43 protein-coding genes and 2 tRNA genes (1 of these 45 running past the window's edge) are annotated in these 57,671 nt (G+C 35.7%); 30 read left to right on the plus strand and 15 right to left on the minus strand.

What is annotated here, in order from left to right:
• Positions 1 to 384: 384 nt before the first annotated feature.
• Positions 385 to 516, minus strand: a complete 132-nt coding sequence (locus INQ25_RS06560) for a hypothetical protein (RefSeq protein WP_255322263.1) — start codon at positions 514 to 516, stop codon at positions 385 to 387.
• 127 nt (positions 517 to 643) lie between these two features.
• On the opposite strand from INQ25_RS06560, the gene INQ25_RS00005 reads away from it, so the two are divergent.
• The gene (locus INQ25_RS00005; protein ID WP_213862729.1) at positions 644 to 3,307 is read left to right on the plus strand and encodes a 2-oxoglutarate dehydrogenase E1 component; all 2,664 of its coding nucleotides are present in this window, start codon (positions 644 to 646) and stop codon (positions 3,305 to 3,307) included.
• 244 nt (positions 3,308 to 3,551) lie between these two features.
• A complete protein-coding gene (locus INQ25_RS00010; protein ID WP_006279249.1) occupies positions 3,552 to 4,340 on the plus strand; it encodes a GTPase Era family protein in 789 nt (262 codons plus the stop codon).
• Positions 4,341 to 4,470: 130 nt separating this feature from the next.
• On the opposite strand, the gene INQ25_RS00015 is transcribed toward INQ25_RS00010, so the two are convergent.
• The 3 genes from INQ25_RS00015 to INQ25_RS00025 all read right to left on the minus strand — a co-directional run bounded on the left by INQ25_RS00015 (position 4,471) and on the right by INQ25_RS00025 (position 7,458).
• The gene (locus INQ25_RS00015) at positions 4,471 to 5,067 is read right to left on the minus strand and encodes a TIGR02217 family protein (protein ID WP_138265061.1); all 597 of its coding nucleotides are present in this window, start codon (positions 5,065 to 5,067) and stop codon (positions 4,471 to 4,473) included.
• Positions 5,068 to 5,120: 53 nt separating this feature from the next.
• Entirely contained in the window at positions 5,121 to 6,479 is a 1,359-nt protein-coding gene (locus INQ25_RS00020; RefSeq protein WP_246484029.1) for an OTU domain-containing protein, read from the minus strand.
• Positions 6,480 to 6,699: 220 nt separating this feature from the next.
• Positions 6,700 to 7,458 (minus strand): DsbA family protein, encoded by a 759-nt coding sequence (locus INQ25_RS00025; RefSeq protein WP_010963174.1) that lies wholly within the window; start codon positions 7,456 to 7,458, stop codon positions 6,700 to 6,702.
• A 256-nt stretch (positions 7,459 to 7,714) separates the two neighbouring features.
• On the opposite strand from INQ25_RS00025, the gene INQ25_RS00030 reads away from it, so the two are divergent.
• The 3 genes from INQ25_RS00030 to INQ25_RS00040 all read left to right on the plus strand — a co-directional run bounded on the left by INQ25_RS00030 (position 7,715) and on the right by INQ25_RS00040 (position 10,523).
• The gene (locus INQ25_RS00030) at positions 7,715 to 7,867 is read left to right on the plus strand and encodes a hypothetical protein (protein WP_010081826.1); all 153 of its coding nucleotides are present in this window, start codon (positions 7,715 to 7,717) and stop codon (positions 7,865 to 7,867) included.
• A 10-nt stretch (positions 7,868 to 7,877) separates the two neighbouring features.
• The gene (locus tag INQ25_RS00035) at positions 7,878 to 8,957 is read left to right on the plus strand and encodes a Fic family protein (RefSeq protein WP_213862730.1); all 1,080 of its coding nucleotides are present in this window, start codon (positions 7,878 to 7,880) and stop codon (positions 8,955 to 8,957) included.
• An 87-nt stretch (positions 8,958 to 9,044) separates the two neighbouring features.
• The gene (locus INQ25_RS00040; RefSeq protein ID WP_213862731.1) at positions 9,045 to 10,523 is read left to right on the plus strand and encodes a UbiD family decarboxylase; all 1,479 of its coding nucleotides are present in this window, start codon (positions 9,045 to 9,047) and stop codon (positions 10,521 to 10,523) included.
• 773 nt (positions 10,524 to 11,296) lie between these two features.
• Here INQ25_RS00040 and ubiA read toward each other — a convergent pair.
• The 5 genes from ubiA to INQ25_RS00065 form a co-directional block, all read right to left on the minus strand.
• Positions 11,297 to 12,154 (minus strand): 4-hydroxybenzoate octaprenyltransferase, encoded by an 858-nt coding sequence (gene ubiA, locus INQ25_RS00045; RefSeq protein WP_182366339.1) that lies wholly within the window; start codon positions 12,152 to 12,154, stop codon positions 11,297 to 11,299.
• Between the two features lie 3 nt (positions 12,155 to 12,157).
• A complete protein-coding gene (locus tag INQ25_RS00050) occupies positions 12,158 to 12,556 on the minus strand; it encodes a ribosome-binding factor A (RefSeq protein WP_038249615.1) in 399 nt (132 codons plus the stop codon).
• Between the two features lie 9 nt (positions 12,557 to 12,565).
• The gene (gene infB, locus INQ25_RS00055; RefSeq protein WP_213862732.1) at positions 12,566 to 14,890 is read right to left on the minus strand and encodes a translation initiation factor IF-2; all 2,325 of its coding nucleotides are present in this window, start codon (positions 14,888 to 14,890) and stop codon (positions 12,566 to 12,568) included.
• Between the two features lie 9 nt (positions 14,891 to 14,899).
• Positions 14,900 to 16,462: a transcription termination factor NusA gene (gene nusA, locus INQ25_RS00060; RefSeq protein WP_015589511.1), complete on the minus strand. Its 1,563-nt coding sequence runs from the start codon at positions 16,460 to 16,462 to the stop codon at positions 14,900 to 14,902.
• An 88-nt stretch (positions 16,463 to 16,550) separates the two neighbouring features.
• Positions 16,551 to 19,625 carry an efflux RND transporter permease subunit gene (locus tag INQ25_RS00065; RefSeq protein ID WP_213862733.1) on the minus strand — a complete coding sequence of 1,025 codons (3,075 nt, stop codon included), beginning with the start codon at positions 19,623 to 19,625 and terminating at the stop codon, positions 16,551 to 16,553.
• Positions 19,626 to 19,800: 175 nt separating this feature from the next.
• On the opposite strand from INQ25_RS00065, the gene INQ25_RS00070 reads away from it, so the two are divergent.
• A complete protein-coding gene (locus tag INQ25_RS00070) occupies positions 19,801 to 20,541 on the plus strand; it encodes a hypothetical protein (RefSeq protein ID WP_213862734.1) in 741 nt (246 codons plus the stop codon).
• A gap of 3 nt (positions 20,542 to 20,544) precedes the next feature.
• Here the strand turns inward: INQ25_RS00070 and INQ25_RS00075 are convergent, their stop codons facing one another.
• On the minus strand, positions 20,545 to 21,282 hold the full coding sequence (locus INQ25_RS00075; protein WP_006280263.1) for a type I glutamate--ammonia ligase: 738 nt from the start codon (positions 21,280 to 21,282) through the stop codon (positions 20,545 to 20,547).
• Between the two features lie 326 nt (positions 21,283 to 21,608).
• Here INQ25_RS00075 and dnaA point away from each other — a divergent pair, with 326 nt between their 5' ends.
• A complete protein-coding gene (gene dnaA / locus INQ25_RS00080) occupies positions 21,609 to 22,991 on the plus strand; it encodes a chromosomal replication initiator protein DnaA (RefSeq protein WP_010962298.1) in 1,383 nt (460 codons plus the stop codon).
• Between the two features lie 27 nt (positions 22,992 to 23,018).
• Here dnaA and INQ25_RS00085 read toward each other — a convergent pair whose 3' ends face one another.
• Positions 23,019 to 24,293, minus strand: a complete 1,275-nt coding sequence (locus INQ25_RS00085; protein WP_213862735.1) for a metallophosphoesterase family protein — start codon at positions 24,291 to 24,293, stop codon at positions 23,019 to 23,021.
• A gap of 190 nt (positions 24,294 to 24,483) precedes the next feature.
• Between INQ25_RS00085 and INQ25_RS00090 the strand changes: the two genes are divergently transcribed.
• The 8 genes from INQ25_RS00090 (at position 24,484) to INQ25_RS00125 (ending at position 32,680) form a co-directional block, all read left to right on the plus strand.
• Positions 24,484 to 24,571, plus strand: a tRNA-Leu gene (locus INQ25_RS00090).
• Between the two features lie 29 nt (positions 24,572 to 24,600).
• Positions 24,601 to 25,683, plus strand: coding sequence for a GTP cyclohydrolase II (locus tag INQ25_RS00095; RefSeq protein ID WP_010082649.1), 1,083 nt, complete (start codon positions 24,601 to 24,603; stop codon positions 25,681 to 25,683).
• A 72-nt stretch (positions 25,684 to 25,755) separates the two neighbouring features.
• On the plus strand, positions 25,756 to 26,436 hold the full coding sequence (locus INQ25_RS00100) for a VirB8 family type IV secretion system protein (RefSeq protein ID WP_151807683.1): 681 nt from the start codon (positions 25,756 to 25,758) through the stop codon (positions 26,434 to 26,436).
• Complete coding sequence (gene virB9 / locus INQ25_RS00105) at positions 26,423 to 27,223, plus strand: P-type conjugative transfer protein VirB9 (RefSeq protein WP_174515708.1); 801 nt, start codon at positions 26,423 to 26,425, stop codon at positions 27,221 to 27,223. The genes INQ25_RS00100 and virB9 overlap by 14 nt, the downstream gene beginning before the upstream one ends.
• Before the next feature lie 16 nt (positions 27,224 to 27,239).
• Positions 27,240 to 28,682 carry a TrbI/VirB10 family protein gene (locus INQ25_RS00110; RefSeq protein ID WP_213862736.1) on the plus strand — a complete coding sequence of 481 codons (1,443 nt, stop codon included), beginning with the start codon at positions 27,240 to 27,242 and terminating at the stop codon, positions 28,680 to 28,682.
• A gap of 1 nt (position 28,683) precedes the next feature.
• Entirely contained in the window at positions 28,684 to 29,676 is a 993-nt protein-coding gene (virB11, locus tag INQ25_RS00115; protein ID WP_065094644.1) for a P-type DNA transfer ATPase VirB11, read from the plus strand.
• Between the two features lie 30 nt (positions 29,677 to 29,706).
• Positions 29,707 to 31,710, plus strand: a complete 2,004-nt coding sequence (locus INQ25_RS00120; protein WP_077188467.1) for a type IV secretory system conjugative DNA transfer family protein — start codon at positions 29,707 to 29,709, stop codon at positions 31,708 to 31,710.
• Between the two features lie 121 nt (positions 31,711 to 31,831).
• Entirely contained in the window at positions 31,832 to 32,680 is an 849-nt protein-coding gene (locus tag INQ25_RS00125; RefSeq protein WP_213862737.1) for a P44/Msp2 family outer membrane protein, read from the plus strand.
• 172 nt (positions 32,681 to 32,852) lie between these two features.
• Here the strand turns inward: INQ25_RS00125 and prmC are convergent, their stop codons facing one another.
• Positions 32,853 to 33,692: a peptide chain release factor N(5)-glutamine methyltransferase gene (prmC, locus tag INQ25_RS00130; RefSeq protein ID WP_213862738.1), complete on the minus strand. Its 840-nt coding sequence runs from the start codon at positions 33,690 to 33,692 to the stop codon at positions 32,853 to 32,855.
• A gap of 468 nt (positions 33,693 to 34,160) precedes the next feature.
• Here prmC and INQ25_RS00140 point away from each other — a divergent pair.
• The 13 genes from INQ25_RS00140 to INQ25_RS00200 all read left to right on the plus strand — a co-directional run bounded on the left by INQ25_RS00140 (position 34,161) and on the right by INQ25_RS00200 (position 51,816).
• Positions 34,161 to 35,172, plus strand: a protein-coding gene (locus INQ25_RS00140) for an IS630 family transposase (protein ID WP_094745768.1) whose coding sequence is annotated in 2 segments (ribosomal slippage) — positions 34,161 to 34,622 and positions 34,624 to 35,172 — 1,011 coding nt in all. Because the reading frame shifts where the segments join, the coding sequence is not laid out codon by codon here.
• Positions 35,173 to 35,911: 739 nt separating this feature from the next.
• Positions 35,912 to 36,286, plus strand: coding sequence for a 30S ribosomal protein S12 (gene rpsL / locus INQ25_RS00145; protein ID WP_006279787.1), 375 nt, complete (start codon positions 35,912 to 35,914; stop codon positions 36,284 to 36,286).
• Between the two features lie 5 nt (positions 36,287 to 36,291).
• Complete coding sequence (rpsG, locus tag INQ25_RS00150) at positions 36,292 to 36,771, plus strand: 30S ribosomal protein S7 (RefSeq protein WP_007549313.1); 480 nt, start codon at positions 36,292 to 36,294, stop codon at positions 36,769 to 36,771.
• Positions 36,772 to 36,792: 21 nt separating this feature from the next.
• On the plus strand, positions 36,793 to 38,868 hold the full coding sequence (fusA, locus tag INQ25_RS00155) for an elongation factor G (protein ID WP_010962308.1): 2,076 nt from the start codon (positions 36,793 to 36,795) through the stop codon (positions 38,866 to 38,868).
• 11 nt (positions 38,869 to 38,879) lie between these two features.
• Entirely contained in the window at positions 38,880 to 40,052 is a 1,173-nt protein-coding gene (tuf, locus tag INQ25_RS00160) for an elongation factor Tu (RefSeq protein ID WP_213862740.1), read from the plus strand.
• 13 nt (positions 40,053 to 40,065) lie between these two features.
• Positions 40,066 to 40,138 (plus strand) — tRNA-Trp (locus INQ25_RS00165).
• Between the two features lie 19 nt (positions 40,139 to 40,157).
• Positions 40,158 to 40,358, plus strand: a complete 201-nt coding sequence (gene secE, locus INQ25_RS00170) for a preprotein translocase subunit SecE (RefSeq protein ID WP_022626186.1) — start codon at positions 40,158 to 40,160, stop codon at positions 40,356 to 40,358.
• Complete coding sequence (nusG, locus tag INQ25_RS00175) at positions 40,348 to 41,184, plus strand: transcription termination/antitermination protein NusG (protein ID WP_213862778.1); 837 nt, start codon at positions 40,348 to 40,350, stop codon at positions 41,182 to 41,184. The genes secE and nusG overlap by 11 nt, the downstream gene beginning before the upstream one ends.
• Before the next feature lie 2 nt (positions 41,185 to 41,186).
• On the plus strand, positions 41,187 to 41,627 hold the full coding sequence (locus INQ25_RS00180; RefSeq protein WP_006279541.1) for a 50S ribosomal protein L11: 441 nt from the start codon (positions 41,187 to 41,189) through the stop codon (positions 41,625 to 41,627).
• A 4-nt stretch (positions 41,628 to 41,631) separates the two neighbouring features.
• The gene (gene rplA, locus INQ25_RS00185; protein WP_065094732.1) at positions 41,632 to 42,285 is read left to right on the plus strand and encodes a 50S ribosomal protein L1; all 654 of its coding nucleotides are present in this window, start codon (positions 41,632 to 41,634) and stop codon (positions 42,283 to 42,285) included.
• 12 nt (positions 42,286 to 42,297) lie between these two features.
• Positions 42,298 to 42,816 (plus strand): 50S ribosomal protein L10, encoded by a 519-nt coding sequence (rplJ, locus tag INQ25_RS00190; RefSeq protein ID WP_213862741.1) that lies wholly within the window; start codon positions 42,298 to 42,300, stop codon positions 42,814 to 42,816.
• Between the two features lie 26 nt (positions 42,817 to 42,842).
• Positions 42,843 to 43,244 carry a 50S ribosomal protein L7/L12 gene (gene rplL, locus INQ25_RS00195; RefSeq protein ID WP_007551887.1) on the plus strand — a complete coding sequence of 134 codons (402 nt, stop codon included), beginning with the start codon at positions 42,843 to 42,845 and terminating at the stop codon, positions 43,242 to 43,244.
• A gap of 58 nt (positions 43,245 to 43,302) precedes the next feature.
• On the plus strand, positions 43,303 to 51,816 hold the full coding sequence (locus INQ25_RS00200; RefSeq protein WP_213862742.1) for a DNA-directed RNA polymerase subunit beta/beta': 8,514 nt from the start codon (positions 43,303 to 43,305) through the stop codon (positions 51,814 to 51,816).
• A gap of 6 nt (positions 51,817 to 51,822) precedes the next feature.
• Here INQ25_RS00200 and dusB read toward each other — a convergent pair whose 3' ends face one another.
• On the minus strand, positions 51,823 to 52,785 hold the full coding sequence (gene dusB, locus INQ25_RS00205; RefSeq protein ID WP_213862743.1) for a tRNA dihydrouridine synthase DusB: 963 nt from the start codon (positions 52,783 to 52,785) through the stop codon (positions 51,823 to 51,825).
• Positions 52,786 to 52,810: 25 nt separating this feature from the next.
• Positions 52,811 to 53,887, minus strand: coding sequence for a Ulp1 family isopeptidase (locus INQ25_RS00210; RefSeq protein WP_246484031.1), 1,077 nt, complete (start codon positions 53,885 to 53,887; stop codon positions 52,811 to 52,813).
• 143 nt (positions 53,888 to 54,030) lie between these two features.
• Between INQ25_RS00210 and serS the strand changes: the two genes are divergently transcribed.
• Positions 54,031 to 55,308 (plus strand): serine--tRNA ligase, encoded by a 1,278-nt coding sequence (serS, locus tag INQ25_RS00215; protein ID WP_213862780.1) that lies wholly within the window; start codon positions 54,031 to 54,033, stop codon positions 55,306 to 55,308.
• A 34-nt stretch (positions 55,309 to 55,342) separates the two neighbouring features.
• A complete protein-coding gene (gene purD / locus INQ25_RS00220; protein WP_138264878.1) occupies positions 55,343 to 56,614 on the plus strand; it encodes a phosphoribosylamine--glycine ligase in 1,272 nt (423 codons plus the stop codon).
• 821 nt (positions 56,615 to 57,435) lie between these two features.
• On the opposite strand, the gene INQ25_RS00225 is transcribed toward purD, so the two are convergent.
• Positions 57,436 to 57,671, minus strand: the 3' portion of a protein-coding gene (locus INQ25_RS00225) for a WD_0033/WD_0034 family tandem repeat-containing protein (protein ID WP_246484032.1). It continues 2,125 nt past the right edge of the window; the window shows 236 of its 2,361 coding nt (coding positions 2,126–2,361); its start codon lies beyond the right edge, outside the window; the stop codon is at positions 57,436 to 57,438.

The following is a 57,671-nucleotide window of genomic DNA, read 5'->3' on the forward strand; positions in this document are numbered from 1 at the left end:
CAGGTCGTAGGATTGTTGTCATCCCGCTGCTTGTTAGCGGGATCTAGAGATACCGCGAATGAATCGCGGTATGACGGTTCGCGGCGGTATGACGATAACCTCGTCATCCCGCTACGTGTTAGCGGGATCTCTTGTTAGCGGCTGAGATACCGCGAATGAATCGCGGTATGACGGTTCGTGGCGGCGTGACGATAAGCTCGTCATCCCGCTGCTTGTTAGCGGGATCTCTTGTTAGCGGCTGAGATACCGCGAATGAATCGCGGTATGACGGTTCGTGGCGGCGTGACGATAAGGTTTATACCTTGTCATCCCAGTGCGTGACACTGGGATCTAGCCTTTATTATGCAGCCACTTGGTTGAAATTAAGTCTTCTGGATCCCAGTGTCAGCTACTCGGATGACACCATTCTTTTTTCTGGATCCAAGTAGTCTGGGCACTGGGATGACACCATAGGGGCGCTGCCATTATAGAGTGAACCAGTGTCACGCACTGGGATGACACCCTGACAATCGTCATCCCGCTACGTGTTAGCGGGATCTATGTTAAGAGATACCGCGGCGGTATGACGTATAGAAACTAAAAAAGTTCTTTTTTAAAAAACTTAAGTTATACTTATAAGTATTTGATACTTTTTATAGTGATTATGTCGAGTTTAAGCTGCCTTTATGGTGATAATGCAGAATTTGTGGAAGAAATGTATAGCCGTTATTTGCAGGGTGATAAATCAATCGGGGAGGATTGGTATAAAATTTTTTCAAGCAATTTAGAAGTTAATAAAGCGGAGACCTGCGGTGCACAACATGTAACTAAGGTGGATGATTCAGTTTCTAGTTTAGCAAATTTTTTCAGATCTTACGGTCATTTTTTTGCGGATCTTAATCCGTTATCACCCAATGTGAATAAGGAAGTAGATTATCAGAAATATTCGAATCTATATCCGGCAAGTGACGCTGGAATCTATAGAGATATTTACTGCAAGAACATCGGTTTTGAATTTATGCATATCTCCTCTTATGAGGAGAGGATGTGGCTGCAGGAAAAGATCGAAAATCAAACCTATACGCTGAGTTCACAAGATAAAAAGGAAATACTGAGGCACTTAATTGAATCTGAGATGTTCGAGCAATTTCTCCATATGAAATTTCCTGGATATAAACGTTTTTCTATCGAAGGTGGGGAATCAGCTATCGTTGCAATTGAAAAAATCATTAGTGATTCTACGGTTTTTGGTATTGAAGAAATAGTCCTTGGCATGGCTCACCGCGGACGACTCAATGTTCTAACCAAAGTTATGGGCAAAGAATATGCGGCAATGCTATCTGAATTTCAAGGCAATCTTGCATATCCAGGTGGTCTTGAGGTGTCCGGTGATGTTAAATATCACCTTGGTTACTCTTCTGATCAAACACTTGCCAGTGGTAAGAAAATACATTTAAGTTTATGCCCTAATCCATCTCACCTTGAAGCGGTAAATCCGGTTTTGGCTGGAAGAATAAGAGCAAAACAGAATATAAGATCTGTGCTTGGCATATCAATTCATGGTGATGCGGCTTTCATCGGCCAAGGAGTGGTTGCTGAAACTCTAACCTTAAGCAATATTGAAGGTTATAAGGTAGATGGCATTGTGCACATTGTTATTAATAACCAAGTTGGTTTTACTGCTAATCCGTGTTGTGCGCGATCCTCTTTTTACTGTACTGATGTAGCAAAATCAATAGAAGCTCCAGTGTTTCACGTTAATGGAGATAACCCAGAAGCTGTGAGTTTTGCTACAAGTCTGGCGATGGAATATAGGCAGAAATTTAAAAAGGACGTAGTGATTGACATAATATGTTACCGCAAATATGGCCATAATGAAGGTGATGAACCGAATTTCACTCAGCCACTTATGTATAAGGCGATATCAAAGCATAAAACTCCTGGAACATTGTATGAAGAAAAATTGACTGCAGAGAAAGTATTAGATGGCGATGAAGTAAATAAATTGCGCAGTGAATTCAGGGCAAAATTAGATAAAAGTCTTGCTGAATCAGCGGCTTACACTCCAAAAAAAGCTGACTGGTTCGGTGGAGTGTGGTCAAAATTAAGAAGAGCAAAGCTGAACGATTTGAGCGAATACTACACGGATTCTGGTGTTCCGCCAGATGAGTTGAAAAAATTAGGTGTGCATATAAATAGCAATATCCCAAGTAACTTTAACATTAACAATAAGGTTAGAAAAATACTCGATGGCAGAATAGACAGCATAAATTTTGGTAGTAATATAGACTGGGCAACTGCCGAAAGTCTTGCGTTTGCATCACTGCTTACAGAAGGAATAGGAGTGCGTTTATCAGGACAAGACTCTGGTCGTGGGACTTTCTCGCACCGTCATTCAAGGCTTGTTGATCAGGTAACAGAAGAAGCGTTTATTCCGCTAAACAATATAAATGAAAAGCAAGCTCACTTTGAGGTCATAGATAGCGCACTATCTGAGTATGCTGTAATGGGCTTTGAATATGGATATAGCCTTGATTCCCCGTATTCACTGGTGCTCTGGGAAGGACAATTTGGTGATTTTGCAAATGGTGCACAAATTATGATCGACCAGTTTATCGCATCTGCAGAAACAAAGTGGTTGCGATCAAGCGGTCTAGTTTTATTGCTGCCTCATGGTTATGAAGGACAGGGACCTGAGCATAGCTCCGCACGTATAGAGAGATTTTTGCAACTCTGCGCAGAGGATAATATGCAGGTAGTTAATTGTTCCACTCCGGCGAATTACTTCCATGTCTTACGCAGACAAATGCATAGAGACTTTCGTAAGCCTCTGGTAGTGTTTACACCTAAATCACTATTGCGTCATAAAAGAGCAGTTTCTAACCTATCTGACTTTGAAGGAAAATTCCTCACGGTAATCCCAGAATATAGAACAGATTTGGTTCTAAATGATAAAATACGTAAAGTTGTAATATGCAGTGGTAAAGTTTACTACGACATAATTGAAGTATGTGAAGCACAAAAAATAAACGATATAGCAGTAATACGTTTGGAGCAATTCTATCCGTTTCCGGCCGATAAACTAAGCAGTGAACTTGAGAAATACGAGAACGCTGAAATTGTATGGTGTCAAGAAGAACCAAAAAATATGGGAGGATGGTTTTTTGTCAACCCATTGATAGAAGAAGTGTTATCTAATCTCGATATCCAAGCAAAAAGACCTAAGTGTATCGCAAGACCTGCTGCTGCATCTCCTGCATGTGGTTATGTTAGTGTTCACACTCAGCAGCAGGAGGAGATTTTAAAGCAGGTTATGCAGGGGATCTAGCACAATTGTGCAAATATTGAAGCGAAAGCTGGCAAGCGAACATTGTTCATCAGATCTTGACGCTGGGCACTGCAGCCAGGCGCAATAGAAAACGCATTACACCAATAAAGCCCTTTTGGTACTCAAGCAAATATAAAAGATTTTTATTCTATTAAAAAAAATTTAATTTTTATTAAAATTTTCATTTATTTTTATTTAAAAAGTAAACATTATTAATATTTACTTTAATTAATATAGGATATATATGAATACAAAAATATTTGAGATGTTAATAAGGAGAACTGGTCTACGCAGAGATAGCAAAGCTGAGATCATACAGTTAAATAGAAATGAAAAAGCTTTTGTAGATGAGGATAAAGAATCTATCGAATTAGCTGAGGCCATTTTTGAAGAGAATAATATGTTTCATTTCCGCAAACCAGGTCCTGCTATGGATTACATTTTGCACAAATTAATAAATGATAGGAAGCTTTTCGAGGAAATGAAAGATAGAGGTACAAGTATAATACGTCTTTTTTCTTTGTTATCAATGTATCATGGTCGTCTCAATTGCTGTGTTATAAGAAAAGGAGGGTGTATTACTGAGTGTGGCATACTTGATTACGCTGGCACCTATCCAGAACTAGTGCCTTTAGAGGACTTTATACTTATTGAGCCTTCCTCGTACCTCGAGTACATTGTGTTTGACAATGAGAATATCAGAAATAGGTTAGCTGAAGACTTAACTGAAGATAAAACAAAATTAGATATCTTTTTGAATGGAATTTTAGCAACAAAGAATTCGGATTTAGTATTATCTTGTATTAACAAGATAGAGGTTCTTAATGAGGGAGATAGATATTTTGTTAATCTCTTACAGAAAAACGGCATGCTAGACTACATCTTAAACAAAGATGATACAACACTTGCAAAATCAACTCTAAAGGAGTTGTTGAAGCTTTCTATTTTGCAGGAAGAAAAAAGCACTGAGTTAGAATCTCCCCAAGCTTCAAGTGTAAATGTTAGCAAAGCTCAGCAACATTGTAGTATATAGCTGGTGATAAAGTTTAAAATAATTGCATATACTGAGGCTCATTTAGGTATAGAGCCTCAGTGGTGCTTAATTTTTCAATTTATGGTAGACTAGTAGCCCTACTATGATGTGGATCTATGCTCGCTTATAACTAAAATTTCACTTCCACCAAGGGGATATTATTCCAGCTATTGCTTCCATAGTCATCAATAGAAGCGTTTAAGTAATCTGTATCAAAGCGCACGGGCACATCAAATTCGAAGCTCGCAGTGATTATTGCATCTTTTACTGGCGGTTTCATGAATGTTATTTCTCCCGTTGAATAATTTACTGAATATTCACTCTCTTCTTTACCATTTAAATAAATCTTTACTGTCCCATGTACTGGCTTTTTGATCATACGTATATGCTTATCTTCCCCACTTACATAAGTTTTGATTAGCTGAAAAGTCGTTTTTTTGTTATCTCCTATACCAATCTCTTGGTTGATGGCTATAAAATCTGACCAATCCTTAAAACGAAACCCTATTGCTTTACCTTTTCGTGCATGAAAAAATGTTATTAGTTCTAGTAGCTGCTCGTTTGATCTGACCCCGTAAGCTATGTTGTATCTAGTGCGTGCATGAGACCAATTGATGTTGCGCTGTTCACAACCATTGTGAGTTGTTACAACGTCAGTGGAAAATTCCGGTCCTCCAGTGGAACCATAAGATATATTTTCTGGAAATCTAATTTCTGTGAATGACATATACCCTCCTGTAGAAATAAAGTTGAGTTGATGTAGATAAAGTAGGAAAAATCTTAAACTTTTGAAATTGCTTTATTAATAAGATCGTGCATTTTTAATCCTGTTTCTTCTAGAAAAGTAAGGGTACTATTTTCTTCTAACTCACTCTTCAGTTCGTTAATGTTCTTATGACTCTGCGTTAATTGATATACACAAACACATGCAACGACTAAAGCAATTCCAGCAAGGAATGCTAAAGGAATTGATTGAGTAAAAGCAGCAGCTATAGCAGATGGTGTGAATACTATAGCAGCTATCACAGCAACTGTGCCATAAATAGCCTCTTTCCTGTAACTATTGATTAATTTTTTTTGTACTCCTTTTTGTTGTGTTTTTTGTTCTTGCTGATGAGAGGAAGGGATTTTTTTATCTGTGTAAATTTGTAAAACCGGCGCACTAGTGTTGGTATTAATTATTTCTTGTTGTACTTTTTGCTCTGATTGATTAGAAGTAGGAATTTCTCTATCCGTATAAACAGTTGCACTAGCGCTGGCATTAATTCCTTCTTGTCGTGTTTTTTGCTCTAGTTGATGAGAAAAAGGGATTTCTTTATCCGTATAAACAGTCGCACTAGTACTGATATTAATTATTTCTTGTTGTACTTCTTTCTCTGATTGATCAGAAGTAGGAACTCTTTTACCTGTGCCAAGAATTGCTTCACTAGAAACTTGTTGATCTTCTTTTATATCTTCAGAAATTCCACTAAGGAGTGGTACAAAATGTTGCATGTAATTCACTACTCCTACAGTTTTTTTACTATTATCTATCTTTAATTGATCAAGATTCACACCTTGTATAAAAACTTCTAGATCATCATCATGTGCTGTAATTTTAGTTACTGTAACTTTTTGACTATCTTCCTCTATTGAATAAATATCAAGCTCCACTTCATACTTATCACATATCATTCTCCCTTCAATCCCTGGGCGACCCCATATAGGTAGGCTAGCTTCTGTAGCCATACTTCTAATATCTTTTAAATATCTATCAAAAGATGCAATATTGTCTGGTATAATATTGTTCTGGTTATCTTTCATTACATTTCCATTTGAACCTATCATAGGTACAGCATATCCTTCAGCAATATTTTTTGTTATTTCATCAAAAACCCATCGTGAGTCCTTTTTGTTTTCAGCATAATCTGCACAATCTTTTCTTAATGATTTTGCGGTAAAACGATGACCAGGTTTTAACTCATTCAACCCTTGAGCCACGGAGTCAAAAAAGCAATCCCCTGTCTTTAGAGCAGCCCCTATCTTTAGTTTTTTAGAATAAGCACTCTTTAAATTATGCAATAAATTACTTGATTTTTTCTTTTCTTTGATTTGTCGAAAAAGAGCAATTGGTTCTCTTGTATAATTAGGTTCTTTCATATTGTAACTCCAGAATGGTAATTATATATTGAGTTTAACACTTTTTAATGGATTAGTCAATCTTTGCAGGCTGAGGTTATGCTTGACTATAGGCATCACCTGCTTTTCTTGAGCTACTGTGTCACTTCTACGTGCCGTTACTTATCACACCCACAGTTACTATACTCAGGTTCATTTGAGTTGTCAAGCAAAAAAAATAAAATTTTATGGCAAACTGTAACTAGCCTTGCTTGTGACTTAATTCATCTACTTTTTTGCGTAATACATTCAAATCAGTTGCTCCTACAAACAGGCTATCTCCAATTATTAAAAAAGGTGTACCACCTACTCCCAAATCTCTTACTAGAAGCCTACTGTTGTTTATCATTTGCTCAATTTTGTCCGCGTTATCTTTTATGGAATCATTAAAATCGTCCTCATCAATCCCTATGTTTTTCACTATATCCAATATGCTTTCGTCTGAAAATTCTCCTTTGTGACTTAAAGCAGCATGGTGAAAATCGAAATATTTTTCTTTATCGAGAAAATAGACAGCTAAAGCACTTTTTGCTGCCTTTAAAGAAGCGTTACCAAGTATTGGAGCATCCCTAAAGATATACTTAATTTTGCCGTCGTTAATTAACTGCTTTATATCATTCTTTATAGCTTTGCAATGTCCACAAGAATAGTCAAGGAAGCCTACAGCTATAACACTACTATTTTCATTTCCGGAGTAAGGATAAGTAAGGTCAAATATTTGATCCTTGTATTGTGAAATTTTACTTTTGGTTACATTATCTCGAGCAGCGTAACTACTTTTAATCGACTCCTCTTTGAGAGTTTTTACGATCTTATCAAAATTTCTGCTTATATAATTATCTAATTTCTCACCTATATAATCATCGTTTAGCATTTGGCTGCGATTTGAAAGCCAATTGTTTATTATCGGCAAGCTTGCTATTGCTATTATTAAAATTAATAAAAACGATATTCTAGACATACAATTTATTTAAAAACCTACAACATAAAACTTTTAGTACACATTTATCTGTATATTAAAAGAAGCATCTAATGTTAATATATAAAAACATTTGTATCAAGTGTATTTTATAACCAGTTTTGCCTCAAATGCAAACTTTACACAATGAAACTCAAGCACATTACTGAAAAGCTCATCAGAAGGCTTAGTAGCAGAGGCGCGCGGAGCGTAGATTTAAGTTGTTTCCGCTGTGTATAATTTTCCGCGGAATAAACATATGAACGAGCCAATAATTGGTAGAGAAAAAGAAATAGCTATTCTACAAGACAAACTTCTTTCTCAATCAGCCGAATTTATTGCTGTTTATGGTCGGCGTCGTGTAAATGTTGTATTATCTGCATTTTATCAGCATAATATAGAAGTAATGTAATGCAGATATTATGCCGATGCCAAATTATACGATTACTTCTAAAATTGCTAGTTGTCTTATAAGGATTGAAGCAGCAAAAGAAAAAGTGTTACATTTGCCACTCACTGTATCAATGCTTTTGTCTCTTCGTGAAACTGCACGGCTTTATACCACACACTATTCTACTATGATTGAAGGAAATCGACTTGAACCTAAACAGATTGAAGAGGTTTTAAGTGGTAAAAGCCACTTTCCAAAATATAGGAGAGATGAAAATGAGGTTAAAGGATATTATGCAGCTTTAACTCAAGTTGAACAATGGGCAGCAAGGAGAATACCCATTACTGAGAAAGCTGTTCAAACACTACATGCTCTAGTAATAGCAAGTGGAAAATCTAAAATAAAATCAACACCTTATCGTGATGGTCAAAATGTTATCCGCGATAGTCTTACACGTGCAATAATTTATATGCCACCTGAAGCAAAGGATGTACCAAAGCTCATGAGCAGTATGATTGATTGGATTCGTAACAGTGAGCAAGTGCCTTGCCCAATTATTGCAGGTATTGCGCATTATCAATTTGTAACAATTCACCCTTACTATGACGGTAATGGTCGTACTGCAAGATTGTTGACTACATTAATTTTACACCTTGGTGGGTATGACCTAAAAGGACTTTATTCATTGGAAGAATATTATGCTAAGAATCTAGGAGCGTATTATGAAGCAATCAGTATAGGTCCATCGCACAACTATTACATGGGACGAGCTGAAGCAGATATTACTAAGTGGGTGGAGTATTTCGTAGGAGGTATGGCAAATTCATTTGAGAACGTTTTACAACGTATAAATAAAGAAGAATACCACGCTGATCAGACTGATCTTATACGTAAGCTTGATCCTAAACAGCGTAGGGCTCTTGAGCTCTTCCAGGAGTTTTCCGCTATTACAGCTAGTCAGGTTGGCGAACTATTTAATTTTAAGCCTCGTACCAGTGCGCAACTTTGTAAAAAGTGGGTGGAAATGGGGTTTATCAAGATTGTAGATTTTTCCAATAGAGGAAGGAAATACAAACTTAGTAAGCAATATGAAGATTTGATCTCAAATTAACTGAAAGCTCGCTAGACAGTGCATAGATCAAATTTCAATAAAGTGCTTGAAAACTAGATATAAACTTAAAATTTTAAAAACTGGAATATGTACAACAACTTACGCGACTTCATCAAAGCCTTAGAAGAAAAAAAAGATCTGATTAGGATTAAGGAGGAAGTTTCAACAGTTCTTGAAATGACAGAAATTCACCGTAGGGTTTTGTCAAACAAAGGGCCAGCGATCATTTTTGAAAATGTTGTCACAGAAAACGGCAAAAATTCGATTCCAGTTTTAGTGAATTTATTCGGTACTATTGAAAGAATTGCCTTGGGACTGAACATAAATCCTGGTGAGCTAAGAGATCTTGGTAAACTTTTAGCATTTTTGCAATCACCTGAGCCGCCAAAAAACTTTAAGGATGCTATAAAAATGTTTCCTTTGTTGAAAGTCGTGTTATCGATGCGAAGTAAAGTCGTGAGCAAGGCTCCATGTCAAGAGGTAGTGCTAACCGGAGATGAAGTGGACCTAAGTCTACTGCCCATTCAAACATGCTGGCCAAATGAACCTGCACCACTTATCACCTGGCCGATTGTGGTGACAAAAGGACCTACGAAAGACAAACAAGATAATTTCAATCTTGGAATATATCGTATGCAGGTCATAGATAAAAAAACAACTCTAATGCGTTGGCTTGCGCATCGTGGAGGAGCAGGTCACCATAAACGATGGAAAGAGAAGGAACAAAATATGAAATTTCCTGCTGCTGCTGTGATCGGTAGTGATCCTGCAACGATTATTGCTGCGGTAACTCCAGTGCCAGAAACATTGTCAGAATACCAATTTGCTGGGTTGCTGCGCAAAAAACCGCTTGAACTTGTAAATTGTAAGACTGTTCCACTTCAAGTACCAGCTCACGCGGAAATCGTTCTGGAAGGCTATGTGAGTTTGGATAGCTATCAAGACGAAGGGCCATACGGAGACCACACCGGCTACTATAATTCTGTTGAGCAATTTCCTGAATTTAATATTACTGCAATTACTATGCGTAAAAATCCAATTTATCTTAGCACTTTCACTGGCAAGCCACCTGATGAACCATCGATTCTTGGTGAAGCACTCAATGAAATTTTTGTGCCCATTCTTATCAATCAATTTCCAGAGATAGTGGACTTTTATCTGCCACCGGAAGGTTGCTCATATAGAATAGCGGTAGTGTCGATAAAAAAATCCTATCCAGGGCAGGCAAAAAGAATTGTTATGGGCATACTTTCCTTTCTAAAGCAATTTTTATACACGAAGTTTATTATCGTTGTTGATGATGATATAAATGTACGTGATTGGAAGGAAGTGATGTGGGCAATGTCAACAAGGATGGACCCTGTGCGTGATACAATCATGATAGAAAATGCACCTATTGATTATTTAGACTTTGCTTCCCCTGAAAGTGGACTTGGAGGTAAGATGGGATTTGATGCGACAAATAAAATCCCGCCTGAAACCAAACGAGAGTGGGGAAAGAAAATTGAGATGAGTGAGGAAATAGTAAGGAAAGTCGCGGAGAAGTGGGAGGAATATATGGACTAGACTTCTTGCATAAAAGCAGAAAAAAGTTTGGCGTTTTTTATAATGCCGCATTAACTGATAATTGTGCGTCACAGTGCCCTTTTTTTGTCATCCTATAGCTATACCGCCGCGGTATCTCTTAGCCGCTAACAAGTAGTGGGATGACGAGCTTATCGTCATCCTGCCGCGAACCGTCATACCGCGATTCATTCGCGGTATCTCAGCCGCTAACAAGCAGCGGGATACTTAGGGATGACGGTTGTTGTTGAGCTGTAAATATTAAGAAATTTACCAAATGAAAAAAAAGGCAAAAGAAGCCCTGGGGTTATTATCCGCTTTAAAATATTGGCGTTTTTTATGTTTTAAACGCTTGACAAGCGAGATTCAGCCGCTTTTAATTGCAACTAACTTACGCTGCAAATGTTTAAGAAATTTACTAAGCAGAAAAAAAGACAAAGAATCCCCGAGTTAGCTAGTCTTTTACTATCTCTGTCGAGTATTGGCATTTTTTGATGTCTTGTAACGCTTTATAAGCGCGTTCAGCTTATTTAGATAAAAACCTAGATGTAGATGAAGTTTTGTAAAGACATACAGTATCTATATACTGCAAAAAATTGAACATAAGACGCCGATACATTAAGTAATCCTTACCTTTTAATCTGCAGATTGGCGAAAGCAAATACAATAGCTTCAGTTTCATGATAAGAGGGCTGGCGGAGTTTGTCAAGCAAGTTTTTTTGTTTCTGCGGGCTACCTGAGTCTATTGATTTCATTAGAGCCGAAACTCTTGAGACCTAGGTGATAATTCTATCTAAAAGAATGCCGAAAAAGAGCAGCAACCCTACGTAGGAGTTATTTTTAAATATGGACATGCATTGACTGGGATCGTCAGGATTGAAATTTTTGTATTGGCGGTGAAATATGAACCCTACAGCAAGTAGAGCAATATAAAAAATGTTATTTAATGATGATAAGATACCAGCATATAGCCACGTCATAAGAGATATTAAATAAAATCTTTTCAACCAAGATTTTGTTGTATCACCAAAATATAATGCGGTAGATTTCATCCCGAGTTTTTCATCATCTTTTTTATCTTGATGGGCGTATATGGTGTCATAGCTAAGTGTCCAAAAGACGCATCCTATATAAAACAGCAAGGATTCTATACTGATCTGGTTTGTTATTGCTGCTGAGCCCATGAGCGATCCCATATTGAAGGTAAACCCTAAGAACAATTGTGGCCACCAAACATACCGCTTTAATAAAGGGTAAGTAGCTATCATACACATTGAGATTATTCCAAGTATAAGTGTAGTTTTATTAGTTAATAATAAGATTACCAGGGCAATAGACAGTAACAGTGAAAGTAAAGCCAAAGCCTGCTTTATGTTTAATGCACCACTTGCAAGTGGCCTATATTTTGTTCGTTCAACGTGCGCATCTATTTTTCTATCGAAGATATCATTGATTATGCACCCTGCGGGTCTCATTAAAAATGCACCTATAGTAAACAAAACAAGGAGAAAAAGAGCCTGATATGATAGAGAAGTTGAGGCTAAAAGAATACCGCTCAAACTGGGAAATAGCACAAGCCACAAACCTGTTAAACTGTGCAACCTCATTAATGAAAAGTAATGGTTGAAATACATTAATTAAGTGTGATTATGTAATATTTTGCTTACATTAACAAAATTATCGAACGCTAAATCAGGCTTGAAAACTAACTCAGGTATAAATCGCAAATCAACATAACACAATATAGATTTACGTATTGACCATGCAGACTGGTTCATTTCATTAACAACAGTGTTAATATCACAATTATTCTCAGAAGGATCTCCAGTGCGTCTTTTTTCTGGATCTAAGTAGTCAGCTACTTGAATATTCAATGAAGATAACACAATATATACATCTGCTTTTTTCAAATCTTTACTTAATTTTACGTCAGATACCGCTACATTTTTATTGAACACCTTACCTTCCATTAGAATTCTTGATATTGCTCTATGCAATACCGATGCTATCTTTAGGTTTCTAATTTCCTTTTTCATATCCAGCTACTATAACACCCTTTCTTCTTGCACTAATTGATAAGCTTCCAAAATATCTCCAACTTTAATATCGACATTACCCTCTAGTGATACTCCGCATTCAAAGTTTACACCTACTTCTTTAACATCATCTTTAAATCTACGTAGTGCTTTTAACTTTCCTTCATGCACCAATTTGCCACCACGCATTACCTTAATTAAAGAATCTTTTCTTATGACTCCATCACTTACGTAACATCCAATGATATTACCAGCTTTAGATACGTTAAATATTTGCCTCACAGATGCAAAGCCAACACGAACCTCTCGTGTAACAGGCTTTAACATTTTAGTTAAATACATTCTCATGTCGTCAATGAGCTCGTATATTATGTTATAAGTATGTATTTCTATACCTTTTTGTTTTGCCAAGTCCCTTATTTTTGAGTCCACTTTTACATTAAAAGCTAAAATTACTGCACTTGATGCTTCTGCAAGCAGCACATCTGAATCTGTTATCCCTCCTACTGCTTTGTGTAGGATATTTAATTTCACTTGATCTTTACCGAGTTTATCAATTGAACTTGATATTGCTTCAATAGAACCAGTTACATCGCACTTTAAAACTACAGATAGTTCTTCTATTTCACTGTTATTACGGCTGAATATATCTAAATCATCCTCATCTAAATTTTCTTCTTTTTTCTTGATTAACTCTAACCTATGTTCAATAATTTCACGTGCCTGCTTTTCAGAATTTACAACAACAAATTTATCTCCAGCATTTGGTACACCATTTAGACCAGTAATTTCAATTGGAGCAGAGGGTAGTGCTGCTTTTTCTCTTTGACCAAGGTGATTAACCATACTACGTACTTTACTGTATGTTGTACCAACTACCAATATATCACCAACCTTTAACGTTCCTTCCTCAACTATCAATGTAGCTGATATTCCTTTCGCTTTATCTATTTTGGATTCTATTACCCATCCAAGTGCTCGACAATCTTCTATTGCTTCTAGCTTCATTAATTCAGCGATTAACAAAATCGTCTCTTCTAGTTTATCTAAATTAGTTTTCTTTTTTGCTGATACTGGCACAATCATAACATCACCACCAAGCTCTTCAGGAATGAGATCATATTGAGGTAAGCTACTCATTACTTTCTCCACATCACCAGGCTCAGATTTATCAATTTTATTAATAGCAACTATAATAGAAACATTTGCTGCTTTTGCATGATTTATTGCTTCAACTGTTTGTTTCATGATTCCATCGTCAGCTGCAACTACTATTACAACTATATTAGTAATATTGGCACCACGTGCACGCATCGCAGTGAACGCTTCATGTCCTGGTGTATCAATAAAGGTAATTTTTTGCTTATCTTTTGTCGTTATTTGATAAGCACCTATGTGTTGAGTTATGCCACCTGACTCTCTTTCTGCAACATTAGATTCACGAAATGCATCGAGCAATGAGGTTTTACCATGATCGACGTGTCCCATAAAAGTGACGATTGGTGGTTTAGGTTTTTTAGGCAGGCTTTCTCTGCCTTCTATAAAAAATAAATCCTTTTCTTTGTTGGCATCGCTCACTCGTTTGGCCGTATGATTAAATTTTTTCACTATTTCACATGCTATATCTGGATCCACCAGATCATCTACTCTATAACTCTCACCAACTTCTTCTTTGAACATTTTTAGCACACTCTTGCTATCTTCTGCCATACGAATAGATAACTCCCTGATAGTTATTTTGTCTGGTACAATAACTTCTCTTGATATATTTTTACCCTTAGTAAACTTTGACTTTCTACCTCTTATACCAAACCTTTGCTTAAATACAGGGGGTTGTTCAGTTTTTTCATCTATTGCCTGTGCAATTACCAGTTTAGAATGCTTAGAATATATATCTTTATTGACCTTAAAGGACTTTTTATCGTCGTCCTCATAGTTAATACTATCTTCTTTTGGTTCAACTAAGTGGGTATTACTTAAAACTTGCTTATTTATTTCCTTAGATAAAGCGTCCGCTTCATTTTTCTCATCAATCTCTTTATTGTTGTCTTCTTTTGCTGTTTTCTCTTTTTCTTCTCTCTGATTTCTTTCTTTCAGCAAAGCAGCATTCTGCACAGCATTAATGCGAAAAATTTGTTCTTTCTCTGTTAAAGAACCTAATTTACTCTCGTCAAATAAATTATGTTCTTCTGCATCATGAGATTTTTTTCTTCTTTTTTTTACTACTGTAGCTCCAGTACTTGGGCTAGCTGAAGAGTTTAAATTGAGGTCTAATTTAAGCTTGCTTAAACCTTGGAGCGTTAATTTTTTATCACTGATATCTTCATTATTCATATTATTTTATTATATTAATCCAAGCTTTTTACGTGCTTCTATGATTATTGAATCTACTGTATCTTTTAGATCTTCTTTGCTATCGGATGAGGAAGAGAGTATGCTGCAAAACTCATAACTTGATAAATCTGCTATGTCCTCTAAAGTCTTAATATCATGCTTACTAAGAGCAATTTTATTGTCTATTGATAAAGTTAAATTGATTACATCATCCTCCATACCTAAACTTTTTAGCTCTTCTATTTTTCTATCATTTTCTGCTTTCAGGTACTTATTTGCTCTATTGTGAAGTTCGTTTGCAATATCTTCATTAAAGCCCTCTATTGAAGCAAGCTCTTTAATTGAAGCGCTAGATATGTCTTCTACACTTGAAAAACCTTCTGTTACCAATAGCTGACCCATAATCTCTTCTAAGTTTAAAGCTTCAGCAAATAAAGCTGAACATTGACTAAGTTCTTTACTTCGCCTTTCTGATTCTTGCTGAGTGCTTAATATCTCAATTTTCCATCCAACAAGCTCTGAAGCTAATCTTACATTCTGGCCCTTTTTTCCTATCGCTAAACTCAATTGATCTTCAGCAACTATTAACTCTATGCAATTTTCATTTTCATCAATAATAACCTTCGATACTTCTGCAGGAGTAATGGCTTTAATAACAAATTGACCCAAATCTGAGGAGTAATTTATAACGTCAATTTTTTCACCATTTAATTCGTGTATAATAGTTTTTATTCTATCTCCCTTAACTCCAACACAAGCACCTACTGGATCAATGTTCTTGTCGGGAGAGAAAACGGCAACCTTAGACCTTGAACCAGCATCTCTAGCTATACCTTTAATTGTCACTAATCCGTCAGCAATTTCTGGTATTTCTTGATTTAATAATGCCTCCAAAAAGCCTTCATGAGTCCTAGAAAGAATAATTTGACGTCCATCATCAGAGCGCTTAACAGTCTGTATGTAAGCTTTAACCTTATCACCTTCACGAAATGATTCACCACCAGTTAAATTTCGCAATGGAAGATATGCCCTAGTGCCATTTATGTCTATAATAAGATCTGAATATTCTACTTGTTTAACAATACCATACCTTATTTCTCCCACCTTATCTTTAAATTCCTCATATTGCTTTTTTGACTCTTCATCTTTAATTATTTGAGCAATCTTTTGCTGGGCAATTCTTGCTGAAGCAAGATCAGTGTTAAGAGAGAGTAATTCACTAACAGTATCTCCAACTTTTGCATCTCCTTTTATTAATTTAGCTTGTGTAAGCGTAATTGATTCACACTCGGTATTCTCTTTTTCATTTGATTCATCATCAATAACTTTTAGTTTTCTATATGAAGTAACTTTGCCTGTGTTTCTATCTATATCAACTACAATTTTACTTTTGCTACCATATTTTTGATGAGCCACTGCTTCTATAGCACTTTCTAGTGCCTTTATTACAACATCAAAATCTAAACCTTTTTGAAGTGAAAGCTCTCCTGCTGTTTTTATTACATCAAGGCTTCCAACTATGTTATTCTTGTTACTTTTCTGCTTAACACTGCTTTTACGATTAGCAATCATAATAAATAAATCCAATGTAATTAGTTATAATTATAGCTCCAACGGGCAAAGAACACTATCTTAAATGTTAAATGATTGCTAATTTAAGTCAAGTTTTTTCATGTTTTTGTATAACAAGCAACGCAGGAGTAAAGAATAAAGTTAAAACCGTTGCAGCCAATATTCCACTTGCTATGGTTGTTGAAATGTCAACCCACCACTGGCTTGATGGAGCATCATATGTGATTTGTAGCGTAAAAAAATTGATATTTAACCTGGTAATCATCGGTATTAAACCAAGAACTGTGGTTGCAACGGTAAGCAATATTGGCCTAACGCGAGAAATTGCAGCGTTTATTACACATCGCTTGATGTCATTTTTGTGTACCTTAATTTGGTGATGAAAGGCATCAAGCAATAGTATGTTATTATTTACTATAATTCCCGCCAAAGCAATTATCCCCACTCCACACATAACAACTACGAAAACTTGTTGGATAAGAAAGAAAACAAAAAACACACATGTTGTGGATAAAAACACTGCTGTCATTACGATAAATGTATGGTATACATTATTAAACTGTGTCACTAATACCAATATCATTAGTGTAATCGCTAATATAAAAGCCTTTAACAAAAATGCTCCTGATTTTTGTTGATCTTCTTTGTCGCCTTTAAAATCAATTTTTACTCCCTTGTCCCAATCCTGGGCAATAGAATTCTGAATGAACTTTACTCTTTCATCAACAAGATAGCCAGTATCAACGTCAGCAGAGATTGTCACTGTGCGTAATCCATCAATCCTGTTTAGTTTGTTTACCTTTTTTTCGGGAGCATATTTTACTATATTGCTCATAGGATACGGGCCATTAACTGTATTGATAAAAAGATTGTCTATAGTCTTCATGTTGCGATCCTTTCCAGGGAAACGGAGTACAATATCGATTTCTTCATCCGTGTTATTTGGTCTATATTTTCCAATCAACACTCCATTTGTAACCATCTTTATAAAATCGCCAATGGTTGCAACACTTACTTCAGAGCTTGTAGCCTTATTCTTATCAACACTCATATTCCACTCTATTTCAGGTGCTGATCTGCTATCTTGAATATTTATAAACCCGGATGAAGGTTGGTTCATAATTTCTAGAATTTTCTCTGCTGCTAAATTCAAACTGGATGCACTCCCGCTGAGGTTGATTTGTATTGGCTTGTCAGCCGACGGTCCTGGCTTTTCCTCTTGAACATTAATTATTATTCCTTTCATGTCTTGCACACTGCTCCTTATATCATTTAGTATGTGCTTAGCTTTGCGCCTGAAGCGCCAATCCATAAGTTCTAGTTGTATTCTGGCGATAACGTTGTCTGAAAATGCTCCTGATCTAGCATAAGAAACATGAATTTCTTTTTCAATGCTCAAAATGCGTTCTTCCACTTCTTTGAGTATCAGATCTCGTTCTTTGGCTGATAAGCTTTCTTTTGCTTTAACACTGATTAAAATATTATCTGAATCCACTTTCGGAAAAAACTTTACTCCAGGACCAAAAGTAAAGTACAGCACACTAAATGAAAACAAAACGAATACAGTAGCACATACGAATTTTTTAGGATGATCCAAAACCTTCTCTAGCATGCGTACGTAAGCTCTTATTATAGGCCCAGCATTTTTTATTTCACCACTTTCTATAGCACTCATTTTTTTTATTTCTTTTTTTGAAGTTATCGAAGGCTTACCAAATATTGCACCAAGTGTTGGTATAAAAACCAAAGCCATAATGAGCGATCCAGTCAAAGTTAGGATTATTGTAATTGGTATGTACTGCATGAATTTACCAACAGTATCAGGCCAGAATAATAGAGGAAAAAACACTGCTAATTTAGTTAACGTTGATGATAGAACCGGATAAAACATATCACGAACTGAAGTGTAAAAAGCTTCTACTTTGTCCATTCCGCAGATCATCTTTCTATCGGCATATTCGCTGATCACAATTGCATCATCAACCAGCATGCCAACAGCCATAATTAAACTGAAGAGCACAACGATATTTAAGGTTATACCCATAAAGTAAAGAGCTATTATCCCAATGAGAAAGGAACCGGGTATCGAGAGTGCCACAAGAATAGCAATCCTTGTTCCCATAGAAAGCATCATTATGATCAATATTAACAACACAGCAAATATTATGCCGTTTTCCAAGTCATCAAGCACATCGCGGACGTTTTTTGACTGGTCGTTTAAGTACACCACTTTTAAATTTTCAGGTAATTGATCTTTTGCCTTATCCATTAAGTATTTTACTTGATTTACTGTGTCTATTATGTTTTTTCCGTTACGTTTTGAAATTTCTAGCATGACACTAGGTAATCCATTAATGCGAGCAAATCCTTGGTGATCCTCAAACCTAGGGTATACTTTTGCTATATCTTTGATTCTCAAAACTGCATCGCCTTGAGATCTAATAGGAATATTCATAATATCTTCTATATCTTTTAATAACCCTGATATTTTAATCGAATATTTACCGGTATCATTTTCCAGTGACCCAGCTCCCACTAGTCTGTTATTGCTTGATATAGCTTGGAATATTTCGTTTGATTGAATGTTATATTTTGTTAGAACTGTGGGCTCAACTATCACTTCCACTGTTTCTTTACGCATACCTGCCACTTCAACTTTGAGAACATTTGGCAGAGATTCTATTTCTTTCTTTAGCTTGCGTGCTATTTCAGTTAAGGCTCTTTCTGGCAAATTACCAATTAAGCCGACATTGAGTATCGGAAATAAGCTCAAGTTTATTTCATTGATTATCGGAGATTCCGCTTCAACAGGTAACTTCGATTTTATGTTTGAAAGCTTTGAACGAACATTATCGAGCACTTCTTTATTATCATACTCTGTTCCAAATTCGAGTATCATGTGAGCACCATCATTAGTTGCAAAAGCTCTCAATTCTCTTACACCTTCGATGGATCTTAGTTCATTTTCTATAGGAAGCACTAATAGCTTTTCACTATCTTGAGCAGAAATCCCAGGAAGTCCAACAAACAGGCTGATTATAGGAATCTGTATATCAGGATTGCTTTCCCTTGGCATTTTTACATAAACGTATGAACCGAAGATAAAAATTACTATAAGTAATAATACCACCGCCCTGTTTCGCTCTATGAGTAAGCTCTGCATGTTGAATGTTAGCTGAATATGTGTGTTTGTACAATATTATAGTCGAGATACATTGCATATTAATTAATCCTTGTGTAGCTTTAAAACTTTATGCAAATAATTAAAATTTTCGCAAAATTGCAAGTATAAGAAAATTCCTGTATAATAATTCTAGAACAGTATTTGAGAGGTTATTATGGTGGCAATTCTAAATATAACAAAAGGCAAAAATAAAGTTATTGTGTCTGGATTAGCTGGAGCTTTATCAGCTTTAATATTTTTAACAGCAATCCACATTGCCGCAAAGATAGCCATTATCGTTTCTGCTGCTGCAGTTACTTACTTATTACTTTCGCTGATTCATAAAATAAGAACTAAAAAAGAACAGCCTGAAATTACTGGTGTTTCAGGAGAGAAAGTTTCAGAAGATGAAGGGTATAGCAGTGTTGATGAAGGTGAAGAAAAAGATACCGCAAAAGAACCAGAAAGAACTGAAACTGAGTTAGAAGAAGAAATAATAAGGAAAAGAGCACAAGAACGCATGGAGAAAGGATCACTTGGTGGTCCTATAAATGCGTTTGGCGAACCAATTCATGTGACTATAGATGCTGAAAATAGTAATCCTGTTGATTATACAAAAACTATGGTAGTGCCTGAGGAAATTATTCTTAGCATGCTAAATGATAAAACTCTTACACAAAATAACTCTAGCTCTATAAAGAATCAGATGAAACCTCTTCCTGAGCACATGGATGTGCCTGGTAATCCACTTCCTGGGCAAGTGTTAAGCAATCTAGAGCTTGAATCTAAAAGCATGCAGAAACTATCTGCTTTAGACTTGCTATTACAGTGCAAAAATGTAGATAATGATGTAAAAAAAATGCTAAAACAGCCAATTACCCAAAAGGGGTTTAACGGATTAGGATTTGATAGATAGTTGTTATATTAACCTCTCCATCTCATATTGAGGATCAGATGCAATGCCGTAGACCCTATTTGGCGGAGCAATTTTGTTCTCTATACCAAAAACCATACCTTCAATTATTGCTGTGAGTACTTTTTCAAGGTCACAATCTGCTCCGGGAACGCGGTGCTCTAGGCGGCATCTTTTGAAATCGTTGCCAAAATAGGGAATTCTTATCGCAGCAGTTCTGTTATTTACTCCCCAACTAATCGTAGTTGGAGTGTGAATATCCGGATACTGAAATCTTAAATATGAATCATCATTTGGAGCAAAAAACAACATATGTTTTTTCATCATTGCACATAATCCACCAATACTATGAATCAGATAGTCACTGTACTTTTGCTCATTGATATAAAATAAGTTACCGTTATTTGAATTCACGAGATTAACATGCACATTTAATGCACTGCCTGCTCTATCCAAATAAGGCTTTGCTTTAAAAGAAACATTCCCACCTAGTTTTTGTGCTGTTTCAGTAAGTGATTGTTTTGCTAACTCAAAATGCTTAATTAAATTGTAGGAGTTCGTATAACAACCACTTTTTATCTCATACTGATGTGTAGAATTCTCCTTCTCGCAAGAAAATTCAAGAGATGCTATTTTATTTTTGATGCTATTCAGAAATAAGTATTCTTTTTCTATTCCTTCAATGTAAAACTCTAGTTCAATACCGAATACAGCATAACAACTCAAATTACTTAATATAATCATAAATTTGCTTCAGTAAATCTATATTAGGTTAGCTATATTTATATGAATACTTTACTTATTTGCCAGTAAATTTAACATCTTATTTATACATAATGTATTACTGTTTTTAATAGCATGCTTCTAATCCTCGATACAAGCGACATTTACAAATTTTTCATTTTTTTGAAATAAAAATGATCAATTTTAATGTTTTTATACCCTTTACAACCCATCAAAAAATCACCATAATTTTTAGTATGTATTAAGTAGTATTAGCTTTTCATTTTGCAGTAAGCTATTGATTATCTTATATTTTTCTAATTATTGCTTTTTTCTTGGTGTGGTATATGAACTTAACTAGCCCTAAGGTTTCTACTATGTTTTTTGATCAGATTATTACAGTAACGGATCACAATGTTACTTGGGAAAAAATCCAAAATTGTCTTTATAATCTTTATGGAGAAGCAACATATAATAGCTGGCTGAGTTCACTAAAATTTGTCAGTAGCAGAAATGGGGAAGTTCTTTTATCCGTGTCAACAAGGTTTATAAAAGAGTGGATTACAGTTCATTACATGAAAAAAATATTATCATTATGGCAAAGCGAAGATAAAAGTATACGTTCTATTGATATTCAAGTAATTGAGGAGAGGAATTCAAATTTTAATGTTATACTAAAAAACAGAGAGGAAAGTAATCATAATCTTGGTTCGCCGCTGGATCCAAGGTTCACCTTTGATAATTTTGTAGTGGGAAAGCCAAATGAATTAGCATTTACGGCGGCAAAGCGTGTGGCAGAATCTATAGATCCAATATTAGGCAGCAATCCTTTGTTTCTATATGGTGGAGTGGGACTTGGTAAAACACATCTAATGCATGCTATAGCTTGGCACATAGTCAATTCCCCATCAGCAAAAAGAAAAGTGGTGTATTTATCAGCAGAGAAATTCATGTACCAATATATTACAGCGCTGCGAAGCAAAGATATTATGTTATTTAAAGAGCAATTTAGATCAGTAGATGTATTGATGGTAGATGATGTGCAATTTATCAGTGGTAAAGATAGTACACAAGAAGAATTTTTTCACACTTTCAATGCATTGATAGACCAAAATAAACAATTGGTTATATCAGCTGATAGGTCTCCTAGTGATCTTGATGGAGTGGAAGAAAGAATAAAATCACGACTCGGTTGGGGGTTGGTGGCAGATATTAATGAAACAACTTTTGAATTAAGGCTTGGTATATTGCAGGCAAAAGTGGAGCAGATGAATATGTATGTTCCGAAAGATGTCCTAGAGTTTTTAGCAAGGAACATAAAATCTAATATAAGAGAATTAGAAGGAGCATTAAATAAGGTTACCCATACCTCATTAATTGGAAGAAGTATGACGGTAGAATCAGCTAGTGAAACCCTAATCGATCTTCTTAGGTCAAATCATAGGTCAGTCACAATAGAAGAAATACAAAAGAAAGTAGCTGAATTTTTCAATATAAAGGTTGCAGATATGCAATCCAATAGAAGGCTTCGCAGTCTTGCAAGGCCAAGACAAATAGCTATGTATTTTGCCAAAAAATTTACGCAAAAAAGCCTACCAGATATTGGGAGAAACTTTGGTGGCAGAGACCATGCTACTGTTATACATGCAGTAAAACAAGTAGAAAATTTTATAAAGACCGACTCAAAATTTGCTGATGAAATCAATCGATTAAAAAAAATGTTTAAGTAGCGTTTTTAAAATAGCTGATAACAAATCCTAAAATGAATCGACTATAGTTTTAATCCGTTTAAGTTTAAAATCTTCTGTTAGCTTCGCAGAATACATTTCCTTATTGTGTTGATTATAGAAGGTAAATTCGTGATCATCTAAATTTAGTATTGCAAAGCCAAAGCCAAAAAAGTTTCTAACCTCGTGTGCTAAGTAGTTTTTACCATTTAAATAGTCAAATTCTACATTTTGATAAACAGATTCTTGATCTTGAGCGTGTAATGATGCACCACCGTTTCCAACTATAATTTGGTCTGGAACATTATCCATTAATAAAATCTGGGCTATATGAATGTGGCCAGAAACTATGGTAGTAACATTGCTTGGAAATTTATCTCCAAAAGCTTCGATTTGTGTAAGATTACCATGGCTTTTTAATGTCAAAAATTCTTTTTTTGGAGATCTCCAAAGCGGTTTATGAGTTAAAAACCACATGGGCTTGTCAGAACTATTTTGTATCAATTTATCAAATTGCCTCTCAAAAGCATCAATTGTGCTTTGGGTTGTAAAAATATCCTCACCGGATGAAGAGTCGAAGATAAAAAATTTCATCGGTCCAGCATCTAAGGACCAACTAGAAACGAAGTTTCCACATCTTTCAGACGAAAAGGGGTATGAATCTAGATACCTGAACCATCCTTCATAAGCTCTATCACAACTCTCATGGTTTCCACGAACAAAAAGGAAAGGGGATTGTGATAAAATATCCTTTGCAGGCTCAAACCAATCAGCGTACCAAACTTCTTTATTATATCCATAAATATCGCCACACTTTTTTGTATTTCTACATTTTGTTTGTCTATAATGATAATCACCAACATGGATAATTAAATCTGGTTTATGAAGGGCGATTGAATCTAAATTTTTTTTTAAAGGCCAGCTATCTACCGAATTACATTCCTGCTGAAATAACATATTTATTCTACAGCCCGTGTCACCAATGAAAGCAATTTTATTAACCTTTTTTGGTAATATAGGAACCCGTAGATCCTCAATACTAATGTTTTTGGCACTTGTTTGTACTGTCAGTTCACAAACTGTTTCGTTATGATCACCATTGTTAATTGAGCTGCGATTCAGCATTTCTGTTTCCTCGCCATCAACATAAACAATGGGACACATGTCATTGTCCGTAATTGCGCGTATGCTTAGTTTATTTTCTGGGATAACTTGAGACCATGTGTATAATATTTGTGCATGGACGAAATGAAAGCTAGTTATAAGAGAGAGAGCTAAAAAAATAAAGATATTAGCTATATTCATTTGTATAAAAACCTAAGTTAAAAATTAGTAGTAAGGTTATCTTAAATGATTAAAATTTATAATCACAAAATTCATAATCAAATTATACAAACAATTTCTAAATTATTCTAGTATCAGATTGACACTCTAGATGAAAAATTCTAAAATGATTAAGTAATTTAAAATAATTATATAAAAACTAGAATATAGTGCGGCCGTGGTGGAATTGGTAGACACGCAGCGTTGAGGTCGCTGTGGCTCATAAGGCCTTGGAAGTTCAAGTCTTCTCGGCCGCACCAGTTTTTATCGCTGTTTAATATGGGTAAAAATGTTTATAGGAAATCAGAGTAGCAATAAGGTAGAAAGAGCTATCAGCGAAATCAGGCGCGGTCGGCCAATTGTAATATATGATGAAAGTAATTACCTATTGTTTGCTGCTGCTGAGGCTTTAGAAAGAGATTTATTTAATCAATACAAGCTTACATCAAGTAATGTATATGTTACTTTAACTTCAAGTAAGGTAAAATACATATCTCAGAATAAAGAACATAACAGCAAACGTCTGTTGGTGAATAATTTTGATGAACTGCTCTATTTAATAAACTGTTCAAAGGAAGATTGCATAAAAGAGTTGCAATGCTCAAAGACAATAGATGAATGTGCTATTGCCTTGCTTAAGTTCTCAGAATTATTGCCATACGCGTTAGTGGCTGATATGACTTTTGAGAATAACCATGAAATGCGAAATTGGTGCGAGAAAAATGACGTTATTGCACTGGACACATCATTCATAAATAATTTTCAAGAAAATCAGGATGTATATGAAGTGTGCAAAACATCATTATTTTTAAAACAGACTCAAGAAGTAAATATCATATCTTATAGAACCGAAAGTGGTGGAAGAGAACATCATGCAATTATCATTGGCAATCCAGATAAAGATGACGAACCATTAGTGAGAATTCATTCTTCGTGCTATACGGGTGACTTGTTAGATAGCTTGTCATGCGATTGCAGAAGTCAGTTACATCAAGCAATTCAAATGATAGCTGACTCTGGAAGTGGTATTATATTGTATTTGATGCAAGATGGAAGAGGCATTGGTTTAACTAATAAGTTAAGAGCGTACAGTATGCAAAGAGGACATAATCTTGATACTGTTGATGCAAATAGAATATTGGGTTTTGAAGATGATGAAAGGAGTTTTGCTGTTGCAGCTAAAATGCTTAAGAAATTGAACATTAACAAAATCCAATTACTTACAAACAATGATAGGAAATTGTCAGAATTGGAAAGTAGTGGTATAGGAGTTACAAAGTGTCTACCACTTATTGTGGAACGTAATAAATATAACGATTCATATATGGAGACAAAGTTTGGTAAATTAGGCCATAGATTAAGAGTTTTTTAGCTTTTTTGCTGTAACTACTTTGTTAATTTGCTATGTTTATTAACATAAGTTAAGATTTTTAGGAATACTAAAATGCTAAGATTTTTTAAGCGAGAAAAAAATACTGAATCCTTAGATAAGGATATAAATTGGAATTCAAACCGCTACAGCACAGTTATTGCTCAAAGGAATATTCTACTTTTATTTGCATTAATATTATTAGCAACGATCTCTATCAGCATATTAGTCATATTTAAAATTAGCACAAGTAGCACTATTGAGCCATTTGTTATAGAAATTGACAAGAAATCAGGAATAGTGCAATTGGTTGATCCTGTCACAGTAAAACAGTATTCTGCAGATGAAGCGCTAAACGATTATTTTATTTCAGAGTATATAAAAGCAAGGGAGGTTTTTGATCCATATCATTATAATTATAACTATTATACAAAGGTGAGGTTGTTTTCCTCACCTAATGTGTATAATGAATTTAGAAATTATGTAGGATCGCAGAATATGGATGATCTTTTTAATTTATATTCAGATACCAAAAGTGAATTTAAAATTCGCTCAATTCAAAAGTTGGGTAACGATGCTCTTCAGGTGAGATTTTTTGTGGAATTTACACGGAAAGATGGAAGTTCTACGAGAAAAAATAAGATAGTTATTATGTCATATAGATATGCATCGCTTGAAATGGATGATCAGCAAAGATATATTAACCCATTAGGATTTCAAGTTATTTCATATAGAGTAGATGATGAATATGTATAGGATATTATTAGTTTTAGCTTTACTTGTAAGTGGCAATTTAAACGCATCCATTAATTATAATGAGCCTATTTCTATAGATAGTAGAATAAAGACTTTTGTGTATAGCCCTAATGAAGTATTTACGGTGGTTTTTAGTCAGGGTTACTATTCTTATATTGAATTTGCGGAAGGAGAAAAAGTTAAAAATATCGCTGTTGGTGATGCATCAAGTTGGAAAATTAATCCTTATGACAATAAATTGCTTATCATGCCATTTGAAGTTAGTAGTCGCACTAACATGATTATTACGACAACTAAAAAAAGAAATTACATTTTTGATTTAATCTCAAGGCCAAACTACGATAAATACCCGGATACTGATGCTAAGAAAGTAGATCACGATTATTCTGCTGAAAAGGATATATCTTACGTAGTACGTTTTTATTATCCTCAAGAAGAAGGTGAATTTGATGTTGATTTAGATGAGGTTTCTTTACCTACTCAAATGCAATATACTACAGACAAGCTAGAAAAAATAATACAAGAAAATGATACGAAGTACAATTATACATATATTGATGAAGGTGGTAATGCGGATATAGTTCCGATCGAGTTATTTGATGATGGTTATTTAACCTATTTAAAATTTAGAAATAATAATAAAATACCTCAGGTTTTTGTAGAAGGGGAGGATAAACCTTGTAAAAGGCTGTTATTTGATGATTATGTTATAATAAAAGGAGTACATAAAAAGCTATTTATGCGTTATGAAGATGGTGAAGTTGAAATTATAAATAGGTCACTTTAGCTGTGGTACATGCAATATGAATAAAGAAAGGCGTAACAATTCAGAAGATGAATCAGAAATAGAGAATAAGGTAGTAACAGTTGGCTCTAATCAAGGTCATAGGGCATTGATGGTCATTATTTTAGTGCTTCTGGCTGGTGGAGTGTATTATCTCTATTTTAGTCCTTCTCCTAAAGAGGGTTCAGAAGTTATTAAAAAAGAGGAAACAAAGCAAAACGTTCAAGAATTGAAAGGAAAGTTGGAACAAGTTCCAGATAATGTAATGGTTCCTGAAAGAATAATAACTGATCCCTTACCACCCTTACCTCCTCTTCCTACACCACTAATCATACCAGAAATAAAACAAATTAGAAAAGAAGAAGAGAAACCAAAAGAAACTCCTGTGTCAAATATACCTATTTTGCCAAAGCAAAATTTTCCTTCTAGTAATGTTATGGGCAATTTACCTACCTCGTTTCCTACAATAGGGGGTGGCGGTTATCCTAGAGACAGACGTAGTGCACAGATGTTGACAATTTCAGGTGGTAGTGGAGAGAACAAGGCTGCTGATGCTATTTTATCCGACACTTCAGCACAATCGAGCAAAGCTACCAGAGTAGGAAAGCTTGGTTTAATGATTACTCAAGGTAAAATTATTGATGCTGTTCTTGAAACTGCAATAAACTCTGATCTGCAAGGAATGCTGCGTGCTATGGTGAGTAGAGATGTTTATGCAGAAACTGGTGATACAGTTTTAATACCTAAAGGCTCAAGATTGATAGGCAGTTATTCATTTGACTCGAATGTTGCTAAATCTCGTGTAAATATAAACTGGAATAGAGTGATTCTGCCACATGGAATAGATATTGCAATCTCATCACTTAGTACTGACGAGCTTGGTAGAGCAGGAATAGCAGGAATAGTTGATAACAAAATAGTAAGTGCGTTATTCTCTTCAGTGACACTTGCTGGTGTTTCGATTGGTTCTGCTGTTATAGGGCAAAAGGCTTCTAATCTTGTTGATACGCTAACTATCAGAGATGCAGTAAAGTCTATCACTGCAACCGAAATAGATTTTTCTTCTCTCCAACTCATTATTGACCCAGAAAAGAAGATATCTAGTGACAAATGGAAATTAGGCCTTGGGGCTATCGGAAGAATTCGGAGTGCCAAAAGCAGACAAGATTTACTAAAAATAATGAAAGAGGAAATAGCAAAAGCACTAGGAATTGAAGAAGACGAGGTAAATATAAGCCTGGAAATTGTAAATCAACTGTTAGAACAAATTCAAAGAAAAAGCAAGTCTGTTTATGATGAAGCAATCGGGAAATCAATCGAGGATTTTTCTAAAGATATGCGGGATGTAGTGGGCAGATATACAGATAAAAAACCAACTATTTATGTTGATCAAGGCACTGCATTGAAAGTATTTGTTAACCAAGATATAGTATTTCCTCCACAGGCAATATTAAATCAATGAAATGAACTATGCTGCACTTGATACATATTTGGAGCCATTACAAGGCATATTTCAAGAAGAAGGCGTAAATGAAATATCAATAAATAAGCCAAAGGAAGTATGGATTGAAAATCGCGGTGAAATAAGGTGTGAAAAATTAGAAGTATTCGATCTTAACCATTTGAAATCTCTTGGCAGACTGATTGCTCAAGCTACAGAACAAAAACTTAGCGAAGAAGCGCCGTTACTTTCGGCAACATTACCAAATGGTTATCGTATACAGATAGTATTTCCGCCAGCATGTGAACCTGATAAAGTAGTCATGTCGATTCGTAAGCCTTCTAGCATGCAGTTAGCACTCGATGATTACGAAAAAATGGGGGCTTTTTCTGAAACTGTTACAGAAGCAACTGATAATCCAGTTGACCGTCATTTGGATTTATTGTTAAGGCAAAAAAAAATAAAAGAGTTTTTAGAATACGCTGTAATAAGTAAGAAAAATATTATAATTAGTGGTGGAACTTCCACTGGTAAGACTACTTTTACTAATGCTACTTTGCGTGCTATTCCAGCTGAGGAAAGAATTATTACTGTTGAGGATGCAAGGGAAATCGTTTTGAACGATCATCCCAATAAAGTCCATCTAATTGCCTCTAAAGGAGGGCAGGGCAGAGCAAAAGTAACCACTCAAGATTTGATAGAAGCGTGCTTACGTTTAAGGCCAGACAGAATAATAGTTGGTGAGCTCCGTGGAGCGGAAGCTTTTAGTTTTCTCAGGGCGATAAATACTGGTCACCCTGGATCAATATCAACCCTTCATGCAGATAGTCCAACAATGGCCCTTGAGCAAATAAAATTGATGGTTATGCAGGCAAATCTTGGCATTCCTCCAGACCAAATTATACCATACATTAGAAATGTGATTGATATTGTTATTCAGCTAAAAAGAACCGGTGGGGGCAAAAGAAGCATTTCTGAGATATTATTTACTAGATCTGCGAGCGAAAATGCTTAAATTTATACATAAGTTAAGGAAGAGTAGTTTATGAGTAATGGAAATCACCTACGTAATATTCTCATAGGAGGTGTAGTAGCTTTTAGCGTACTTGAGTTTTGCTTCTATCTATCTGGTATATTGTTTGTTCTGTTTGCTGATGGTCCGGATGCTGTGGATTTTAAGGCAATTAATCCTAGTTTGACGCCTTTCCCTCAAGCTCTTTGGCCAACGATTTTTGATCATATACAATATTGTTGGCATCATCCAGAGTTATATAGCCTTGAGCTCAAAATCACATTAATTATATCTTCTGCACTGCCTATCATTGTTTTAATGATTATCTTATGGAATTTAAGAGAAAGGATAATTGAGTGGCGACCATTTAAAAAGAAGGAATCACTTCATGGAGATTCGCAGTGGGCATCAGAGAAAGACATACGAAAAGCAGGATTAAGAAGCAAAAAGGGATTATTGCTTGGTAAAGATAAAAGAGGATACTTCATTTCTGATGGGTTTCAGCATGCATTGTTATTTGCACCTACAGGTTCTGGTAAGGGTGTTGGCTTTGTAATTCCTAATTTATTATTTTGGACTGACTCGGTAATTGTACACGACATAAAATTAGAAAACTATGAAATAACAAGTGGTTGGCGAGAACGACAAGGACAAAAAGTATACGTATGGAATCCAGCGCAGCCAGATGGAATAAGTCACTGTTACAATCCATTACAATGGATTAGTGAAAAACCTGGGCAGATGGTTGACGATGTGCAGAAAATAGCTAACCTAATCATGCCTGAACAAGACTTTTGGCAGAATGAAGCAAGAAGCTTATTTGTTGGAGTGGTATTATACTTACTTGCTGCACCAGAGAAAGTTAAATCTTTTGGTGAAGTTGTGCGTACGATGCGTAGTGATGACGTGGTTTATAATCTTGCTGTTGCTCTTGATACAATGGGTAAAATACTACACCCTGTAGCATATATGAATATTGCAGCTTTTTTACAAAAAGCTGATAAAGAAAGGTCAGGTGTTGTATCAACCATGAACTCATCACTTGAATTGTGGGCAAACCCATTGATTGATACTGCAACTGCGTCAAGTGATTTTAATATTCTAGATTTTAAAAAGAAGAAAATTACAGTTTATGTTGGTTTAACTCCTGACAACTTGACTAGGCTCAGGCCTTTAATGCAGGTTTTTTACCAACAGGCAACTGAGTTTTTATGTAGAAAATTGCCATCGGATGACGAGCCTTATGGCGTATTGTTTTTAATGGATGAGTTTCCTACACTTGGAAAAATGGAGCAATTTCAAACAGGTATTGCATATTTTCGTGGTTATCGAGTTAGGTTATTCTTAATTGTGCAAGATACTGAGCAGCTCAAAGGAATATACGAAGAAGCAGGGATGAACTCCTTTTTGTCAAACTCGACTTACAGAATAACTTTTGCAGCCAATAATATTGAAACAGCTAATTTAATATCGCAACTTATAGGAAACAAAACTGTACAACAAGAATCGTTGAATAAGCCTAAATTTTTAGATTTAAATCCTGCTTCAAGGTCATTACATATCTCTGAAATACAGAGAGCATTGCTATTGCCTCAAGAAGTTATTATGTTGCCACGTGACGATCAGATAATTTTAATAGAGTCGACTTACCCAATTAAATCAAAGAAAATTTTGTACTACAGTGATACCACCTTCACAAGAAGGCTGCTCAAACAAACTCGTGTGCCTACACAAGAACCATATGACCCAAACAAAGTTCTTTCTGCCGCTGCGAGCAAAGATAAGGTTAATAACGAGGGGAATAATGTTCTTGAGGGACCTAATTCAGTTGATTATCCTGCTGAAACTAAAACCGAAGATGCAGTATATGATGAATCAGATGAATTTGCAGACGAAGATATTGATGATGAAGATATCGACGATAAGTTTGAAGATGATGACGAGGAAGATGAGGATAGGAGCGATGATGGGTTTGATGACGAAGAAGAGGAGGATGAATTTGAAGATGAGGATAAATTAAAAAATGACGAGAAGTAAGGTTAACTTTGCCTATTTTTAGCTCAGAAAAGTGCAAGTTATGCAAATAATTAGGTTTTTCATATTAAGCCATTTTTAATTAATTAGTATTAGATTAGCTATTTTAACTAGGGGAGTAGTAATGATTAGTAAAAAAACATTAGCGGTTACAGCATTTGCTTTATTGTTGTCACAACAATCTTTTGCAAGTGAAACAGAAGGGTTTTACTTTGGTAGTGGGTATTACGGTCAATATTTAAATAACACAAGCGTACTAAAAACAAGCACTACAGGTATCAAAAATTTGTCTATAAATGACAGGGGTGCTCAGAACACAGAAGGTCAGTCACTAAGTGAGTATAAAGGAGATTATAATCCACCTTTTGCTGCAAATGTGGCATTTGGTTACACAGGGGAATTGGGTAACAACAGCTATAGGGCTGAATTGGAAGGGATGTATTCTTCTGTAAAAGTGGATAATATTGGTTTAACAAGTAGCCAAATAACTGTTTCATACCTAAAGGAGACTGGTGAGGATCCTGATAAAGAAATTTATCTCTATAGTGCTGCAGTTAGTCATGACCAAATTGAGAACATATCTGTAATGGCAAATGTTTATCATCATTGGAAAAGTGACCGTTTCTCTTTTTCTCCTTACGTTGGTATTGGGATCGGTGCAACAAGAATGACGATGTTTGAAAAACCGTCAATAAGACCCGCAGGTCAATTAAAAGCTGGCTTTGACTATCGCATAAACGAAGATGTAAATATGCATATCGGATATAGAGGTTTTGGTGCTATTGGTAGCGATATTAAGCTTACAGCAAAAAGGTTAGGACAAGTGGTAGACGACCCTAATAATGATAAAAAAAAGAAGCTTGATCCTAGCTCAGGTAGCAAAGTAACTGAGGAAATAAATATAGGTAATCAACTATTTCACACACACGGTATAGAGGCTGGTCTTACTTTCCATTTTGCCAGCAAAGCTTAAACATGTTGCCCTTTAAAAAATGCATAAAACCGTTCCTGTCATCCTATGGCTTGACCATAGGATCTAGTTAAATATAGATCCAAGTAGTCACGCTACTTGGATGACGAGGTAGAGGGTACTGGGATGACATAGGATAATATGGGATGAAGGAGATAATACAAGAAAACATTAGCTATGTTTTTTGCATAACAATGCATCTCTTCATTCCCGCTAAGTCGTATACATATTCCTGAAAAGCTAATTCGTATGAGGGGATTATTTTGTCAATATTGCTTTGATCTTCACCTATCTCCAATATCGCAAACCCATTTTTTTTAAGGCACCTCCTTAATATTGGAAAAATGCTCAAGTAACAGCTCAAACCATCAATACCACCATCAAGGGCAATTCTTGGTTCCTTTTGCACTTCAGCTTGCAAGTCTTTCAATTTGCTTCTTTTAATATATGGAGGATTACTGATTATAAGATCGAATGAACCTCTGCACTCTGTCCACGAACTTGGAAATATTTTGGCTCTGCTGAGAAGATCATGTTTTTTTGTGTTCTGATAGGCAACTTTATATGCTTCCAAGCTTTTTTCAAAACCGACGCCAACAGCATATTCATACTCACTAAGTGCGGATATCAATAAACAACCTGTGCCTGTACCAAAATCTGCAATTTTTAGTTTCTGTTTTTTGTTTGGGTAATATTTTAACACTGCTAGGATTATTGTTTCACTATCTGGCCTTGGATCTAAAACATGCTGGTTAACTATAAAATTTTTACTCCAGAATTCACGATTACCTATTATTTGCGATATTGGATATCTTTCCGCTCTTTTTTTTGTTAATTTCCAAAATAAAAGTTCTTTCTCCATCGGCACTTGATCAGCATGGTTCACAATTATAAATGATCTTTCCACTCCAAGTACGTGCTGCATGATGATTTCACAATCTAAATGTGGTGATTCAACTTTATGTGACGATAATAACTCCGATCCTTCTTGAATTAAAGTGCTGATTGTTTTCATTATTCTAAAAATATGTTTCTTTCAGCCAAAAATAGCAAGATGAGCTTCCAGTTTAGGGTAGCTGCACTAAATCCCAGTGTCAAGCACGCAGCTGTACGAACATTGCAATTTGCAGATCCAAGTAGCTTGACTACTTGGATCCAGCTAAGTTGGTGAGCATAAAAGTATAGCTAATGCGAGCTTTACGTCATACCGTCACGGTATCTCTAGATTCCGCTAACACGTAGCGGGACGACGAGGTCAGGGTGTCATCCTAGTACCTTCTCCTGTCATCCCAGTGCCCTGACTACTTGGATCCAGGAAAAAGAATGGTGTCATCCAAGTAGCCTCCCTCCCCTGTCATCCCAGTGCCCAGACACTGGGATCCAGAAAAGTTTGCTTGTAATACCAATTCCCATTACACGGCAAACAGATGGACAAAGATGGAAGAAAAGCCATAATGAAGTAAGTAAAATAGTTGAGGTATAAATGGCATTAAGATCAAAATTATTGGATGAAAAAGTAGTAGAATCAGCAAAAGAAATGCTGAAGAAAGTAAGGAATAATGCATATGTTTCAAAAAAACTAAATGCTGTAATTGCAGCAAAAAAGTACAGTATAACGGCTGTAGCAAAAATATATTGCATTTCAAGAAGCGCACTAACTTCGTGGGTAAAACTCTTGAAATTTGGCAGAGAAGAAAAACTGTTTGCTCCTCCACAACGCCGTAGAAAAACTAAATTAAATCAGGTTCAACTACAGCAAATTGAAGAGTGGATAGAAGAAAATCCTAATATTACCATTAAAGAAATGAGAATAAGAATCCAGGAAAAGTTCAGATTAAATATCAGCAAATCTACAGTACACCGCTATATGCAAAAGATGAAATTCTCATATATTACACCAAGACCAGTTCATAATGGACAAGATAAAAGCAAACAAGAGGAATTCAAAAAAAAATCTCAATGGAGCTATTAGCAAGTATCCAGAAAAAGAGCTATTTTTCTTTGATGAATCACGGTTTGGCACACATTCAAAGGTTGGACATGGGTGGTTTAAAAAGGGGATTAGAACACAGGTTAAAACAAAATTAGGTAGGCAAAATTTCTATCTCTATAGTGCGGTTAATCCTAGAAATGGAGAGAGTTCTAGCTTATTTGCACCAAATGTCAACACTGATTGCATGAACATATTTCTTGAGCAGATGTCGCAATATCTAGAAACACGAGAGGCTTTTCTTGTTATGGATTGTGCTAGTTGGCATAGGTCAAAAAATTTAAAGGTACCTAAAAATATCGATATTATATACCTACCTCCGTACTCACCTGAGCTAAATCCTGTTGAGAGGCTTTGGTTATATATAAAACAGAACATTTTGCGCAATAAAATATACGATACAATTGCTCTGCTTGAGGGTGCTTTGTGCAAATTTATTACTTCTCTTGCCAGCTCCACAATTAAACAACTCTGCAATGTCTCCTATTTGACTGGCCAACAATGAGAGTTGGTATAAGCAAGCAAACTAGCACAGAAAGTGGTTACAACATTTTCGATGAGATTATATGGAAAACTGGATTCCAGTGTCAAGCACTGGAATGACACCTTCCTGCCCAGTTCATGTTGCCATAAATATTAAGAAATTTACCAAGCAAAAAAAAGGCAAAAGAAGCCCTAGTCATTGTCTATTTTCAGTATTGGCGTTTTTTAAGTCTTAAACACTGCAATTTAGCTGCTTTTAAATGCAACTCACCTTAGTTTAAATGTTTAAGAAATTTACTAAGCAAAAAAAAGGCAAAAGATATCCCGTATTAGCTAGTTGTCACTCTCTAATCCTGCAAATTGGCGTACTATACTGTCTTAAACGCTTTATAAGCGCGTTTCAGCTTATATAGGTAAAAACCCAGAAATGTTGTGAAGAAGTAAAGTGTGCATAGTGCAAAAAATTAAAAATAAGACGCCAATCACGTAACACTGTTGTCATTTAATCTGCACAGATTGAAGATAAATGAATACCTTCAGTACCATGATAATGGGGCTGGCGAAGGGTGTCAAGTAAGTTTTTTTGTTTCTACTGAATGACAGTTGTGGCTTGGGAGGTAGTGCAAGAAGTCTACTGATGGCTTTCAAGGCAGTTGAGCTTAATTATTAGAGTAGTAATGTTTATTTTTATATTGACTATTGAGGTTTATTATTTTATAACTAAAAACTTAGTTATTTTAATGAGCTTGAGTTTATAACATATGCCTACGATAAATCAATTAATACGTAAGGGTAGATTAGGATTGACCCATAAGAAAAAGGTACCAGCTTTGGGAGAAAGCAACCCTCAAAGGAGAGGTGTTTGCACTAAGGTGTATACTACAACTCCTAGAAAGCCTAACTCAGCACTCCGTAAAGTAGCCAGAGTAAAAATTAGTGGGTATGGTGAAGTGACGGCTTATATACCTGGTGAAGGTCATAATTTACAAGAACACTCTGTTGTTTTGATACGTGGTGGGCGGGTTAAAGATTTGCCAGGTGTGCGTTATCACATAATAAGAGGTGCTCTTGATCTGCGTGGTGTGCAAAATCGAAAGAAAGCTCGTTCAAAATATGGTGTAAAGAAATCTGGTTAAAGTTTATGGCTCGTCGGAATAAAGCAAAAAAAAGAGAAATAAGTCCTGATTCGCGTTACGGCAGTGTTTTGCTGATGCGTTTCATTAATACAATCATGAAATGTGGTAAAAAATCTACTGCAGAAAAGATTATCTATGACGCTTTGTCTTTAGCTGAAAAGAAAATAGGCGAAGGTGGGTTATCAATTTTTGAGACAGCAGTAGGAAATGTTACTCCTTCTATAGAAGTGCGTTCTCGACGCATTGGTGGTGCAACTTATCAAGTACCTGTTGAAGTTCGACAAGATAGAGCGGTTTCTTTAGCGTTAAGGTGGATTGCTAAAGCAACTTCTGCTGCTCGAAAAAAGAGTGGAAAAACCACTGTTGATTGTTTGCAATCTGAAATACTGGATGCTTATAATAAACGCGGTGGTGCGTTTAAGATGTGCGAAGAAAAATATAAAATGGCTGAAGCTAATAAGGCATTTTCTCATCTTCGTTTTTAATGTTAGCTAATTAATTGTGATATGGAAATTGGAATATCTAAATACAGAAATATAGGGATAATGGCTCACATAGATGCTGGTAAGACTACCACAACAGAGCGTATTTTATTTTATACTGGTAAGCAAAATAGAATTGGTGAAGTGCACGATGGTGCAGCTTCTATGGATTGGATGGAGCAGGAAAAAGAGCGTGGTATTACAATCACATCTGCTGCAACAACATGTTTTTGGAATGATCATAGGGTCAATATAATAGACACTCCTGGTCACGTTGATTTCACTATTGAAGTTGAGAGATCTTTAAGGGTTTTGGATGGTGCAGTTGCTGTATTTGATGGAGTTGCTGGAGTTGAACCTCAATCTGAGACAGTGTGGCGTCAAGCTGATAAATATAGCGTTCCTCGTATCTGCTTTGTTAATAAGATGGATAGAATAGGGGCAAATTTTTATCGATGTGTTGATATGATAAAGACGAAGCTTGGTGCAGCACCTTTAGTTATTCATTTACCAATAGGGAGTGAGAAAGATTTCAAAGGTATAATTGACCTTATTTCTATGAAAGCCATTATATGGCAAGAAGAAACGTTGGGCGCTAAATTTTCTTATGAAGATATTCCTTCTGATTTGCTTGATAAGGCTCAAGAATATCGAAATCTTTTATTAGATGCTGCAGCTGAGATGGATGATGAAGCGATGAATACTTACTTTGAGTCTAATGATCTGCCAGTGGATTTACTGAAAAAATGCGTGAGAAATGGGACCATTAAAGGAAAATTTGTTCCTGTGTTATGTGGATCAGCTTTTAAAAATAAAGGCGTACAACCACTTTTAGATGGTGTGGTTGACTTTTTACCTTCTCCTATTGATGTTGATGTAATTGTTGGAATTGATCCTAAAGATTCAGAAAAGAAAATTGAGGTCAAACCTTCAGAAAAAGAGAAATTTGTTGCTCTTGCATTTAAAGTGATGACGGATAAATTTGTAGGCAGCTTGACGTTTATCCGTATTTATTCTGGTAAATTAAAGTCTAAATCTACCGTTTCAAATGCGTTAAAAAACGAAACTGAAGGGATTGGCAGAATGTTACTTATGCATGCAAATAACCGAGAAGATATAACTGAGGCTAGGGCTGGAGATATAGTTGCTTTAGTTGGGCTAAAGAAAACAACCACCGGAGATACTTTATGTTCTGTTGATTTTCCTATATTATTGGAGCGTATGGAATTTCCTGAGCCTGTTATTGAAATTGCTGTGGAACCTAAAACCACTTCAGATCAGGAAAAATTAGGTATTGCTCTAAATAGGTTGGTTGCAGAAGATCCTTCTTTGAGAATGTCAGTAAATGCGGAAAGTGGCCAGACTATATTGAAAGGCATGGGTGAGCTCCATCTTGAGATTATTGTTGATAGAATGAAGCGCGAATTTAACGTTGAGGCTAACGTCGGTGCTCCTCAGGTTGCATATCGTGAAACTATCACTAAATCTGTTGAAATTGATTACACTCATAAAAAACAATCTGGTGGAGCTGGTCAGTTTGCTAAGGTTAAAATAAAATTTGAACCTCTTGAGCCTGGTTCTGGGTTTCAATTTGAAAGTAAAATTGTAGGTGGTGCTATTCCAAAAGAGTATATTCCTGGGGTAGAAAATGGCTTGGAGTTGATAAAAGAAGGTGGTATAATTTCGGGATTTCCGTTGATTGATTTTAAGGCTACCCTTCTTGATGGTGCTTTTCATGAGGTTGATTCTAGTCCTTTAGCTTTTGAACTTGCTGCTAAAGGTGCTTTTAAAGAGATGGCAAATAAAGCTGGTCCAAAAATGCTGGAGCCTATAATGAAAGTTGAAATCATTACTCCTGAAGAATATATGGGTGATGTTATGGGTGATATAAATAGTAGAAGAGGAAATGTTGCTGATATGCTCGATTTAGGTAATAATAGTAAAATAATTACTGCTTCGGTACCTCTTGCAAATATGTTTGGTTATATCAACGTTTTGCGTTCTATGTCTCAGGGAAGGGCGCAGTATAGTATGCATTTTTCTTGTTATGAGCAAGTGCCACAATATGTGGTTGATGAGTTAAAGTTAGAGTATAATTAAGGGTAATAATTATGACAGCAGTAGTGGAAGCATTTGGAAAGCCGCATGTAAATGTGGGAACAATAGGACATGTGGATCATGGGAAGACGACGTTAACAGCGGCGATAACGAAGCATTATGGAAATTTTGTAGCGTACGATCAGATAGATAAAGCGCCAGAAGAAAGGAAGAGGGGGATAACGATAGCAACAGCGCATGTTGAGTATCAGACGGAAAAAAGGCATTATGCACACGTTGATTGTCCTGGACATGCTGACTATGTAAAGAACATGATAGTAGGTGCAGCACAGATGGATGCGGCGATATTGGTAGTGTCAGGGGTTGATGGGCCAATGCCACAAACGAGAGAGCATATATTGCTGGCGAAGCAGGTAGGTGTTGGATATATCGTGGTGTATATAAATAAAGCTGATGTTGCTGATGCTGATATGATGGATTTAGTAGAAATGGAAGTGAGGGAATTGCTGAATAAATACGGATTTCCAGGGGATGAAGTTCCTGTGGTAGTGGGATCTGCATTGAAAGCGCTGGAGGATGACAGCAGCGAATATGGAAAGAAATCAATAGATAAATTGATGGAAAAGTTAGATGAATATGTGGCGGTTCCACCAAGGCCTGTGGATTTACCATTTTTATTGCCAATCGAGGATGTATTTTCGATATCGGGGCGAGGAACAGTGGTAACAGGAAGAATAGAGAAGGGAGAGATAAAGACGGGAGAAGAGATAGAGATAATAGGTTTAAAAGCAACACAAAAGACGATATGCACAGGTGTTGAGATGTTTAAGAAGTTGCTGGATAAGGGAAGTGCAGGGCTCAATGTAGGAATATTGCTGAGAGGAACAAAAAGAGAAGAAGTGGAGAGAGGGCAAGTATTAGCAAAACCGGGGACGATAATGCCGCATAGAAAGTTTAAGGCGGAGGTTTATATATTAAAGAAAGAGGAAGGAGGAAGGCATACACCATTTTTTGCGAATTACCAGCCACAGTTTTATTTAAGGACAACGGATGTAACTGGGAGCATAAAATTGCTAGATGGGAAGGAGATGGTAATGCCAGGAGATAATGTGAGTGTAGAAGTAGAATTGCAAGTACCGATAGCAATGGATAAGGGATTGCGTTTTGCGATAAGAGAAGGCGGTAGAACTGTTGGTTCTGGTGTTGTTTCTGAAATTTTGGAGTGAGAGTTTGAGTTATAGGAGTGTAGCTCAATTGGTAGAGCGCTGGTCTCCAAAACCAGAGGTTGTAGGTTCAATTCCTATCGCTCCTGCATTAATGTTGTGGTGGAAATGTTAAAAAGTTTGTGTGGTTTTTTCTGTGATATAAAGCAAGAAATACGAAGAATTGCTTGGGTAAAGAAACAGGAGGTGTTGTCATCTCTATTTGTTGTAATGATTGTTATATTATGCTTTTCGATTTTCTTCTGTTTTGTGGATTTTATGTCTCTTTACGTAATTAAGGCTTTATTTGGAATTATTTATGGAATGTGAATATAAATGGTATATCATTAAAGTTGATTATGGATATGAGCAAGGTATACGCGAATTGGTAAGTAATGCTGTTTATTTTAAGGAAGTGTTTATTCCTTATCAAACGGTATGTAATTCAAAGTCTGATATAAAAGAATTATGTGAAGTGTATGTATATATGCATCTGTGTGATGAAAGCAAAAATATTTTGAATCAAACGCCTGGATTCTGCAGTGGCGAATCTGGTGATTTTGAGATGATTTCAGATGATGAGATAAGTTTAAAGTGTAAAGAATTTAATAGATATAAATGGTATATCTTGAGAGTTGCTTCCAATTGTGAAGAGAAAGTGCGCCAACATATATTGGAAAATTCTATGAGATTGGGTGTTAATGATTACTTTAAGGAAGTTTTTATTCCATATGAAGAGCTAAGTGAAGTAGAGTTGAAATCTAAGAAAATTGCTACACGAAGGAAATGCTTTCCTGGTTATGTCTTTTTATACGTGAATTTATGCGATGAAGTATTGAATTTTATCAATAATATACCAAAATCTCTTAAGGTTTATGGATTTTTGAAAAACGGTAATATTCCAAAGGTGATTTTGGATGATGAGATTCACTCAATGTGTAATGCACTTTATAATGCTCAAGAGACAAAGAAGTTAGGTTATGGTTATGAAAAAGGTGAAAAAGTGAAAATTAATGATGGTCTTTTTCAAAATTTTACTGGTAAGGTAAATATGGTAAACGATGAGAAAAAAATTATTAATGTGGAAGTATCGATTTTAGGTAAGCCGACAATAATAGAGCTTGATCTGGCTCAAGTAGAGAAAATAGAGGATTAATTATGAGTGTTATAGTTGCTAAGATTAACTTACTTATGGAAGCTGGGAAAGCAGTTCCAGGACCGAAAATTGCTTCAGTACTTGGTCCACGTGGTATACCTGTTCCTAAGTTTTGTGAAGCTTTTAATAAAGTTACTAGTGCTGCTAACGCTAATTATAAAGTAGGCGATTTAGTAACAGTGCGAATTTCCATAAAGGATGATCGCTCTCATGATTTTACTGTCAGCGGTCCGCCTGTGGCTTATTTACTTAAGCAGGAGGCTAAATTAAGTAAAAGTTCTGGTAATCCTGGTAAAGAATTAGTGGCTAAATTACCTATGTCTGCTATAATTAAAGTAGCAAAGTGCAAGATGGTTGATATGAAAGTGGATAATGAAGATTCAGCAGTGAAAATGGTTGTAGGCACTGCAAAATCTATGGGTATAGAAGTTGTGGAAGGTTAGGTAAATGAATACATATAATGATAATCCTAAGCAGTGTTTGAAGAAGATTGTTGAGTCTGCTTCAGCAAAATTTAATGAATCAGTTGATATTGCGGTCAATTTAGGCGTAGATTCACGTAAATCTGAAGAGCAGGTGCGTGGTACAGTAGTTTTGCCTAAAGGTATCGGGAAGAATATTAAAGTAGCTGTTTTCGCTCAAGATAAACATTTATTAGAAGCTGAAAAAGCTGGTGCTGATATTGCAGGAGGAGAGGATTTAGTTGAAGAAATAAAAAAAGGTAGAAAGTTAGATGTTGATTGGTGCATTACTACTCCTGATTTTATGGCAAAAATCACTCCTATTGCAAAAGTATTGGGTGCTAAAGGGCTGATGCCTAACCCTAAATTTGGTACTGTGACTTCTAACATTGCAGAAGCTATTAAAACCATTAAGTCTGGTCAGGTAAAATTTAGAACAGATAAAAATGGTGTTATTCATGGTAAATTAGGAAATATTAAATTTGATATTGATGACTTGCTAGAAAATTTAAAAGCCTTTCTTAAAGTAATTAAAGATAATAAACCTATTTCTGCGAAAGGAATTTACTTTAAGGGTGTTTTTTTAAATTCAACTATGGGTAAAGCTTATAAGATAGGCAAAGTGGAAGATATAATTTAAGGGAGTGATACCGTGAAGCGTAAAGATAAGGATGAATTTATACAGAGCACAATAAACGTATTTGTAAATAATGATTTCTTGATATTAGTAAATTTTAAATCTATAAATGCTAATGATTCATTAACTCTGAGGAATAGTCTGAAGTCTATAGCAGGTGGGGTATTAGTAGTTAAAAACACTCTAGCGCGCTTGGCTTTGGAAAGGACTGGTAAATTCTCTTATTTATCAGGCAAATTTTCCGGTCCTGTTGCTATTATATACTCTAGTGGCATAGTAGAAGCTGCAAAATTAATAGTTGATTTTACTAATGCTAACAAAGAAAAAATGTCTGTGATTTGCGCAGCTCATTTAAATGAATTGTTAACAGTGGAAGATATTAATAAACTGGCTAAGTTGCCTTCTCTGGATGAATTGCGTGTTAAAATTATGCGTTTAATATCTTATGATATTCCTGCTCGGTTAGCGTTGTCTATTAATTCATCTTCTATGAGGCTTATGAGAGTTTTGGATTATTATAGTTCTAAAAAATAAATTTGTTGTTAAGTAAGGTGGTAATTATGAGTAATGTAACAAGTGATTTGGTTGATAAAATATTATCTTTAAACCTATTAGAGGCTTCTGAACTTGTAAAAGTTTTAGAAGAGAAAATAGGGTTGCCTGCTGGTTCTTTTCTTGGTGGAGCTGTTGGTGCTGGGGCGCCTATTGGTGATAATGCTGCTGCTCCTGCTGCTCAAGAAAAAGCTGAGTATAAAGTTGTGATTAAAGAAATTGATGCGAGTAAAAAAATAGGAGTTATTAAAGCTGTGAGAGAGGTTAATTCTACATTGGGTTTAAAAGAAGCAAAAGAGTTGGTTGAATCTTTACCTAAAGATTTGACTGCTAATGTTCCTAAAGACGAAGCAGAAAAAATCAAGCAAAAACTTATTGAAGCAGGAGCAACTAAAGTGGAGCTTGAATAATATTTAATGTATTAATTTTATATTGATATAGCTCTTTTAATTAGTTTGGGGTATTTTAATGGTTGATTCTTCTTATATGTACGCTTCTGGTGCTTTTGTTCCTAGAGTTTCTTATTCTAGGTCGATTGATTTAAAAGATTCTTTATTGGATTTGGTTAAGGTTCAAAAAGAATCATATGATTCTTTTACTCCTAAGAATAAGGGTAATGAAAGACTTGAAGTTATCTTTCATACAATCTTTCCAATAAATGATCCTTTGCGTAGGGCTACTATTGAGTTTATAAGTTGTAGGGTAGATGATCCTAAGTATGATGAATCTGAGTGTATAAAGCGTGGTGTAACTTTTTCTGCTCAGGTTATTGCTTCTATACGTCTTGTTGTTATGCAGGATGGTATTTCTCTTGATGAATATAAATCGATTAAAGAGAGTGGAGATCATTCTAAACTTGCAACCGTTGTAAAATCTATAGAAGAGCAGAAAGTCCACTTTTGTGGGTTGCCTATGATGACTGATAAGGGCACTTTCATCATTAATGGTGTGGAAAAAGTTATCGTCTCACAAATGCATAGGTCTCCTGGTGTATTTTTTGATAGCGATAAGGGAAAAACTTACAATTCTGGTAAATTGATCTATTCTGCTAGAATTATTCCTTATAGGGGTTCTTGGCTTGATATTGAATTTGATGTTAAAGACCATTTGTATTTTCGTGTTGATAGAAAAAGAAAATTGCCAATTTCAGTTTTATTAAAGGCGTTGGGTCTATCAAATAATGATATACTCGATAGATTTTATGAGAAAATAAAGTATGTAAAACATAAAGATGGTTGGAAAGTGCCTTTTGTTCCTGATAAATTTAAAGGAGTGAGGCTGCCTTTCGACTTAATGGATATTGAAGGTAATGTGCTGCTTAAAGCTAACGTTCGTATTACCTCAAGACTAGCTAAAAAGCTATATGATAATGAATTGAAAGAGTATCTGGTTCCTTTTAATTCTATATGTGGTTTATTCCTCGCAGAAGATTTAATGGATAGTGCTAGCTCTACGAAAATTTTATCTGCTGGTGAATCTATAAAGCTGGAAGACATAAAGAAGCTTGAGTTATTATCTGTAGATGAAATATCAGTGTTGAACATAGATAATTTGTTTGTTGGACCTTATATATTAAATACGCTTTTCTTAGATGAAAACATGTCTTATCAGGATGCACTATATGAAATATATAGAGTTTTGCGTCCTGGTGAAGTTCCTGTTTTAGAGATAGTAGAAGAGTTTTTCCGTAATCTTTTCTTCAGTCCGGAATATTATGATTTGTCTAACATTGGTAGGTTGAAGCTTAACTCTTACCTTGGATTAAATTATGATGAGGATTTAACTGTTTTAACGCATGAAGATATTATTGAAATTGTGAAAAAAATAGTATTGTTACGTGACGGTCAAGGATCTGTAGATGATATTGATCATTTAGGAAACAGAAGAGTAAGATCAGTTGGAGAGTTTATAGAAAATCAATTTAGAACTGGGTTGTTGAAATTGGAACGCGCAATAGTTGATTCTATGTCCACTTCTAGTTTAGATAAAGTTTCTCCATCTGATTTTATTAATCCAAAAGTGTTAACTAATGTCTTAAGAGATTTCTTCAATTCTTCTCAATTATCTCAATTTATGGATCAGACTAATCCGTTATCTGAAATAACACATAAAAGAAGGTTATCCGCGTTAGGTCCTGGCGGTTTAACAAGAGAACGGGCAGGATTTGAGGTGCGTGATGTTCATCCAACTCATTATGGAAGAATTTGCCCTATTGAGACTCCTGAAGGGCAAAATATAGGGTTAATCAACAGCTTAGCTATATACGCGCGTATTAATAAATATGGTTTCATTGAAAGCCCTTATAGAAAAGTAGTCAATAGGGTTGTTACTGATCAAATTGAGTATCTTTCTGCTATAGACGAAGGCTCACATCATATAGCTGACACTAGCGTAAAGCTTGATGAAAATAATTGCTTTGTTGATGACATGCTATACTGTAGATATGCTGGTAGCTTCGTCATGGTAAGTAGCGACCAAGTTAGTTACATTGACGTATCTCCTAAGCAGGTAATATCAGTTGCAGCTTCCTTGATTCCATTTTTAGAAAATGATGATGCTAATAGAGCATTAATGGGCTCAAATATGCAACGTCAGGCCGTACCTTTATTGAAGCCTACCGCTCCTCTGGTTGCTACTGGTATGGAGTCTTTTGTAGCTTCTGGCTCTGGTGCTGTAGTTTTAGCAAAACGCGATGGCATAGTTGATAGTTCTGATAGTAACTCTATAGTTATACGTGCTTTTGATAAAGAAAGGGTTAACTACTTGGACGTAGATATTTATCATCTAAGGAAATTTCAGCGTTCTAACCATAATACTTGTATTAATCAAAGACCGCTAGTGTGCGTAGGTGATTATGTTAAAAAGGGTGATGTAATAGCTGATGGTCCTGCAATTAACAGTGGTGAGTTGGCGCTTGGTAAAAATTTGCTAGTCGCTTTTATGTCTTGGCAAGGTTATAATTTTGAAGACTCTATTATTATTTCTAGTGAAGTTGTTAAAAAAGATCTCTTTACTTCTATTCATATAGAAGAATTTGACTGTGTTGTACATGATACCCCTTTAGGATCAGAAAAAATAACTCGTGCTATACCTGGTGTTAATGAAGAAAATCTATATCACTTGGATGATAGTGGTATAGTGAAAATTGGTACAAGAGTTGGTCCAGGCTATATTCTGGTAGGTAAAGTTACACCTAAACCTTCTCTTTCATTGCCTCCTGAAACGAAGTTATTAATGACAATTTTTGGTGAAAAGTCATTCGATTGTGCGGATTCCTCTTTATATACATCTCCAGATGTTGAAGGGACAGTAATTGATGTACAAGTCTTTACACGCAGGGGGGTTGAAGAAAATGAAAGGGCATTACTCATCAAACAAAAAGAGATAAATGACTTTGAGGAAGAGCGAGATTATATAATCAATGTTACTAGTGAATATTTCTATGATGAACTGAAGAAACTTCTTATTAATTCTGGTTCTCAAGATCGAGAAAAATTTGACTCTATTGAACGTGAGCAATGGTGGGGTATAGGATTAAAAAACCAATCCATTTCTGAGCAAGTTAAGAGCTTAAAAAAAGATTTTGATGAAAAAGTATCACATGCAATAGCACAGTTTAAGCGAAAAGTAGAAAAATTACATGAAGGTTATGACCTGCCTCAAGGTGTGTCGATGTCAGTAAAAGTTTTCATTGCTGTGAAACATAGTCTGCAACCAGGGGATAAAATGGCTGGTAGACATGGAAATAAAGGTGTGATTTCTCGAGTTGTGCCAGTGGAAGATATGCCTTATTTGGAAGATGGTACTCCTGTTGATATTATTCTTAACCCTCTTGGTGTTCCTTCACGAATGAATGTAGGGCAAATACTGGAAACGCATGTAGGTTGGGCTTGTAGAAAATTAGGGGAAAAGGTAAGTAATATTCTCGATGAGATCAATAAGATCAAAAGTGCTTTTTGCAAGGGAATTAGGTCCCTTAACGATGATAATTTTACACAATTTGCAGTAGCATACCTTGATAATAAAAAAATTGAAAATATTGATGATGATGAAATAACGGCTTCTGTTTTAAATACACCTAATAAGAATGCACTAAATGACGAGTTGAATGAGTTAGTAGAGAACTATTTGAACTCTTGTAAAAGTTCATACAGCAATTTACGTAACTTCCTGATTGAGGTTTATAGCTATGGCAGTAACGTATCTATCTGTAATGATATTCGTAATATTAGTGATAATAATCTCATTGAATTTGCACGCAAATTACGTGATGGCGTTCCTGTTGCTGCACCTGTATTTGAGGGTCCAAAAGATGAACAAATAGCAAAATTATTTGAACTTGCTGGTTTAGATAACTCTGGACAAGCTGTATTATATGACGGTTGCAGTGGTGAAAAATTCGACCGCAAGGTTACAGTTGGTTACATGTACATGCTTAAGTTGCACCACTTGGTTGATGGTAAAATTCATGCGCGTTCAGTAGGGCCTTATAGTTTGGTTACTCAACAACCTCTTGGAGGAAAATCTCATTTTGGTGGTCAGCGTTTTGGTGAAATGGAATGTTGGGCATTACAAGCCTATGGTGCTGCTTATACTTTGCAGGAAATGTTAACTGTGAAGTCTGATGATATTAATGGTAGAGTTAAGATTTATGAATCGATAATAAAAGGTGACAGTAATTTTGAATGTGGAATTCCTGAATCCTTTAATGTGATGATAAAAGAACTACGTTCTTTATGTTTAAATGTAGATTTAAAGCAAAATGATGTAGTGATTGAAGATATATCTCACACTAACATTGCACAACCTTTTAATGAGGTTAGCATATCGATTGCTAGCCCTGAAAGTATTAAGCTTATATCTTGTGGTGAGATAGAAGATGTTTCAACTGCAAATTATCGTACGTTCAAAGTTGAGAAAGGTGGATTATTTTGCCCTAAGGTTTTTGGCCCTGTCAATGACGATGAATGTTTATGTGGAAAATACAAAAAAAGAAGACACAGAGGTCGCATATGCGAAAAATGCGGAGTAGAAGTTACATCTTCTAAAGTAAGAAGAGAAAGGATGGGTCATATAGAGCTTGCATCTCCTGTTGCTCATATATGGTTTTTGAAATCGCTTCCTTCAAGAATTGGAGCATTATTGGATATGTCTCTCAGAGATATTGAGAATATTTTATATAGCGATAATTATATCGTAATAGATCCTCTTGTTTCGCCTTTTGAAAAAGGTGAGATTATTAGTGAAAAAGCTTATAATGAAGCTAAAGATAGCTATGGGATCGATAGTTTTGTAGCTATGCAAGGTGTTGAAGCTATAAGAGAGTTGCTAACGCGCCTTGATTTACATGAAATTAGGAAGGATTTAAGACTAGAATTAGAATCTGTTGCTTCTGAGATAAGAAGAAAGAAAATTATAAAGAGATTGCGTATTGTTGAAAACTTCATTAAATCTGGAAATAGGCCTGAGTGGATGATACTTACAACTATACCTATTTTACCACCTGATTTGCGTCCTTTGGTATCGCTTGAGAGTGGTCGTCCTGCAGTTTCTGATCTGAATCATCATTATAGGACTATTATTAATAGAAATAACAGGTTGAGGAAATTGTTGAGCTTAAATCCTCCTGAGATTATGATTCGTAATGAAAAAAGGATGTTACAAGAAGCAGTTGATTCTCTTTTTGATAATAGTCGTCGTAATACTTTGGTAAATAAAGCTGGTGCTGTTGGATATAAAAAGTCCATTAGTGATATGTTAAAAGGAAAACAGGGTCGTTTTCGCCAGAACCTCTTAGGAAAAAGGGTAGACTACTCTGGACGTTCTGTAATAGTTGTTGGTCCAACTTTGAAACTAAATCAGTGTGGATTACCAAAAAGAATGGCTCTTGAACTATTCAAACCTTTTGTTTACTCAAAGCTTAAGATGTATGGTATGGCTCCAACTATTAAGTTTGCTAGTAAGTTGATAAGAGCAGAAAAACCAGAAGTTTGGGATATGCTTGAAGAGGTAATAAAAGAGCATCCTGTTTTGTTGAATAGAGCGCCTACGCTACATAGACTTGGTATTCAGGCTTTTGAGCCAATCCTTATTGAAGGCAAAGCAATACAGCTTCATCCGCTTGTCTGTACGGCGTTTAATGCTGATTTTGATGGTGATCAAATGGCAGTGCATGTGCCAATTTCATTGGAAGCTCAGCTTGAAGCTAGGGTGTTGATGATGTCCACTAATAACGTTTTAAGTCCTTCTAATGGCAGACCGATTATAGTTCCTAGTAAAGATATAGTACTTGGTATATATTATCTGACTTTACAAGAACCTAAGGAAGATAATTTACCATCTTTTGGTGCTTTTTGTGAAGTTGAGCATTCCTTGAGTGATGGTACTTTACATATTCATTCTAGTATAAAGTATAGGATGGAGTATATTAATAGCAGCGGTGAAACTCACTATAAAACTGTTTGTACAACTCCTGGCCGTTTAATATTATGGCAAATTTTTCCTAAGCATGAGAATCTAGGCTTCGATCTAATAAATCAGATATTAACAGTCAAGGAAATAACTGGTATAGTTGATTTGGTATATCGTAACTGTGGTCAAAGTGCTACAGTGGCATTTTCTGATAAATTAATGGTACTTGGCTTTGAGTATGCCACATTTTCTGGTGTCTCTTTTGGTCGTTGTGATATGGTTATACCTGAAACTAAAGCTACACATGTTGATCACGCGAGGGGTGAAATTAAGAAATTCTCTATGCAATATCAAGATGGGCTAATAACTAGAAGTGAGAGGTATAACAAGGTTATAGATGAATGGTCTAAGTGTACGGATATGATAGCTAATGATATGTTAAAAGCAATATCTCTATATGATGGAAATAGTAAGTACAACTCAGTGTATATGATGGTTAACTCTGGTGCAAGGGGTTCTACTTCACAGATGAAACAGCTAGCAGGAATGCGAGGGCTCATGACCAAACCTTCTGGTGAGATTATAGAAACACCTATAATTTCTAATTTCCGTGAAGGATTGAACGTATTTGAATACTTTAATTCTACTCACGGTGCGCGTAAAGGTTTAGCTGACACTGCACTTAAAACTGCAAACTCTGGATACTTAACTCGTCGTTTAGTTGATGTATCTCAAAATTGCATAGTTACAAAGCATGACTGTAAAACAAAAAATGGTCTTGTTGTGAGAGCTACAGTTGAAGGAAGTACTATAGTTGCATCTCTAGAGAGTGTTGTGCTGGGTAGAACAGCTGCAAATGATATATATAACCCAGTGACAAAAGAATTATTAGTAAAAGCAGGGGAATTAATTGATGAGGATAAAGTAAAGCAAATCAGCATTGCAGGTCTTGATGTTGTAAAAATTAGATCGCCTTTAACTTGTGAAATAAGTCCTGGTGTATGTTCTTTATGTTATGGAAGAGACCTTGCAACTGGTAAAATTGTTTCAATAGGTGAAGCAGTTGGTGTTATAGCTGCTCAATCTGTTGGAGAGCCAGGTACTCAGTTAACGATGCGTACTTTTCATATAGGTGGAGTAATGACTAGAGGCGTTGAATCCTCGAATATTATAGCTTCTATTAATGCTAAAATAAAGTTAAACAATAGTAATATAATTATAGATAGAAACGGAAATAAAATTGTGATAAGCCGTTCCTGTGAAGTCGTGTTGATTGATAGCCTTGGTAGTGAGAAGTTGAAGCACAGTGTACCTTACGGCGCTAAGCTTTATGTAGATGAGAGTGGGTCAGTAAAAATTGGCGATAAAGTTGCGGAATGGGATCCTTATACATTGCCTATTATCACGGAGAAGACTGGTACAGTGTCTTATCAGGACTTAAAAGATGGAATTTCGATCACTGAAGTGATGGATGAATCTACAGGAATATCAAGCAAAGTAGTAAAAGACTGGAAATTGCATTCTGGTGGAGCTAATTTACGTCCTCGTATTGTGCTGCTTGACGATAATGGTAAAGTAATGACACTCGCAAGTGGCGTTGAAGCATGTTATTTTATACCAATCGGTGCAGTGCTCAATGTACAAGATGGCCAGAAGGTTCATGCAGGTGATGTTATTACAAGAACACCAAGAGAGTCAGTTAAAACTCGTGATATTACTGGTGGTTTACCGAGGGTTATAGAGTTATTTGAAGCACGTCGTCCTAAAGAGCATGCTATTGTTAGTGAGATAGATGGCTATGTAGCGTTTTCTGAAAAAGACCGTAGAGGAAAACGCAGTATATTAATTAAACCTGTAGATGAACAAATTTCTCCAGTTGAATATTTGGTATCAAGAAGTAAGCATGTAATAGTCAATGAAGGTGATTTTGTACGTAAAGGTGATCTATTGATGGATGGTGACCCTGATCTCCATGATATTTTACGTGTGCTTGGGTTAGAAGCTTTAGCGCACTATATGATTTCTGAAATACAGCAAGTTTATAGATTGCAGGGTGTTCGTATAGACAATAAGCATTTAGAGGTGATCTTAAAGCAAATGCTACAAAAAGTGGAAATTACTGATCCTGGTGATACTATGTACTTGGTTGGCGAAAGCATTGACAAGCTGGAAGTTGATAGGGAAAATGATGCTATGAGTAACTCTGGCAAACGGCCTACTCATTATCTTCCTATTCTGCAGGGGATTACTAGGGCAAGTCTTGAAACTAGCTCCTTTATTTCTGCTGCCTCTTTCCAAGAGACAACAAAAGTACTTACAGAAGCAGCATTCTGCGGGAAGAGTGATCCTTTAAGTGGATTAAAAGAAAATGTTATAGTAGGAAGATTAATTCCTGCTGGTACAGGTTTGATTATGAATAAGATCAGAGCACTTTCACTTTGTGATAATGTGGATAAATATGAAAAATATTTTGATATTGAAACTTATGACGAGGAATGGTTGATGGATAATGGTTGTCATTTACACTCTGGTGAGGAAGAGAGCGTAGTGGCATACGATCAGTCGAATTGAGTACAGCTAGTGTGTCTCTTGACCAAAAAAGCCAATAATATTTTCTTTCACTTCTGTGCTATCTGTCATGTTATTTACTCTCACACGAAATTCAGATGAGCCTTGAAGCCCGCTACTGTACCAACCTATGTGTTTGCGGGCCATCTTTATTCCTGTGTCATTTCCATAGTACTCAAGAATATTGTCGTAATGCTCGAGTATGATGCTTAATCTCTCTGAAGCTGTTGGCTCAGAAGTTTCACTTCCACTGAGAAAGTTCATTGCTTGATTAATCAGCCAAGGTTTACCGTAGGCACCACGACCTATCATCACTCCGTCTGCTCCAGATTCTTTGAGAGCATTCTGAATATCATTTAAATTTTTAATATCGCCATTTACTATAACTGGAATTTTCACTTGCTCTTTAACATTTCTAACGAATTTCCAATCTGCTTGACCATTATAAAGCTGCGCTCTTGTTCTTCCATGCACAGTGATCATTTTTGCTCCTAAGTCTTCGGCAATTTTCGCAAGTCTCGGGGCATTGCGATTTTCATCGTTCCATCCAGTGCGCATTTTTACTGTAACTGGCACATTCACTGCCTTGACTACAGCTTCAATTATTTCAGCAGCCTTTTTTTCATCACGCATTAGTGCTGATCCTGCATAACCGTTTACAACTTTCTTAACAGGGCAACCAAAATTTATATCTATAATTTTAGCTCCCATATCCTCATTCAATTTTGCAGCTTCTGCCATAACATTCGGTTCGCATCCAGCAAGCTGAACAGCAGTTAATGCATCGACTTTTGCTTTTTGCAAACTCTGGCGAGTTTGCATAATCATAGCTCTGCTTGCAATCATCTCTGAAACTAACAAACTTGCACCAAGTTTCTTCACAATACTTCTAAACGGATAATCAGTCACTCCAGACATTGGAGCTAAAATAACTGGAGAATCAATTGTCAAATTTCCTATTTGGAGGGGCATAAGGTCAATGGTAATTTTTCATTGATTACATAATGCAACACAAACTTGCATTCTCCCTTGAAATAGAAGACTGAGATGTTTTCGTCCTTGGCGGACGCTTACGATTTCTTAGATCTTCCTTACATTTCTCATCTTCCATAAGCGCTCTTGTAAATTCTTCTCTTTTCTCATTCAAATCAAATTTATATTCTGATAACTTTTTGTCAATTTCGTCAAATGATTTGTCTTCGTTAAGCATTTGTGTAATTTTATGAGCATTTTCTAACGCAAATATTCCACAGTTATACCCGTCACTTTGCTGCTTAGTTGGGGAAATTCTTATGTCTAATACCCATTCCTCTTTTTGCAGTTCTCTTTTAACAATATTTAGCACATTATCTGGCAATTGATTACCAAATGAGTCACAGTAATAAGCTCTAAATTTTTTATCACCTGCATCAGGTTTAATAACCAAAGTTACCCAATGATTATTGTTAATATGAAGAACCGAAGTAAATATCAATTTAGAATTTTGTTTGAATTCACCTCTATAATTCTGAAGAAATTCTTTTGTGAGTTCGTTCCAACCATTAGAATAGCTAGGGGCAAGAAAATAGACATTATTATTACTATATTCACTTTGTGAGTACCCATATACAACTCTTGCAATATGTGTAATGTCATTATCATCTAACCAGTAACTATAGTTTTTTCTGTTTGTCTGATGCACAAGAGTGTCCAAATCTTCGTGAAACTCTTTACCACCCAAACCACTATCCAAAGAGCTTCTACGACTACTGTTCCTTGAATTGGGTTCACTTCCTGGTACAATACCACTATCTCCATCTTGAGTTTTTTGCTCACCTTGACTTGCTCTTTTTCCATTAATATAGTTCTTCGCTAATTTGTATGCTGTTGTAAGAACTACTCCCATTATAATCCAAATCACAGGATGAGAAATTAGCATAGCAAGTGGAAAGGTCAATAGAGGGGATCCTATTACCGCCCCTAAACAGCCAGCAGCGAATGTGGCTGCTAGGCATACACAAGTAGCGTAGATAACGAATTCCTCACCAGCAAAGTAAGTGCTCTCTTTCTGATTATTTTTTGTAATGCCCAACATACTACACCCTATGAACACTAAGTTAATTAAATTTTAACAAATTCTAACAAAAAAATCAACCATAATAATTTTAGTAGTATGAGAATATATTGAATATTAAGAGCTTTTGGAGTACAGTAACAATGTTAGTAATAGCACAATATATGCACGATATAGAATATATACGCAAAAACCCTGAAGGATTTGAAAAGGCAATGAAAAGCAGGGGAATTAGAGAATCTACTGCGAAAGAGATATTGGAAATCGATTACGAAAAAAGATCATTAACCACTAAACTGCAGGATTTGAATAGGCAGCGCAATGAAATCACAGAGGAAATAAAAAAGCTTAAAATGAGCAAGAGCCCCTGTGAAGAGCAAATAGAGTTGTCAAAAAGCATCACAAATGAGATAGAGGCAATCAGCTTAAAAGAACAAGCGGAAAAGGATAAGTTAGTGAATGTTTTATCTAACTTGCCGAATATTCCTGCGCAAGATGTGCCAATAGGCGCAGATGAGAACTCTAATTTAGAGGTGAGAAGATATGGAGGAAAAAGACAGTTTGATTTTGTACCAGAATCTCATTATGAACTCGGAGAAAAATTAGGTTTAATGGACTTCGAACAAGCGGCGAGAATTTCCGGATCAAGATTTACGATATTAAAAGGACAGTTAGCTAAGCTTGGACGAGCGCTAATAAATTTTATGCTTGAAATGCATGTTAATGAATTTGGCTATACTGAGGTGTACCACCCGACTTTGGTGAAAAACGAGGCTATGTATAATGTTGGTCAGCTACCGAAATTTTCTGACGATTCGTATTTAACTACCGACGAATTGAGGTTGATTCCCACAAGTGAAGTGTTTTTAACAAATTTAGTTGCTGACAAAATAATGGAAGAAAAAGAACTGCCTATTCGCTTTACTGCATATTCGGAGTGCTTTCGTAAAGAAGCAGGTAGTGCAGGTCGCGATACCAGGGGCATGATAAGGCAACACCAATTTGGTAAAGTGGAGTTGGTAAGCATCACAACTGAAGACCAATCAAATGATGAGCTTGAGCGTATGACGAGTGTTGCTGAAGAGATATTAAAAAAATTAGAATTGCCATACAGAGTAATGCTGCTTTGCAGTGGCGATATGGGTTTTGCTGCACAAAGGACTTATGACATAGAGGTATGGTTACCTGGGCAAAATAAATATAGAGAAATATCAAGCTGCTCAAATTGTGGTGCATTTCAAGCAAGAAGGATGAACGCTAAATACTCTTCAGAAACTGATAAAAAGATAAAAAAATATGTTCACACTTTAAACGGCTCAGCTTTAGCTATAGGAAGAACGATTATTGCCATAATGGAGAATTATCAAAATTCTGACGGGTCGATTGCAATACCAAACGTGTTGCAAAAATACATGAGTAATGATACTGTTATAAGCAAATAATAATTTTGACATATAGAAAAGCGAGGAAATAAAGATGAAGGTTCTGGTTATAGGTTCTGGTGGGCGTGAGCACGCTCTACTTTGGGCTCTAAAAAAATCTCCTATCTTGACTGAGTTATATGTAACTCCTGGTCGCCAAGCTATGAAAGATCTTGGGGCTCTTGTGGATGTAAATATTCAAAATTCAGTGGATGTTACACAATTTTGCAAGAGAGAAAATATAGAGTTGGTTGTTATTGGTCCAGAACAACCAATAATTGATGGGCTTGCTGATGATTTAGTTGCAGAGGGAATAAATGTTTTTGCTCCAAGTCAAGCAACTGCAAAACTTGAGGGATCGAAGTCTTTCACCAAGGGACTATGTAAACGATATGGTATACCAACTGCCAAGTACGAGTGTTTTGTTGATGAAGGGTTAGCTAAAGATTTTGTACGTAGCAATAAAATAAAGTTTCCACTTGTAGTGAAAGCAAATGGAATTGCAGCAGGAAAAGGGGTGGTTATATGTAATACAGAAAGCGAAGCTTTTTCAGCAATAAATTCAATGCTAGTGGAGAAAAAATTTGGTGAATCAGGTGAAGAAATAATCATAGAAGAGTTTTTAGTTGGAGAAGAAGTAAGTTTTTTTGCTCTTATTGATGGGTTGAAAGTAGTAACTCTTGGGTGTGCAAAAGATTATAAGAGAGTTGATGAAAGTAATGAAAGCCAAAATACTGGAGGTATGGGGTCGTACTCATCACCTTCAATTATAAGTAAGGACATGGAGCAAAAAATTATCCAAAAAATAATATACCCTACAGCTCAAGCATTGGTTAACATGGGTACGTCTTATAAAGGAGTACTCTTTGCTGGTTTAATGATTTGCAAAGATAGCCCAAAACTTCTCGAGTATAACGTTAGATTCGGTGATCCAGAAACGCAATCTATATTACCTAGATTTGATTCAAATTGCGATTTGTTAAAATTGATGTTGTCAGTTGCAGAAGGAAAGTTAAATGTCAAAATGGTGGAACTTAACAACAAATCTACAGTTTGTGTAGTTGTTGCAAGTAAAGGCTATCCGGGTGATTATCAAAAGGGAGAAGTAATTAAAGGATTAGATAAGATTGAAAGCATTCCTGGTGTGTTGGTGTTTCATGCTGGTACTAAATTCGATGAAAGTGGTAACTTAGTTTCCGATGGCGGAAGAGTGCTAAATATAGTAGCAGAAGGGAGCACTATAGAGGAAGCCAAAAGTAAGGTGTACTCAGCATTAAATTTTTTAGAATGGCCAGGGGGCTTCTTCAGATACGATATCGGTAGTTAATGTTAGCTGTCGGTTAGCAGGTGGTTCACAGAAACGAAAAACTTCCTTGACAAACTCCGCCAGCCCCCTTATCATGAAACTGAAGCTATTGTATTTGCTTTCGCCAATCTGCAGATTAAAAGGTAAGGATTACTTAATGTATCGGCGTCTTATGTTCAATTTTTTGCAGTATATAGATACTGTATGTCTTTACAAAACTTCATCTACATCTAGATTTTTATCTAAATAAGCTGAACGCGCTTATAAAGCGTTACAAGACATCAAAAAATGCCAATACTCGACAGAGATAGTAAAAGACTAGCTAACTCGGGGATTCTTTGTCTTTTTTTCTGCTTGGTAAATTTCTTAAACATTTGCAGCATAGGTTAGTTGCAATTAAAAGCAGCTAAATCTTGCTTGTCAAGCGTTTAAAACATAAAAAACGCCAATATTTTAAAGCAGATAATAACCCCAGGGCTTCTTTTGCCTTTTTTTTCATTTGGTAAATTTCTTAAATATTTATGGCTAAACGACAATCGTCATCCCGCTACTTGTTAGCGGGATCTAGAGATACCGCGGCGGTATGACGTAGGGAAACCTTTCTTGGGTTAGCTATAAAACTAATCAGCATCTTGTTTAGCACATATAAATTAAGTTTCATAAATATAGTGTTAAACCTTGAAAATATGTTATAGCTACTTCTTCCAATTTAGTGGTGGGTTTTAACAGTACACATGTCGCTTTACTATCTACCAACTCAATCACCATAGAAGCTACAGTCATTACTTTGCATCCACTTATATTCCGTACTTTAACATTTGTTCTACTTTCTATAGGAAGCTTTACCCCCCTACATCATTACGTACAGCAGTATGATTTATTTCATTTTTAGTTCCACTACTATGCTGCAACAAGATATCCCCATTAACTTTTATTTCAACATTTTTGTCACTACTACCATTGTTAAAATTTAATCCCTCATCTCTTCTACTTTGTCTTTTTTCTTTTAATTTTAATTCAGTTTCTCTTTTATCAAGGGTAGGAAATGGGATGTGAGTTTTTTCCTGACCATCTTGAT

The organism is Wolbachia endosymbiont of Rhagoletis cerasi (genome assembly GCF_018454475.1).
Taxonomy (GTDB): domain Bacteria; phylum Pseudomonadota; class Alphaproteobacteria; order Rickettsiales; family Anaplasmataceae; genus Wolbachia; species Wolbachia pipientis.

Excerpts from the sequence above, each read along its gene's own strand:
- INQ25_RS00210 (WP_246484031.1), bottom strand. The coding sequence starts at position 53,887 with ATGTTGGGCATTACAAAAAATAATCAGAAAGAGAGCACTTACTTTGCT.
- INQ25_RS00075 (WP_006280263.1), bottom strand. The coding sequence starts at position 21,282 with ATGATTATATTAAGTAATTTGAGTTGTTATGCTGTATTCGGTATTGAA.
- tuf (WP_213862740.1), top strand. The coding sequence starts at position 38,880 with ATGACAGCAGTAGTGGAAGCATTTGGAAAGCCGCATGTAAATGTGGGA.
- purD (WP_138264878.1), top strand. The coding sequence starts at position 55,343 with ATGAAGGTTCTGGTTATAGGTTCTGGTGGGCGTGAGCACGCTCTACTT.
- INQ25_RS00120 (WP_077188467.1), top strand. The coding sequence starts at position 29,707 with ATGAGTAATGGAAATCACCTACGTAATATTCTCATAGGAGGTGTAGTA.
- dusB (WP_213862743.1), bottom strand. The coding sequence starts at position 52,785 with ATGCCCCTCCAAATAGGAAATTTGACAATTGATTCTCCAGTTATTTTA.
- virB9 (WP_174515708.1), top strand. The coding sequence starts at position 26,423 with ATGAATATGTATAGGATATTATTAGTTTTAGCTTTACTTGTAAGTGGC.
- serS (WP_213862780.1), top strand. The coding sequence starts at position 54,031 with ATGCACGATATAGAATATATACGCAAAAACCCTGAAGGATTTGAAAAG.
- virB11 (WP_065094644.1), top strand. The coding sequence starts at position 28,684 with ATGAACTATGCTGCACTTGATACATATTTGGAGCCATTACAAGGCATA.
- rplA (WP_065094732.1), top strand. The coding sequence starts at position 41,632 with ATGAATACATATAATGATAATCCTAAGCAGTGTTTGAAGAAGATTGTT.
- dnaA (WP_010962298.1), top strand. The coding sequence starts at position 21,609 with ATGAACTTAACTAGCCCTAAGGTTTCTACTATGTTTTTTGATCAGATT.
- ubiA (WP_182366339.1), bottom strand. The coding sequence starts at position 12,154 with ATGTATTTCAACCATTACTTTTCATTAATGAGGTTGCACAGTTTAACA.
- INQ25_RS00020 (WP_246484029.1), bottom strand. The coding sequence starts at position 6,479 with ATGAAAGAACCTAATTATACAAGAGAACCAATTGCTCTTTTTCGACAA.
- nusA (WP_015589511.1), bottom strand. The coding sequence starts at position 16,462 with ATGATTGCTAATCGTAAAAGCAGTGTTAAGCAGAAAAGTAACAAGAAT.
- rpsG (WP_007549313.1), top strand. The coding sequence starts at position 36,292 with ATGGCTCGTCGGAATAAAGCAAAAAAAAGAGAAATAAGTCCTGATTCG.
- INQ25_RS00030 (WP_010081826.1), top strand. The coding sequence starts at position 7,715 with ATGAACGAGCCAATAATTGGTAGAGAAAAAGAAATAGCTATTCTACAA.
- rpsL (WP_006279787.1), top strand. The coding sequence starts at position 35,912 with ATGCCTACGATAAATCAATTAATACGTAAGGGTAGATTAGGATTGACC.
- prmC (WP_213862738.1), bottom strand. The coding sequence starts at position 33,692 with ATGAAAACAATCAGCACTTTAATTCAAGAAGGATCGGAGTTATTATCG.
- INQ25_RS00095 (WP_010082649.1), top strand. The coding sequence starts at position 24,601 with ATGTTTATAGGAAATCAGAGTAGCAATAAGGTAGAAAGAGCTATCAGC.
- INQ25_RS00025 (WP_010963174.1), bottom strand. The coding sequence starts at position 7,458 with ATGTCTAGAATATCGTTTTTATTAATTTTAATAATAGCAATAGCAAGC.
- INQ25_RS00015 (WP_138265061.1), bottom strand. The coding sequence starts at position 5,067 with ATGTCATTCACAGAAATTAGATTTCCAGAAAATATATCTTATGGTTCC.
- INQ25_RS00040 (WP_213862731.1), top strand. The coding sequence starts at position 9,045 with ATGTACAACAACTTACGCGACTTCATCAAAGCCTTAGAAGAAAAAAAA.
- INQ25_RS00100 (WP_151807683.1), top strand. The coding sequence starts at position 25,756 with ATGCTAAGATTTTTTAAGCGAGAAAAAAATACTGAATCCTTAGATAAG.
- INQ25_RS00125 (WP_213862737.1), top strand. The coding sequence starts at position 31,832 with ATGATTAGTAAAAAAACATTAGCGGTTACAGCATTTGCTTTATTGTTG.
- INQ25_RS00200 (WP_213862742.1), top strand. The coding sequence starts at position 43,303 with ATGGTTGATTCTTCTTATATGTACGCTTCTGGTGCTTTTGTTCCTAGA.
- INQ25_RS00085 (WP_213862735.1), bottom strand. The coding sequence starts at position 24,293 with ATGAATATAGCTAATATCTTTATTTTTTTAGCTCTCTCTCTTATAACT.
- secE (WP_022626186.1), top strand. The coding sequence starts at position 40,158 with ATGTTAAAAAGTTTGTGTGGTTTTTTCTGTGATATAAAGCAAGAAATA.
- INQ25_RS00050 (WP_038249615.1), bottom strand. The coding sequence starts at position 12,556 with ATGAAAAAGGAAATTAGAAACCTAAAGATAGCATCGGTATTGCATAGA.
- nusG (WP_213862778.1), top strand. The coding sequence starts at position 40,348 with ATGGAATGTGAATATAAATGGTATATCATTAAAGTTGATTATGGATAT.
- rplL (WP_007551887.1), top strand. The coding sequence starts at position 42,843 with ATGAGTAATGTAACAAGTGATTTGGTTGATAAAATATTATCTTTAAAC.
- INQ25_RS00005 (WP_213862729.1), top strand. The coding sequence starts at position 644 with ATGTCGAGTTTAAGCTGCCTTTATGGTGATAATGCAGAATTTGTGGAA.
- INQ25_RS00065 (WP_213862733.1), bottom strand. The coding sequence starts at position 19,625 with ATGCAGAGCTTACTCATAGAGCGAAACAGGGCGGTGGTATTATTACTT.
- fusA (WP_010962308.1), top strand. The coding sequence starts at position 36,793 with ATGGAAATTGGAATATCTAAATACAGAAATATAGGGATAATGGCTCAC.
- INQ25_RS00070 (WP_213862734.1), top strand. The coding sequence starts at position 19,801 with ATGGTGGCAATTCTAAATATAACAAAAGGCAAAAATAAAGTTATTGTG.
- INQ25_RS00010 (WP_006279249.1), top strand. The coding sequence starts at position 3,552 with ATGAATACAAAAATATTTGAGATGTTAATAAGGAGAACTGGTCTACGC.
- infB (WP_213862732.1), bottom strand. The coding sequence starts at position 14,890 with ATGAATAATGAAGATATCAGTGATAAAAAATTAACGCTCCAAGGTTTA.
- INQ25_RS00035 (WP_213862730.1), top strand. The coding sequence starts at position 7,878 with ATGCCGATGCCAAATTATACGATTACTTCTAAAATTGCTAGTTGTCTT.
- INQ25_RS00110 (WP_213862736.1), top strand. The coding sequence starts at position 27,240 with ATGAATAAAGAAAGGCGTAACAATTCAGAAGATGAATCAGAAATAGAG.
- INQ25_RS00180 (WP_006279541.1), top strand. The coding sequence starts at position 41,187 with ATGAGTGTTATAGTTGCTAAGATTAACTTACTTATGGAAGCTGGGAAA.
- INQ25_RS06560 (WP_255322263.1), bottom strand. The coding sequence starts at position 516 with ATGACGATTGTCAGGGTGTCATCCCAGTGCGTGACACTGGTTCACTCT.